We start from the raw sequence: 57,671 nt of genomic DNA on the forward strand, positions 1-57,671 counted from the left end.
GCTGTCTCTTATACACAAATCCCTGCTAAGAAATTAGCGGGGATTTTTTTGAACTAAATCTCAATGTCATGATCAGATCTTCAAATCTTGTTTGAGGGCACATTATGATTAACGAACATACTCATTGGGCAAAACAACAATTCGGTAAATCGGACTTAGGTGATCCAAGAAGAACAGCGCGTCTGGTAAAGTTAGCATCAACGCTTGCAAATGAACCAGGAAAACCACTTGTGAACATCACTCAATCCCCCGCCGATATGGAAGGTGCCTACCGCTTTATTCGCAACGAGAATATTGACGCAACGGCTATAGCAGAGTCAGGCTTTAAAGCCACGGTTGAACAAGCAAAAAGTCATAACTTATTACTCGCATTAGAAGACACGACCACACTAATTTATAAACATTCCTCCATTCGAGATGATTTGGGTCATGTCGGACGAGGAGCAAAACAACGAGGCTTGTTAGCTCATAGCGTATTACTGTTTGCGCCAGACACAAAGCAAGTTGTGGGATTAATTGAACAGTCTCGCTGGAGTCGTGATATCAACACGATTGGAAAAAGAGAAAAACACGCGACGACTTCTTACGAAGAAAAAGAAAGTTACAAGTGGGAGTCAGCGTCACGAGCGATGGCAGAGCGGCTGCAAGGACAAATGGCGAACGTGATATCGGTGTGTGACCGCGAAGCGGACATCTACGAATACTTGCAGTATAAACTGAGCGAGCAGCAACGATTCGTCGTACGCTCGATGCAAAGTCGTCATATTGAAGAAGGTGAGGATAAGCTCTATGCGTTTGCAAGCGAGCTGATGAGTGCAGGCACCAAACACATCCACATTGCACAAAAAGGAGGAAGAAAAGCCCGAAGCGCAACACTGGATATCACCTATGCGCCAGTGACACTCAAAGCGCCTTACAATAAGAAAGGACACTCCCTCCCAGTTTACTATGTCGGCTGTGCAGAGCGAGGAAACGCTGAGAACGGCTTAAGCTGGCACCTATTAACCAGTGAACCAGTCACCAGCAAAGAAGACGCTTTAGCTATCATCACCTACTATGAGCACCGTTGGCTTGTAGAGGAATACCATAAAGTCTGGAAAAGTGATGGTACGGATATCGAAAGTTTACGCCTTCAAAGCCAAGATAACATGGAAAGATTGGTGACGATTAATGGCTTTATTGCGACGCGAATATTGCAACTAAAGTTCACCAATGAGCAGCCTGATTCTCCAAGTTGTGAACAACTGTTATCTCCCAAAGCATGGAAGTTATTGTGGTTAAAGAGAATAAAAACACCATTGCCTGAAACTGCTCCAAATATGTCATGGGCGTATCAGGAACTGGCAAAGTTAGGAGGCTGGAAAGATACCAAGCGCACAGGGCGTGCATCTGTGAAAGTGTTATGGCAAGGATGGCTTAAGTTACAAGCCATCCTGGAAGGCTACGATTTAGCAAAATCTCTTGAGTCAGACTTGTGATCAAGAGACAGCTGAAAAGTGCCTTTTTTATTAGGTAGTAACGTATATATTTGTTAGCTTAATGAAAGATTAACAATAGAAGTAATAAATTTGAAAATAATTCCTGTTGGTCAGTTACTGCCTGGTATGTTTGTGCAAAGCGTTACTAGACAAACTGGCAGTATTAAAATTAAAAATCAAGGCTGGGTTAAAACTCAGGCTGGTATTAATAACCTAATAAAAGCAGGTATTTTAGAAGTAGAAATCGACCCTGATAAAACCCTCATTGACTCAGTCCCTGAAAAAGCTCCTATTGCTGTACCTGCAACAAAAATAAAGCGTGACCCTTGGCAAAAAACACACAGTGCCGAACAAGAAATGGGAAAGGCAAAAAAACTGTATGACGAAGCTAAAACACTGCAAATAAAAGCATTTAAAGATATTAAAGCAGGCCGCGATATAGATATTGCACCATTCAAAGAGCTGGCAAGTGGCTTTATGGACTCTGTTTTTAGAAACCAAGATGCCCTAGCCTGCCTTACCCAAATGCGCCAAAAAGATGCTTACCTACTTGAGCACTCTATTAATGTATCGATATTAATGGGGATTTTCGCTAAGCATTTAGGTATAGAAAAAAACATTATCGTTGAACTGACTACCGGCGCACTTTTACACGACATTGGTAAGATAAAAATCCCTGATGAAATACTCAATAAGCCGGGTCGCTTTACCGATGATGAATTTAAAATAATGAAAATGCACTCGCTTTTCAGTAAAGAAATATTAGAAGAAGCCGGCTTAACGGGTGTTGCGGTTGATATTGCAGGTATGCATCATGAAAGGCTTGATGGTAAAGGCTATCCGTTTGGTAAAAAGGGCGACGAAATAGGTCAGTACGTACGTATGGCATCAATTGTAGATGTGTACGATGCACTTACCGCAGAACGTGTTTACAAAGCAGGCATGGAGCCAATAAAAGCGTTTAAAATACTAAAAGACGGATGCCCAGATAGCTTCGATCCCGTGCTGCTTAATAAGTTTATTCAATGTATTGGTATTCATCCGGTAGGAACGCTCGTCAGATTATCGAGTCAAAAAGTGGGTTTAGTGACCGAGAGTAATCCCAGTACACCACTAAAGCCTATCGTTAAAACATTTTACAGCGCCAAACATAGTCGCTATACAGAGATAAAAGATATCGATTTATCTAATAAAAAAACCTTAGATACCCTTGAATCAGCGGTGAAACCTAAAGAATATAATATTGATTTAGAACGCTTTTATAAAAACTCAATATTACCCTAAGCAATATTGAGAGCTCAACATTCTACCGAGCTCTCAACATAATAGCTAAGCGTTTACTGCGGCCAGTCTTGCAAAGCTTTTAAGCTAAACTCATAACCATCAAAATCAAGTACACTTTGCTCAGGTGTAATCTCTCTTACAGTTAAAGCGCCTATGCTCTCTCCTTCATGTAGCTCTCGGCCATTTAGCTTGATCCAACGTTTGTCAGCACTCGATGAATAAATATGCGCTTGATATTTAATACTAGGCAACATTGATTGCAAACCATCTGGTAGTAATTCTACAGGCTCAACACGTGATGACGTTTTTGATGCATGGGTAACTTCATAATCCTGATTTTTTTCGACGTCTTGTATAGCTTGCGCAAACGCATTTTTAAGTGTTGTAGGCACCTCATCAAGCTCAGGATCGCTCATCTGTTGAGATTGGTTGTTACCATTAATTGGCTTACCTAGTACTTTATATTTACTCATATCTAGTTGAGCTGATGCTGTATTTTGACTTTGCCCAAATACCGAAGCGTTCTGTGTATTATTTGGATTGTAATTATTTTGTGGATTAAATACTGGCTGATTATAATTTTGAACTGGCATTACTTGTTGCACGTTCTGCTGATTATAACCCGTTGCGCTCGTGACCGGACTCGATGGCATAGGAATATATTGCCCATTAGGCGTTAATAACATTTGCTGTACACCATTAGGTGTTTGCACATGCACAAGTTGCCCTTCAATCGTTGCAGTATTATTTGGAGCTATTTTAGCGGGTTCTAACTCTGCTATTTGCTGCTTTTCAACTGCGGCATCTACCTCTTTAACTTGTTCTTTAGGTGACGATTTTTCGCTTTCAACCACCTTAATTACAGCGGGTTCCGATGTGTTTAATAAAGTAGTACCTTGTAACCACTTACCAGTAGTAAACCCACCAGCTACCGCAATAAAAGCAGCTAAGCTTGTACCAAATACTAACGCTAATCGTCTATAACGCTTTAGTGCTTGCTGTTGCTTTAACTGCTCTGATTGTAAGTCGTATTGCTCAGCACTCATATCTGATTGCTGCGACTGCTTTAGCGCATCTAATAAATAAGACATAACTTACCTAACTATAAAATAAATGAAAGCCCAATGCCTACGGCAAATAAAGCAACGAATGCAAGGCTATATGGTACAAATGACGTTGCTTTGTTGGCCTCATTAACTGGCGCTACAAAATCCATGGGTAATGACTCATGTGCTGATTTTTTTATTATATCGCTATCAACTATCAACTGCTGCTTTGCAAAAGTGCCTACCAAAGCTCGCTCACATACCAAGTTCATTAATCGTGGCACACCACCGGTTAATTGATGAACAGCTTGCATGGCATCCATCGAAAAGATTCCTTTATCACACCCTGCAATATGTAACCGATGCTTTATGTAAGCGACTGTTTGGCCTTGCGTAAGTGGTAATAAATGGTAACGAGCCGTTATCCTCTGGGCAAGTTGCCTTAATTCGTTGCGCTTCAAAAGGTCTTGCAGCTCAGGTTGACCAACCAATACTATTTGTAATAATTTTTTATGATCGGTTTCTATATTTGTCAGCAAACGTAATTGCTCAAGCACGTTAGGGGCAAGTAATTGTGCTTCATCAATAATAAGTATAGTGTGCCCGCCCGATTTATTATTAGTCTCTAAATGCTTTTTTATAATATCGGTAAGACTTTTAAGCGTCGCATTATGAACATCGTAACTAATGTTGAGCTCATCACAAATACTGGCTAATAACTCCAGCTCTGAAAGCGCTGGGTTATGGATCATCGCTACTTGAGTGTTTTCAGGAAGCTGCTCTAACATACTGCGGGTAATTGTAGTTTTACCTGTACCTACTTCACCTGTTAATAATACAAAACCACCGTCTTCACCTAATCCATAGGTAAGGTGTGCTAAGGCTTCTTTATGTCGTTCACTTAAAAATAAGTAATGAGGGTTGGGCGAAATCGAAAAAGGTTTTTCGTTCAGGCCAAAATAGCTTAAATACACCGTGATGTTCCTTCGTAATTAAATCACGGCCTATAATGGCAAAAAAATGCGCTGAGTGACAACGTTGTAAGCGCTTTATTATTGAAATAACGTAAATTTATGTAAAACAAAAAAGTGCAGCTGTTTTAAGGCTGCACTTTTGTCTGTCTAATCTTAGTATGCATTTTACTCTTCGTAGCGCACTAATCGTAAATACACATTACTGGTTTTAGCATGTAAGCTATTCAACCCACTATCAAATTGATAGACCCACGCTGAGCTCATCGTGCTTACACCCGATGTATTTGACCAATAGTTTTGAAGCTTAGTGCCCAAAAATACGTCTTCATTAATACTCGGCTCTGTGCAACTGTGCTCTAAAATACTCGCCAATTCTTTAATGTTAGGCATTTGCCAATCATCGTAATCTGCGGTTGTATCATTTTTAGCACCACGAAGTGCTTCTTGCCAAGTAAGAGAAGGTGTTGAGCCTTCACAAAGTTGTGTCTCTGTATTATAAGTTTGCCCATAACTACAGCGTTGCCACATAAGGCCTGTTTCGCTATCAGACACTGTGCCATCTGCATTTATGGTAAATCTATCTGTCGGTGTTGTGATATCTGCACCGTCGTAGCACGTTTGCGCCGCTGCAATATTAAAGCTCAAACTTATAGTTGCTAGTGCATAGAGTAATTTAAATTTCATTATTTTCTCCTAACGACTTCTAACTAAACGTACATAAGCAGTATTTTCTTTTGGATAAGCAAGGTCGTTACCATCACTCATATCAATGATATACGCTTGAGATAAACTGGTACCATCAGCTGCTGTTTGAGAGGTCCAGTAACGTAAATGGCTTAATGCACTTTCACTTGGCATATTAGGAAAAAATGCCTCATCAATTAATATACTTTGCCCTTGTTTACCGTAATCAATTAAGCCCAAAAGCTCTGTATAAGTAGGTAATCGCCAGTTTGTACCACCACAAAAATCTAAATCATTAACTTCGTTTATATAACTTTGTACTCCACAACTTGTATTGTCCGGACACGTTGAATTGGCGGTACTGGTATCGGTAAAAGTCGTATTCCCTACATCCCAAAAGTAATGATTTTGACCATCACGTAACGAAGTATTTGGTACCGTTCCAGATGCCACACTTTTCACCTCCCATACAAGCCCAGTAACATTATCGCGTATACAGGTAAAGTCAGGACTATCATCACCAACCTCATCAGCAAACTCATTAAGTCTAGTGTAATCAAACGCTAAATTACCTTTGCCAACTTTATCTAAGCGGTTTGCATAGCTATCGCGTCCAAGCTCTGCATCTTGCGCTGGAAAGTCATCACTTTCACAATTAATACGTTGAGTATTGTTATAACACTCACCAACACCACTATCGTTGATGAGTCCAAGTGCTTTGGGTGATACATCAACAAATAAAGAGTCTGTATCGGTGCGTCCTTTTGAGTCGGTTACCGTGACTTCAAAGCTCAATGTAGACTCAGTATCAACATCTGAGGCAAAAAATGTCGTTGTACATTGGTCGCTATTGCTTAATGTTTCGGTATTACCGGTAAGTTGTTGCCATTCACACTTATAGGTATCGGTAACTGTTTCGCTATTTGTAGCATCAAGCGTTACTTGCTCAAACTCTTCGACATTTTGATCAGCGCCTGCATTTACATCTACTAACTCATTTGTTTTGTTGAGTGTCATTGAATATTGAGTGCTCGCCTCGCCACCCTCATCATCAGTGACAGTTAGCTGCCAAGATAAATTCACGTTACTTTCAAGTAATGGATGAAAAAAACTAAGAGTCGATTCATTAAAACTCTCAATATCTAAATCAGGACCCGATAGCAATTGCCACAAATAACTATCAATTTGACCATTATCATCAGGATCGCTCGACTCTAGGGCACTCAAAGTCACTGTATCTTTGTATACAGAGGGAAGTGTTTCAGGAGATGTTTGTGTAACAACAGCAAGAGGTAGTTGGTTATTAGAGCTTACTGAAATAGAAATGTCGTCACTAACAGCGCTACTACCTGTACTTTGATAGCTCACTCTTAAAATTATTTCACTATCAGTTTTTACGTCAGGTGCTGTAAGTGTTTGCTCAGCGCCTTCAAGCGGAAAACCTTCTAAGCTTGGGCCGCTAACTTGTTGCCATGAAAAAGTACCATCAGCGGGGGAACCTTGTGCTGTGATGGTAAATTCAGATTTTTCGATAATTTGTAAATCGGCTCCAGCATTAACAGATGTTTCAACAACTGTATTATCGCTATCACCGCCACCGCCTCCACACGCACTCAGTAAACCACAAGAAATGAGGGGGATTAAAGCAAACGCTTTCATACGCAGCACCTTATTATGTCAAATAATTACTATAGTGTAATCACTAGCAATAAAGATGCCATTAAAGTACTACATATATGTATCTTGATGAATGCGTACAAACAACTTCGTACCGATTTTACTGTAATCTATTTTGTATTCACGCCCGTCTAGAGCTTGAATAAACAGCAACTGCTTTTCTTCGCCAAATACATCAGCGCTACTTACATAAACCATTTCTAAATAACGCTCTTTTGCATCACGGCGGTTTTTAGGTAATTCTTCTTTAAATGGCTCCAGGCCATGTTGCGTTACTTTAATTCGAGGGTGAATTTCAGAGTTTACAATCACTAAATCATGCTTTTTATCTTTATGTATTATGGTGTTTCGACCACTTTTTAAAAAGGCTCTCTCTTGACTCATTTTTCTTTCCTACAGTCGCAGCTTAATTATTAATTTGCGACGCTATAAACTGACTAGGCTCGCGCTTCCACTTATTTAAGTTAGCACTAAATGCCCAAATATCTCTATCTAACACGCTGGCAGGCAATAATAAATCGTAACCTGTTAGCTGCTGAAGGTGCTTAGTTCTATTAGCAAACATGGCTATAAGACCAGTATAGCTTATCCCTTTATGGGATGTGTAATGTGTATCTTCTATTAACCATTCTGATGGGCAATTGCCATTTTTGCAATGTTTCTGAACAACTTGCATAAATAAATTACGCTGCTCTATTAATAATTTCCCTGCAATTCGAGGCGCTATGCTTGTTAAAAAGTCATCTATGTCGTTTACCTTTATACCAACCGCATTTAATTCTAAGTAATCAAAGCCATCTTCTACTTTGGGTATACCACTGTGATTAAAGTTACTATGAGGCATACACCAAGCTCCGTACTTATGGTAATAAACGAGCTCAGACTCATTTAATATAAGGCTATGATATGGCTCTTGAGTTTTTAAATATCCAATAAAAATAGCGGCAATACACAAGCTCACTAAAAATATTTCAAGTATGCTAATCTCACCCGGCCTCAGTAAATTAAACAACATAATGAAAACTAAACCAATTGCACCTGCAACAAGCACTTCAATTGCGTTTCGCGCACCTTGTGCCCGAAACTTAATGACATTGTTAGATTTATCCATATTGGTAAAACACCATATAAAAAACAAGCATAATAACAGCCCAAATTATGACCTTTCTTGTTGTTATACATAAGTTACAGGTGGTTTTAAATTTCATACATTACCGCTTTTTCCTCAACAAAATAGGAACAATGAATAAATCTTATTTACTTTTACGCTTAACGCACAAATTTATGAGACACATAACCGTCTTTTCCCGGTCTTATTTCGTACAATACTTACAATTCATTTTCAGGTATGAAATCAATGTACTCAAGACAATCAGGTAAAGCACTTTTTCCATTTATTATTACGTTACTTCTAATATTTAGCGTTTATTTATATCTACCCGCTAGCCACGGCGAACAGGCCGATTTATCACAAATGTCTACTCAAGTAACAGCTCATACTGTTACTTCTCAGGAAAACGCAGTGATGATAGAAGCGATCGGTAGCGCGCGTGCAAACCAAGCAATCTATATAAAAAGTGCGCAAAACGATTATGTCACAGATATATATTTTAAAGACGGCGACTTAGTCAGTAAAGGACAAAAGTTAGTACAGTTACAGAGCCAACAAGAACAGCTTGCCGTTAAAGAGCTTGGCATTAACTTACGTGAAGAACAACGTCAGTTAGATCGCCTAACCGAACTTTCACGCTCGCAATCAACGGCAAAGTCGTTACTTGAAGAGCAGTTATCTCGTGTTGATGCAACAGAGGCCCAACTAGAAAGCGCTAAAACTAAATTAAACGAAATGACTATTAGTGCGCCCTTTTCAGGCCTGTTAGGTAAGCGTGAAATATCAATAGGTGCTTACGTAAGTAATACAACAATAATCACAACACTTGATGATATTAGTATTATTAAAGTTGACTTTAAAGTACCTGAAAAATATTTAGCACAATTAAATATGGGCATGAAAGTGCTTACGCAAAACGATGCCTACCCAGGACAAACATTTAACGGCAAGGTAACGCATATTAGCTCGCGTATTGATTCGGTTACTCGCAGTGTTGAAGTAACAGCAAGTTTTGCCAATAAATCAGGATTACTTCGCCCTGGTATGTTACTAAATACAGCACTTGAGCTAAGCAGCAACCAAGCTTTAATGGTGCCAGAAAAAGCGGTTATACCTTTGCAAGACAAACACTTTGTTTTTCAAATTCAAGATGGGATAGCTAATAAAATTGAAGTGCATGTTGCTAGCAGAAATAATGGCTGGGTTGCTATCGACGAAGGCCTAACTGATGGCGAGCAAATTGTTACTGAGGGGCTAATAAAAATTCGCTCTGGAAGTAAAGTAAGCGTAAAGGGGTAATACGTGAAAATTACAGATACTAGCGTCAAGCGCCCCGTTTTTGCCATTGTAATTAATTTACTGCTTCTTACTTTTGGACTGGTTGCGTTTACTATGCTGCCACTTCGTGAATACCCGGATATTGAAACGCCGATTGTAAATATCAGCACTGAATACACAGGTGCTTCTGCCGAAATTATAGAAACCAAAATAACGCAAATAATAGAAAATCGAATTTCAGGTATTGAAGGTATTAAAAGTATTAACTCATCGAGTCGTAATGGGCGTTCAAACATTACCATTGAGTTTGATATTAACCGCGACATAGATGCAGCATCTAACGATGTACGCGAACGTGTAGCACGTGCACTTGATAGTTTGCCCGATCAGGTACGCCCGCCAGAAGTATCTAAATCAAATAGTGATGAAAGCCCAATCGCCTGGTTTGTATTAAACAGCGAAACAATGGACTCGTTACAGCTATCTGATTACGCGCAGCGTTTTATTGTTGACCGCTTAGCCGTAGTAGATGGTGTATCTAATGTACGTATTGGTGGTGAGCGCCAATACGCCATGAAAATTTGGCTTAACCGCCAAGCAATGGCAGCACGGGGTATTACCTCAAGCGATATAGAAAACACACTTCGTACAGAAAACGTTGAGTTACCGGCTGGCGAAATAGAATCTATAGATCGTGACTTTACCGTTCGTACTGCCCGTAGTTATAAAGAGCAGCGCGATTTTAAAAACCTGGTAATTAAACGTGGTGATGAAGGTTACTTAGTACGTTTAGGTGAAGTTGCCGATGTACGTTTAGAAGCTGCCGATGACGAAAGCTTATTTCGTGGTAACGGGCGTAATATGATTGGCTTAGGTATTGTAAAACAAGCTAAAGCAAACACACTAACCGTAGTAGATAACGCACGCAGCGAACTTGAAAAAATCAAACGCAACCTACCTGAAGGCACTACAATTCAAGACAGCTACGATTCGTCTGTATTTATTAAAGAGTCTATTAATGAAGTTTACAGCACACTTGCCATCTCTATGGGTTTAGTCGTACTCGTTATATTTTTGTTTTTAGGCAATATACGAGCAACGCTTATCCCTGCGGTCACCGTACCGGTCGCACTTGTTGGTAGCTTTATGTTTTTGTTGGCAATGGGCTACTCAATTAACTTACTAACTTTACTTGCCTTAGTACTGGCCATTGGTTTAGTAGTAGATGATGCTATTGTAATGCTTGAAAACATTCACCGCCGTATTGAACTGGGTGAGCCGCCGTTACTAGCTGCATTTAGAGGCGCGCGTGAAGTAGGTTTCGCTATAGTAGCAACCACTCTTGTACTAATATCGGTGTTTGTGCCATTAGTATTTATGGATGGCCGTATAGGTGCATTATTTACTGAGTTTGCTATGGCGGTAAGTGCTGCCGTATTTTTCTCAAGTGTTACAGCACTGACTCTCGCACCAGCCTTGTGCTCTAAAGTACTTAAAGTATCAGACAAACCAAATAAATTTAGCCAATGGATGGACCGCCAGTTTACTAAAATTGAAGTAAGTTACCGTAATTCACTCTCCACCAACATAACCCGTAAATGGGGTTTAATGGTGAGCTTATTATTAGCTGGCTTTGTTAGTTACTCGTTGTTTTTACAAGTTCCTTCTGAGCTAACGCCAAAAGAAGATCGTGGCACGTTCTTTATTATGATGAGCGGCCCTGAGGGCGCAAGTTACGAAAATAACGCCGCTAATATGGCTAAAATTGAAGAGCGCTTAATGCCTTACTCGCAAGCCGGTGAGATAAGTCGCGTACTTGTTCGAGTGCCTGGCTGGGGTGGCAGCGGCGGTGTTGCGATTGTGGGTATGGCCGATTGGGATAAACGCAAACGCTCAACGTGGGAAGTAATGGATGAAATAAGCGGTAAAATGCAAGAAGTTACCGATGTTCGTGCATTTGCCATTATGCGCCGTGGTATTGGTGGTGGTGGTTCATCTCGCCCAATTGAGTTTGTACTACAAGGTAATGATTATGCACAACTAGCCGATTGGCGTGACCGTATAATTAAGCGTGCTGAACAAAACCCAGGTTTAGTAAGAATCGATCATGATTATAAAGAAACCTTCCCGCAGTTTTTAGTCAGCATAGATAAAAACAAAGCTGCCGATTTAGGCGTTTCGGTATCTGATGTAGGCCGTACACTAGAAACAATGCTTGGCCAGCGCCGTGTTACGACCTTTATTGACCGCGGTGAAGAATACGATGTGATTTTAAAAGGGACAAAAGAAGATTTTACCAATCCTACTGATATTTCAAATATATACCTTAAATCACGAAGCGGTGAACTAGTTCCACTTGATAGCCTTATCAGCTTAAAAGAAGAAGCAACAGCATCGCGCTTAAACCGTTACAACCGTATGCGCGCAATTACATTAAGCGCCAACTTAGCCGACGGTTATACACTTGAGCAAGCGCTTAACTTTTTAAACGAAGTCGCCGCGCAAGAAAACGATATAGATGGCGCAGTAGATTACAAAGGTGAATCGCAGCTTTATTACGAAGGCGCATCAGCGATGACCTACGTATTTATACTTGCACTCACCGTTACCTTCTTGGTACTTGCTGCACAGTTTGAAAGCTTTATGCACCCATTTGTCATTATGCTTACCGTACCGCTTGGTTTAATGGGCGCTATGTTTGGGCTTTGGGCTACAGGGCTTACCTTAAATATTTACAGCCAAATAGGTATTGTCATGCTCATAGGCTTAAGTGCTAAAAATGGTATTTTGATTGTAGAATTTACTAACCAATTACGCGACAAAGGCGTTGAGTTTAGTGAAGCAATACTACAAGCGGCTACCCAGCGCCTTCGCCCAATAATAATGACCTCACTTACAACCGTTATGAGCTCTGTTCCCTTGGTTTTTGCTTCAGGCCCCGGCGCTGAAAGCCGTATGGTTATTGGTGTAGTTGTGTTTACAGGGGTTATTGTATCTACCCTGCTGACTCTTTTTGTTGTACCTGCTGCGTATTATGCTCTATCGAAAAATACACAGTCACCTGAGTTTTTACAACAAAAGCTGAATAAACAAGCTGCTGAAAAGCCTTTCGAAGAGATCTAATCTCTTTATTGCGCCGTAACCTTGTTGTTGCGGCGCATACAATTTATGCTCGCCTTTAAACTCCATATACATTTTAGGAATACTTATGAGCTCAACAACGCAAGTAGCAACATTTGGTGGCGGCTGTTTTTGGTGTATAGATGCAGCATTTAGACGTGTAAATGGCGTATTAGATGTGAGTTCTGGCTATACCGGTGGCGAAACCGACACCCCAACCTATAATTCTGTATGCTCTGGCACAACCGGACACGCTGAGGTTGTTAAAATTGAATTTGATACCACTGTAGTTAGCTTTGAAACACTTTTAGCAATGTTTTTCACTTTGCATGATGCTACACAATTGAATCGCCAAGGTAACGATATAGGCACACAATATAGAAGCGTTGTTTACTATCACGACGAAGCTCAACTAAAGCAAACCAATGAAATGGTAGCTCAACTGCAAAGCCATGTGAGTGAGTCAATTGTGACAGAAGTCAGCCCTGCTACTACGTATTATCCAGCAGAGCATTATCATCAAGATTACTATAACGAAAACCCACAGCAGGGTTACTGTAGTATTTTAATAGCACCTAAATTACATAAGTTTGAAACCGTATTTAAAGAGTTCTTAGCTGACTAGTTAATTTGAGCAGTTAAATTAATTAGTTAAATTGATTAGTTAAATTGATTAGTTAAACTTAGCTACATATTAAAAAGCCCGACATAAGTCGGGCTTTTTAATATTAATAGATACCGTTAAAACTGGTAGCTTGCGCCTGCAAAAAAGCGACGCTCTGGAGTGTTGTAGTAATACACTTGACCCGTTGTAAAATCAGTATTTGAATCAACAGCGTTATACTCTTTATCAAATAAGTTTTCTACACGAAGCGAAACTTCAATATGTTCATTTACTTGATAATTACCTGCTAAGTTCCAAAGTGTATAAGAGCCTAAGCGAGTCACAGCACCTTGTCGGTCGCTACGGTATTGCATGTCTAAGCTTGCATCAAAAGCACCAAACTGTTTTGCAACTTCCCAGTTAAAAGTACGTTTAGCAACATTACGTAACTCTGCGCCCGTTTCTTCGTCTTCTGCACTCAAATAAGCAAAGTTAAGGTTGCTATCAAAACCAAAAAACTGCTGAGATAAGCTAAATTCAACCCCTTCATAACGTGCTTCATCAATATTAGCTAATGCAAAGTTTGCATCGTAATCAATTTTATCTTCTATATCGTTTCTAAAAATTGCAACATCAACTTGCGCAATATCAAAGTCCACACTCAAACCTAACTCACGGTTTACTGATTTTTCAGGCTGTAAATCAGGGTTACCATAAAGTGGGAAATATAAATCGTTAAATGTAGGGGCTTTAAAGCCAGTACTTTGGCTTATACGAAATGTTGCATCTTCAGATAAATGATAACCCGCAGCGGCGGTATACGTTGTTTCGTCGCCAAATTGCTCGTCGTCATCTTGGCGAACAGTTAAATTAGCTAATACTTTATCTGCATCGTAGTAAGCACCTACAAACACAGCAAGTACATCTCGGCTGTCTTCAACAAATAGTTGCGAACTATGAGATACATCATCGTTGTACCAATTGATACCACCACTAATGTTAAGCTCATCAGATAATAGGTATTGGCCGTTATAATCAATTTGTGTGCGTTTAGTTATAAAAGTACTTGTTGTTGGTCCAACTGAAAAATCAACATATGTATTGTCTGAATCATCCGTTGCTAGCGCTAAATCAATACTGTGCGTTTGGTTAGTGTAGTTTTTACTCCAACCTGCAGAAAGCTGATAGTTTTTAAAATCATCTCGTTCAATCGTACTGTCAGCTGGGCTAAAGCGGCTGTCGTAATCTGCGAAACCTTCACTGTATTGACCTAATAACTTAAAGTCGCCGTAGTGTGCATCAGTATAATTTACTTTAAAACCAAGATTTTTATTTTCATAGCCATCTTCATCTGGTGCTACGCCTTGCAGTACATCAAAGTTATCTGTTTTTTCAAAGCCTGCATTAAATGCTGTTGTTATATCACCTGATTTTACAGAGCCTGCCACTTGATAATTTTGGTAAGAATCAGAACCAAACGTAGCACTCACAGATAAGTTATCTGATTCACGCGTTATAATGTTAATCACGCCAGCAAGTGCATCAGAGCCGTAAACAGCTGCGCGAGAACCCTTAATAATTTCAATGCGTTCAATACTATTTAAAGGGACATTATTTAATGCTTTTTGACCAAGTGTTGCTGAGCCTGTACGTACACCGTCAATCAAAATTAGCGTATCGCCAGAGCCAGTACCACGAAGTGACACACCTGTATTTTGGCCAAAACCACCGTTTGGATTAACCTGAAAACCAACTCGCGTGCTTAATAAGGTTGGTAAATCGCGTACGTTGCTTGCTTCTATTTCTGCACGCTCAATAACATTTACACTTGCTAAAACGTCATTGATTGATTGCTCAAATTTATTAGCTGTAACGGTTATTTTTTCAATTGATTGCTCTGCGCCAGACACAGAAAATGAAAGCGCAGCAGAAATAGCAACGCCTAAAGTTGTTTTGTTTAACATGATGTCCCCTACCTTTGCCCACCGCAAAGATTTAAGTAAGTAAGATTGCATCAAGGCCGGTCTCCGGACTCAGTAAGCACATCAAAATATGCAATACTTTACCGTTGCGGGGGCAGTGTTGGGCTTGTAGTCATCATGAAAACGCACCAACTTCCCGATTATCCTGCTAAAAAAATCATTACATGAAGTGGCTAGCAAGCACCTTGAAAATATGTCGCTATTGTGAGTATTTTGTTTACAAATGTCAATGGACGTCTATACAGCTAAAACCCTTTAAAATGCAGTTAGGGGTTAGTATAGTTTGAAGAAACTCCATATTTATCAAGTAGCTTCTGAAGTTGTATTTGTGCAGTAGGTAAGCTGATTATTTCATCCATTTTATTACTAGTGATCTTATTTGATTTAGAGTTAACTAAAAAGTGCGTTTTATAAACGGCATCTGGTACGTTACTTTTATAGAGTAAATCCATATTAAAAGTATTTTGATTTTTAAAATATTGGTAAGCAATATTATTTAAAACGCCTACTTCCGCGCGCTTTAATAGCAGCATTTTAACCACATTGAATTCATCAATGGTTAAACTTACTTGATGTGCCTCACTTAAAAATTCGGCATCTGTATTAAATCCAGCAAATTGATACGAGTACCCCAATACCCCAACCTTTGTTAATGACGTAATGTCGTCAAAATAAGCTTGCTCATTTGTATTTTCTTTAAGCGTATAAAGCTCATTTTTGGTAATGGTATAAAATTCGGTTTTTTTAATGTTTTCTTGCGCTGATTGTGGGATCCATTGCAGTGCCATTAAAAATAAAACATCAAAATTATTTTTTCAACTGACAAAGCAAGCCTTTTTACAGGTAGAGACTTAAGTACGAAGTTAAACTCCTGCTGTGCTCCGTTTAAAATCTTAATAAACTCAGGAGCAAAACCCTGCTTTTTTTGCGCATTAATAATAATGGGAAAGTAGCCATCTTCAACCAGTACATCAATATCAACTGTTTTTGATAAGCTTGGTTTGGTAAATGTAAGCAAAACAAATAACAAAAATAATTGATGAAGTTTCATTTTAATACCTTCTAGTGTGAAGTACTTAATTGCATGTGATTAAATATAATAGCTTAAATATCAAAAAGGAGATTAATACATACGGGAGTATCTAGGCAGCAAAGAGGGATAATAGTGAGATATTTAAAAAGAGTAAGTAGCTTCAATCTGTCTGTAAGTATAAACAGATTAAAGCATGCTTAATTTAAAACTATTTATTGATTAATCGCGGAAATTTTTAAACTGAAAAGGCTGACCTAGCTCAGCACTGCGCACTACTTGCATAGCCTCTTGAAGATCGTCACGTTTTTTACCCGTTACACGTACTTCTTCGCCTTGAATAGCAGCTTGAACTTTAACTTTAGAGTCTTTAATAGCTTTAACTACTTTTTTAGCCATGTCCTTTTCGATACCTTGCTTTAAACCAACGTTACGAAATACATTTTTACCTGCACGGGTAATATCTTGAAGCTCTAAGCTTGATACATCCATACCACGCTTAGATATTTTGTTAGCTAAAATATCAAATAATTGCATAACCTGAGAGTCTGCTTCAGCTTTAAGCTTAATTGTTTTGTCATTTAGCTCAATAGATGCATCAACGCCTCTAAAGTCAAAGCGAGTCTCTAGCTCACGATTTGCATTATCAACTGCGTTTTTAGCTTCGTTCATTTCTACTTCAGATACAATATCAAATGAAGGCATTGGTTTGCTCCTAACTATTTAATCTTAATTTTATGTGGTAATTATAACGCTAAAATTATAAATCTTTACATTTTTCTGCATCTTGTTCAGGTGCGATATTAAATTAGTTTGATATACTTGCGTCTCTTTTTTAAGCGATTTTAGGATTTGTCGTGACAAGGCGTGTTTATCAAGCAATTTTTTTAATCAGCATAGTAGCTTTTACCTTTTTATTTGCCAAAGAAATAAAAGGTGGCGTTGTAAATTTATTTCCTCATGTTGATAAAGTCGCCCATTTTGGGATTTTTTTTATACTAGCCATAATAATGGATAAAGCGTTTAAGTTTCCTTTATATGTGCAAATACTTTTATTGGCAGGTTATGGCGCCTCTATAGAAATAATGCAAGACGCACTTCCATATAGGCAAGCATCACTCGGTGATTTTTTTGCTGATTTTGCAGGTGCCGCAAGCTACTTTTTACTTAGAGTAATTTTTACACCTCGAAAAAAGAACCCATATGGCTAATATTTTAATTGTCGGCGATGGTGCTATTGGCTTGTTACTTAGTCATTTTCTAAGTGCGTCGCATAATGTCAGTGTCTTAACTCGCAAAAGCCCAACAAATACCCGCTTTTACAGCAGAGGAAAGGGTGCATCTAAAAAAATTGACGCACAATTTATTTCATTAAATCAGCTAAATAAAGCGGCTGAATTTGATGTTGTTTTATTTACCGTTAAAGCCTTTCAAGTACTTGATGCATTTACGCAAATAAAGCCATTTTTACCAAATCATTGCTCTGTTGTACTTTCGCATAACGGAATGGGTAATGTTGATGAGGTAAATAGCCAGCTAAGCACTCACCAAGCACTCTACTTTTTAACGACAAGCATAGCGGGCTTTAAATCAAACCAATACATTGTGCAGCACACTGGTGAGGGACAAAGTGTTATTGGTGCTTGTAATGAATTAGCTTTTCAAAATAGCGCGCCAATAGCTGATATTTTTAAAGTAATACCCAGCCTCAAGTTTACTAATAACATTCAGCAGCTTCGTTTTGAAAAACTACTCGTAAATATTGCCATTAACCCATTAAGCGCTTTAAGTAATGTAAAAAATGGTGAGTTACGCGCACCTAAGTACAACGCTATAATTTTTAATGCACTCACTGAAGCATGCAATATAGCAAACGTACAAGGGCTTAATATCCCATTGATTAAAGCACTTAATACCGCTTATAAAATAATGGAATTAACGTCTGACAATTACTCTTCAATGCAGCAAGACGTAGCGCATTGCAGAGAAACTGAAATATCAGCTATATGTGGCTATATTAGCCAACAAGGTAAAATTTACGGTATTCCTACACCTTACAATGATGAGTTGTTTGTCAAAATTCAGGCAAAAAAAAGCGTGGTATAAACCACGCTTATATAAATTCTTAACTTTAAGACTACAAACCTTATGGGCGGTAAACTTTTACAGTTTCAAAGCCTTGTTCGTGCAGCATAAGTGCCTGTAGTTGGCTCATTACGCCTCTATCACAATATAAATAGTAGTCGGTGTCTTTTGGTAAATCACCAAACTTAGTCGCCAGACGGAAGAACGGTAAATGAACCACTTCAACACCGTCGATTGCAAGCGGTGCAGCTTCTTCTTCCTCTGGTGAGCGAATATCAACTACCACAGAGCCTATAGGTAAATCAGCAACCGATTCAGCTTCTTTAAGTTCTTGTTTGGCTTCAACGTCAATATCACGCACGTCCATTATACGTGCGTTATTTACAACGGTATCAAGTACATCAAAGTCGAACTTTTCTTCTTCACCAAGAATAACGTCTATTTTGGCTTTAACCGTTGGCTTTTTAGAAATAACACCACAGTATTCAGGCATTGTTTCTGCCATTTCAGCCGTACCAATTTGGCGAGCAATATTAATAATTTCTTGCTTATCGTGTTGAATAAGCGGGCGTATAATAAGCGTTTCAGTAACACGGTCAATCACGCTTAAATTCGCTAATGTTTGACTAGATACTTGGCCAATACTTTCGCCAGTGACAAGTGCTTGAATGTTTAACTTTTGCGCAACCACACTCCCTGCGCGCATCATCATACGTTTGAGTACAACACCCATTTGGCTGTTTTCAACGTTTTCTAAAATTTCAGCAACAACAGGTTCAAAATCAACTGTTACAAATTTAACTTTATGTGTAGAGCTGTATTTTTTCCATAAGTAGTAGCTTGCTTGCTTAACGCCAATTTCGTGCGCTGCGCCACCTAGATTAAAGAATAAAAAGTGCGTGCGTGCGCCTTTACGAATCATTTGGTAACTTGCTACGCCAGAGTCAAAGCCACCCGACATAAGCGAAAGCACATCTTCTTGAGTTGGCAGAGGAAAACCAGCCATACCAAAATGTGTATGAGAAACAATGTAAGCTTTATCGTCTTTTACCTCTAAGCGTATTGTTACTTCTGGGCGGCTAAGCTTTACGCTTGCGCCTTCAATATGTTGATTTAATCCACCACCAACATAACGCTCTAAATCAGTTGAGGTAAAATCGTGTTGCCCTATGCGCTTAGCACGAACACAAAAGGTTTTACCCACAATAGTATGACCAACTAAAGCGATGGTTTTTTGATAAATATCATCAAGAGTTTCGAATTGTGTTTCGGTTACTTCAATAAATTGAACAATGCCAGGGATGCGTTTAAGGCTATCGATAAAATCAAGGCGAACTTGCGCGTCTTCAAGTTTTGTAACAACTGAAATGTTATCCCAGTTATTTCTTACTTGTACTTTTTCGTCAACACGGCGCAATACAATTTTAATGTTATTTTCTAACACTTTAGTAAAGCGTTTACGGACTGAACGGCTTTTAATGGCTATTTCAGGATGTAGTTTGACGATAAATTTAAGCATAGTTCACTCTTAGACTGCGGGAATTCGCGCTCCCAGGCATTTGGCGCGGGATTATAGCAAAAAATTCAGCGCCTAGGAAACAGCCTATTACTATCGATTAAACTACTGTTGGGGCTTGTTGCGCTAATTCAGTATATTTTTCACGTAGCAGATTCATTTTATCAATGCTTTTATCGGTACTGTACGCTCTAAATAATGTAAGTACTTTTAAAATGCCATGATATATATCTTGCTCAGCAAGCGTACCACTTGGCCTACGGGCTTTAATATAAGGCGTCCAAAAACTAACCGTTAGCTTTAGTGTATGTGCTAAATCAATGACATCTTGCTCATCAATAGCAATCATTTCACTGTCGCGAAGTCCTAAAATAATTTTACGAACTTGCTCTAACAACTCTAACTGAAAATCAATATAAGCTTGTTTTAAATCAGCATCTCTAGAGAGAATATCCCCGAGATTATCGTAAAAAAAATGATAGCGCCACATCAGCTCAAATAACGAATCTAGGTAAGCCGTTAAATGATTAAATGCATCATCATCTTTATTAATAGGTTTAAAGTGAGTATTTAAATGATCGCGATACAGCGCAAAAATATGACGGATAATGTCTTCTTTATTTTTAAAATGATAATAAAGATTACCCGGGCTCATCCCTAAGTTTGATGCAATATGATTTGTCGTTATTGCACGCTCACCATTTTCGTTAAACAACAAAATACTGGTGTGTATTATTTTATCCTTGGTATTCATATGCTAATACTCAAATTATCTATAGGCTACATTACACTCAAAAGAGGTAAACAGTATAAACAAATATGAATCATTAAAACACTCCCACCATGGACTGACCTGTTTAAAGAAAGTAAGTGTTTATATGCTTTTTTAGCTAGGCTGCTTTGTGGCATAAACACTGTTAAACTAGCGCTAAAATAATAAATAGTGAACATTATGAAAGTTATTGCAATTTACCCTGGCACCTTTGATCCACTAACTAATGGGCACACAGACCTTATTCAACGTGCAGCTAAAATGTTTGATACTGTATTAGTTGCGGTTGCTAATAACCCAAGTAAAAAACCCTGCTTTAACCTTGAAGAACGTGTTGAGCTTGCAAACTCTATTTTAAGCCACATAGATAATGTTAAGGTGATTGGTTTTTCTGGTTTATTGGCTGATCTTGCACGCGATCACAATGCTAATGTGCTTATTCGCGGTATTAGAGCGGTATCTGATTTTGACTATGAATTTCAATTAGCTAACATGAACCGCCGCCTGAACCCCGACTTAGAAAGTGTATTTTTAACACCCGCAGAGCGAAATTCATTTATTTCATCAACACTCGTTAAAGAAGTAGCTCGCCACAATGGTGATGTAAGCGAGTTTGTAGACCCGGTAATTGTTAAAGCGCTAAAAACTAAATTGGGCTGTGGTACCAGTTAATAATAAATAAGGCCTGTTAGCACTGAAATCCATTACTAATAGGCCCTTTTATTAAACACTTTATTTAGCTTTCCTTCTAACCAAGTAAGTTTTAAAACATCTTTACCTATAAAGAAAACTAAAACCATGGTCAAATCTGTAAAGTTTATACCTACTATGTACACCCACCAGAACCACCAAAATTCATAATGGTGCATAACATCATTATCTATATACATTGCAAAAAATAGTGAGGTGTTTATACCTAAACCAAATAATAAATAAATGTATACGCTGCTAATCTTTATAAAAAAACCAGATAAAATAATAACAAATAGAGTAATAATATCGAATAAGAAAAAATCGAAGTAAGTAATCGCGTCCATATCAATAAACATACTAGAAGAGTAAGAAAGTACCATGATGAAAGATAGCCAAACAATGCTTTTATCTGCGCTATTTATCGAACTTGCTAAAGAATATAAAAAAGCCATCAAAAAGCCCCATTGTACAAAAATACCTATATAAAAAGAGATATTTGTATTTAAAAGTAGCTCAACCATTTTACTCCAACACTAAATAAAAAATTATTATACCGCTTTACATATTACGGCAACATCAAATAAAGGCACAAAATCACTCTTCTTTTAAGTTGAGCTTTACTGCCTCAGCGATCTAAACTTAACTTTCTAACACATCTTAAAAGCTTGTTTAAGCCTAAAAAATCCTTATTGATGATTAATACCAATGCCATGGTAAAATCGACAAAATACATCCCGAATGTGTAAATGGTCCAAAACCACCAATAGTAAAGAGTGCCAACGATTACAATATCGTAATGCATACCCAGGAACAGACACGCATTAATAAATAGACCAACAATTACATAGACAAAAGCAATGGGGACAGGATTTTTACATACAGCTCGCCAAAGTAATAAAGTACCTATGGTAGCAAAATCAAAATAAAAGTAATTTAAGTGAGGAGTCGAAGTTCGAGGATCCATAAAAAGACTTGAAGTATAAGAAACCAGCATAATGAATGATAACTGTAGCAGGCTTTTATCTGCCTTATTTATACTTGCTGATAGATTATATAAAAATGAAATTAAAAAGAACCAAGTAAATAATAGCCCTATATTATCGCCTAAATCGACAAGACTCCAGAGTAGGTCAGCCATCAACTGTCCTTTTCAAACTAGTAATCAAACCATTTCTAAATTTCATCAAGTATAAAAAATCTTTGTTTATAAAAAATATAGCTACCATTATAAAATCAGCAGCGTTGACCCCTATCGCGTAAGCATTCCAAAGCCACCAGTAGCTTGTATTATTTGATATATAGATGTCGTAATGCATGAGAAAATGCAGGGTTGAGTTTATAGCTAAACCAGTAATAATATATAAATAGGTAATACCATCATGCCAGAGCCGCCTAAGGGAAATGATAACTAGGAGAGTTAAAATATCGGAAAACAAAAAATCTAGATAAGTTACCGTATCCATATTTTTAAATATACTAAACGAATATGAAACACTCATAACCAAAGACAAATACACTCTTTCTTTATTAGGCTTATTAATCGAATGAGCAAGGGAGTACAAAAAAGCCATAAGAAATCCCCATTGTACAAATGCACCTATGCACAGAGAAACTGTTGGGCTAATTAAAAGCTCATTCAATATTTTTCAACTTTTTAAAGTTCAATGTAACCCCTCTTTTAAAAATGGTATTTTTATTGAATACTAGTGAAAGAAACATTAAAACATCGAACATATTAACGCCAATAGAATAAACACTCCAATACCACCAAGGCTCATAGTTATATAAAACGTATAGATCGTAATGCAATATTAAGGTGAGCACAGCATTTATTATTAACGCAAAGATGATGAAGTGAAAAGCTATAGAGCGGTGAAGTACTTTAAAGTACTCTAAAATTAACAAAGCTAAAATTGTAATAAAATCGTAGAGCGCCCAATTTAAATATAAACTTTCTAATAAGTTTATATAACCACTGGAAATATATGAGCAGAGCATAAGCGCAGATAAATAAACCGAGGATTTATTTTCTTTATTTATACTGGAAGCTAAACAGTATAAGAAGGCCATTAAAAAGCCCCATTGAGAGAAAGCTTCTACATAATCCATCAGGGCTTCAGTAACGTACATTTAAACTAGGTCGTTATTTTTATTTTTCTCGATTTAAACAATCGAATTAATTTTCTTTTTATCCTGTGTAGCCCTAAAAAGTCTCTATCTACAATTAATGCTACAACCATTGCTAAGTCATTAAAAGCAACGAAACCTACATATATTTCCCAGAAAAACCATGGTTCATTATTTTTATACACATATACATCTAAATACATTAACAGTACTAATAGCATATTTATTGATAAACCAACGATCAAATATAAGAAGGATGTAGTTGTTTTTTTCAATAATTTAAAGCTAAAGATGAGTACAATAATAGTAATTAAATCATGAATAGCCCAGTCCAAATATGTGGTGTTATAGTATGAAAGCCACGTATAAAAGTAATCTGTGGCTGTATAAGATATCATCATGATTAATGAACTGAGTAATAAGGTAGTCTTTCTTTTAACGTCTAAGCTATATACAAAAACATTGAAAAAGAAGGCCATTAAAAAAGCCCACATAACAAAAGCTGATAATGAGAAAAGACCAAAAAACTCAGTTAAAAACATTCAATACCTTATTGCTACTTAGGACGAGTGCCTGTACCACCAGAAAGAATAGCAAGGCCACGTTCAACAGAGTTAACACTCGCAGCAGCCATACCTTCTTGAGAGATACTCACTGTATCAGATTGCAGGGTTTTAGGGCTAGCAGTTTGTTCCATTGCAGGCTTTAATTGTTGTGTTTTGTTGTATGCTTGCATTTGTACTTGGCTATTAGCTGAAACTTGCATGTGATTGATCCTTGTAAAAGTTTTAATTATATTTGGTGCAACTTTTAACCACATTATTATGTAGATAAATGCATCACCTGTTTAAAGTAGTGATAGCTATTTTGCTATCTACCTTATACAAAGCAACCAATGTGCCAACTTTTTTTGACACCTTAAAACTCACTCAAAACATACTTATATAATCAAACCAAACAGCTCCGACCAGTTTACTACAAACATAAAAAAACGCACAGGGATAACCGTACGTTTTTTGTATCCAGGGAGTTTAAGCTACGTATTTACACGGGATCTCCGCACGTGTACTTAGCTTCAAAATATATTCCATTGCTACTTCGTCACAATTTTCTTTACGAAGGCAAAGTTCACAATCTTTCATTACTTTTTCAGGCAAAGAGTCTTTGCTACAAAAAGTAAAACGTTGTTGTTCAAAAAAATCTGGTACGCGTGTTAATACAATAACTCGGTTAAGTGCCAGTTTTTTGGCTTTAGTAAGTAGATGATCTACAAGCTGTCTACCCTGCCCCGACACTTTACTTTTTGGGTCTATACCCAATGAGCGTATTTCAGCAAGGCCGGTATCGTAAATGTATAACGACGCACAGCCCGACACTTTTCCATTTATTTCCGTTACTGCAAACTCGTTAATAGAGTGCACCATATCGCTTTTTGCACGAGGCAGGTTTTCACCTACCGTTGCCCAATGCTGTATAAGTGTGGCAATTGCTTCTACATCATCTAAATTTGCATCACGTACCGTTATTTGCTGTTTTTTTTTGGCTTCTTTAACAGCATTAGTTACTTGTTCAATAGACGTCCCACCAAGGGCTTTACGTGCTTTTATACATGCATCAATTTCAAGTACTGGGTAAACATCGTCTTCAAATACAGTGTTTACTGATTTGTACTGCTCAAGCGATAGCTCTTCAAGCGTTTTACCTTCGCTAATCGCAAGCTGTACAAGTACACCTACAATGTGATGCCCTTCTCTAAATGGCACACCTTTAGCAACTAAGTAATCAGCAAGTTCGGTGGCATTTGCATGCCCTCCTTTTGCTGCAGCAAGTGTCTTATCACCGTTTACTTTAACGCCTTTAATACATGCTTGCGCCATATGAATACATGCAAGCCATGTTGGCATAGCGTCGAACAGGCCTTCTTTGTCTTCTTGCATATCTTTATTATAGGCAAGTGGCAGCGCTTTTAACGTCATCATCATAGCGCTAAATGCACCAAATACACGTCCGGTTTTACCGCGAATAAGCTCGAGTGCATCAGGATTTTTTTTCTGAGGCATGAGCGATGAGCCTGATGTTACGTTATCAGCAAGCTCTATAAATCCGGCTTCACCCGAATTATAAAAAATCAGATCCTCTGACATACGAGATAAGTGAATCATCGAAATAGACGCACAACTTAAAAGATCTAAAACAAAATCACGATCAGATACGCCATCAAGGCTATTTTTTGTAGCCGCTGTAAAACCTAATCCGTGTGCTAATGCTTGGCGATCAATCGGATAAGCTGTACCTGCTAATGCACCACTGCCTAATGGGCAAAAATTCATGCGCGCTTTAGCATCTTGCAGGCGGCTTTCATCACGCTCTAGCATCTCTACATACGCCATACACCAGTGGCTAAATAATACTGGTTGTGCGCGCTGTAAGTGCGTGTAACCTGGTAATATTGTGCCAAGCTCTCGCTCTGCAAGCGCTACAAACTCGCCTTTAAGCTGTGCAATAGCATCTAGTAAATGGTCAGCCGTATCACGGCACCATAATCTAAAGTCGGTGGCAACTTGGTCATTACGGCTTCGGCCTGTATGTAATTTTTTAGCTAAATCACCTACTTTTTCAATTAGAGCTGCTTCAACATGTGAATGAATATCCTCTGCACCTGAAGTAGCTACCGCTTGTGGATCTGCTTTAACTTCTTCAAGCAGCTCATTTAATGCAGCCACTAATTTTGTGTGCTCGTCACTTGAAAGTACACTTACCTGCTCTAGTGCACCAGCCCATGCCACAGAGCCAATAATATCTTGCTCTGCTAACTGGTAGTCAAAGGGAAGAGAGTCGTTAAATTGCTTAAACGCCTCATCTGGACCCGTAGAAAAACGTCCGCCCCATAATGCCATGAAATCTCTCCAAACCCTGTAGTGCCCCTTTTATAAGGGGCGTAATAAATTACTTTTTAGCGAGTGCTGAAATTCTGCTTGAAAGCGAGAATAAACGAATAAAGCCTTCAGCGTGTGATTGGTCATACACATCGTCTTCGCCAAATGTAGCAAATGCTTCGCTGTATAAGCTATTTGGTGACTGCTTTTGTACTGCAGTCACTTGGCCTTTGTATAGCTTAAGTACCACCTCGCCTGTTGCCGCTTTAGAAAGTGCTTCTGCACCGGCTAAAATAGAATCTTTGAGCGGCGTAAACCAACGGCCGTCGTATACTAAATGCGAAAACTCACCGCCCAGTACCTCTTTCCATTTACGACTTGCTTTATCAAGCACTAGCTCGTCAATGGCTTGAAGCGCAGCCATAATGACTGTGCCGCCTGGCGTTTCATAACAACCGCGTGACTTCATGCCAACTAAACGGTTTTCTACAATATCAACACGTCCAACACCATGAGGCGATGCAATATCGTTTAATTTTACTAAACAGTCATACGGTTTAAGTTCTACGCCATTTACAGCAACCACTTCACCTTCAACAACTTTTAAAGTTACTAGTTCTGATTTATCTGGTGCTTGCTCTGGTGAGTTTGTCCATGTCCATACTTGTTCAGTTGGTTGGCACCATGGGTCTTCAAGCTCACCACCTTCGTGCGAGATATGCCATGCATTAGCATCACGGCTATAAATTTTTGTAGCAGATGCTGAGCAAGGAATATCACGCTCAGCTAAGTAATCAAGTAATGACTCACGGCTCGATAAGTCCCACTCACGCCATGGCGCAATTACTTTTAAATCGGGGGCTAGTGCTGCAAAACATGATTCAAAACGAACTTGGTCATTACCTTTACCAGTACAGCCATGAGAAAGTGCATCAGCACCTACTTTACGCGCAATTTCAACTTGTGCTTTAGCAATAATCGGGCGCGCCATAGAAGTACCTAATAAATAAGTACCTTCGTAAATTGAGCCCGTTTTAAGCGTTGGGTAAATGTAATCACTTACCATTTCATCTTTTAAGTCAACTACGTAACATTCAGATGCACCAGAGGCGATTGCTTTAGCTTCTACGCCTTCAAGCTCTTCAGCGCCTTGACCTACATCAGCAACAAACGCGATTACTTCACAGCCGTAGTTTTCTTTTAACCATGGCACGATAGCCGACGTATCAAGACCACCAGAATAGGCTAAAACGACTTTTTTAATTGAACTCATAGGTGTTCCTTAACAAAATTTGGATTTAGTAATGTAACTAGCAGAGCATTTTGCGCATGCATGCGATTCTCTGCTTGTTGAATAATTTTTGATGCTGGACCATCCATTACCTCAGAGGTAATTTCAAATTCACGGTGTGCCGGTTGGCAATGTAATACCGTAGTCGCACCTGTTTGATCTAGCAATGCCTGATTTAATTGATAAGGCATGTATTTTTCTTTTACTTGCTCAAGCGGCGTTGTATCACCCATTGATACCCATGTATCTGCGTATACAACGTTTGCACCAACTGCAGCTTCAACTCTATCGCTCACCATGACTGATGCGCCATTCATTGCTGCAATTTGCTCTGCTTTTTTTAGTATTTGTGAATCTGGCGAACACCCTTTTGGTGTTACAGCAACAAAGTCAGTACCTAGCGTTGCGGCAAGTAACATCAATGAATGAGTTACGTTATTGCCCTCACCTAAGTAAGCTACTTTAAGCTCACTTACATCGCCATGTACTTCTTGAAGCGTTAAAAAGTCAGCAAGTGCTTGGCAAGGGTGGTACAAGTCACACAAGCTATTTACCACAGGTACCGATGAATATTCACCTAACGTGGTTAATGTGCTGTGCTGATTTACACGCGCCACAATACCGTCGGCCCAAGTAGAGATATTAAGTGCAAAATCTTTAATTGATTCACGTGCACCCATAGCGCCATTTTGCTGATCTAAATAAACAGCATGACCACCAAGGCGATTAATACCTATATCAAACGATAAACGTGTACGTAAACTTTGCTTTTCAAACAATGTTACGATTGATTTACCCGATAATACTTGGCTGTATTTTTCTGGCTTTGCTTTTATATCTTGCGCTAACTTTAATAAATTAAGTGCGCCTTCTTGGTCTAATTCTAAACCCGTTAAAAAATTCTCAAACATAATAAACCTATGGTGTAATCTTTGTTCCGACATGCTCACCTTGCAGCAGAGCAGTTAAATTTTCTGGCTTTTGCCAGCTGGAAATATACACACCGCGTCGTAAATGTTGGGCAGCGTGAAGGCTGGTCTTAACTTTGACCTCCATCCCGCCCACAATTACTCCATCTGTAATTAAAGTATCAATGTGTTTTGTGTCAAGTTGATGTAACGGTTGTTTATTTGCGTCAAGTACCGCTTCTACATCCGTCATAAAAATTAGTTCTGCATTTAAATTACTGGCAATAGCCGCTGCAGCTTCATCTGCATTTACGTTGTACCACAAGCCTTGTTCATCAAAGCCGATAGAGCTAACAATAGGTAAACGAGAAATTCTAAGTAAATCATTGATGATAGAATCTTCGTTACTTGTGCATTTACCCACTAAGCAAAGCGCTTTTAATTTTTGGGTTGCAGTCACACCCGCCTCAAAAAGACTTAAGCCGACAGGCTTATGCCCTGCGCTTATAGCTTGAGTCATTAATTGTTTATTAGCGCAACCTGCAAGCGCACCCACTATATAAGGCATTTGCTCTGCTGGACTAATACGTAAACCTTGGTGTTTAGCACTGGCAAAACCCGCTTGTTTTAACCATGTATCAACTAAAGAGCCACCGCCATGTACAATCACAAACTCATCATTTGTTTGCTCATTTAATACATCAAACAACGCTTTTGCTGCATTTTCTGTATTAAGTACTGCACCACCTAGCTTAATTACCCACGTTTTTTTACTCATTTAAAACGCTCCTTTTAAACCAGTGGTATGATCTAAATTCATAGAAATATTAATACACTGCAAAGCTTGTCCAGCAGCGCCTTTTAATAAGTTATCAATGGCAGACATTACAATTAACTGCGTGCCTTGTTGCTGCCAACCAATATCAACAAATGGTTGCTTAGCAACACCTTTAATTGACGGTATTTTATCGCCTAACAAACGAATTAATGGTTCGTTAGCAAGCACTTGATAAGCAGATGCAACGTTTTCCTTGGTAACGCCTGGCTTAAGTTGTACATAAATAGTTTCTAAAATACCGCGCGCAAAGCTACCTAGATGCGGTGTAAATAACACTTTGTGGCCAAGGTGTTGTTCAATTTCAGGACCGTGGCGATGGTTAAACAAACCATAAGGTGCAAGCGATACCTCACAAAAATGTGTTCCTACACTCGCTTTACGCCCGGCACCCGTAACACCCGAAACGGCATTAATAATAATACTTTCGCTGCTCAATAAGCCTGCTTGTTTAAGCGGTTTAAGTGCATTGAGCGCCGCTGTTGGGTAACAGCCTGCAACAGCAATTAGCTTTGCGTTAGCGATAGCATCACTGTTCCACTCAGCTAAACCGTAAGCCGCTTCATTTAAAAGCTCTGGGTGTTGATGCTCAAAACCATAGTAAGTAACGTAATCATCATTACTTGCTAGACGATAGCCACCAGATAAATCAAATACTTTTTTACCCATAGCTAAAAATTGAGGCGCTAAATCAACACTTACTTTGTGATCGGTACATAAACACACATAGTCAGCATCACTTTGAATGTCATCAAAAGCTGATGCACTAAGAGGAAGTAAAGGACAATCTAGTAAGCCAAGGTGCTCTGGGTATAAATCACTTAGTAATTTATTTTTATCTAAGCTACCCTCAGATACATAACAGCCTGTTAAGGTAAGGTTTGGATGATTAGCAACTAAGCTTGCTAACTCTGCGCCGCTATAACCGCTTGCGCCAATAATAACTACATTCATTGATTACTCGTTATTTTAAAATTTACTGCTAAATATATATGTTGTTCGCTTAAACTAGCTAAGACGCTAAATTAAGACTTAATTTAATGAATTTGTAGATTATCGTCGCATTATTTTCATAGCTTTACTTTAATATATTTATGCTTAAAAAGTGAATTGATATTCATCATAAATACTTTTATATTGTTATGCAATTAAATTGAATAATAATTTTGGATTTTTTTATGCCTTTGCCTTCGTTTATTTCTATGTATCAACAATTGATTGCAGCCCCTTCTATTAGTGCAATTGAAGACAGCTTGTGTATGAGCAATAAAAACGTAATTGAACTCCTTGCGAGGTGGTGCGAAAAACTCGGTTTTACGTGTGAAATTATTGAATTAGAAGGAGGTAAAGGCCGCTTTAATTTATTAGCAAAGCGTGGAAAAGGCGATGGCGGGTTAATGCTTGCGGGCCACACTGATACAGTGCCTTTTGATGACAGCCGCTGGAACCACAATCCGTTTAAACTTACCGAACTAGACAATAAATTGTACGGGCTGGGAAGCATTGATATGAAAGGATTTTTTGCTTTTGTATTACAAGCAATTAGTGAACTTGATGAAAAGCAGCAAACTCAACCTATTTTAATACTCGCCACTGCCGATGAAGAAACAACTATGGCAGGTGCACAGCAAATATGTAAGCACCCTAATTTAAAACCTGCACGCTGTATAATTGGCGAACCTACTGATATGACGCCAGTATTTATGCACAAGGGCCATATGAGTACAGCAATAAGAGTGGTTGGTCGCTCTGGGCATAGCTCAGATCCCGAACGTGGCCTTAACGCCATTGAAGTAATGCATAAAGTGATTACAAAATTGATGATCTTAAAAGAGCAATTAAAGCATAAGTATTCAATAAATCACTTTGAAATTCCTTATCCAACATTAAACTTAGGTAATATTCATGGTGGCGATAATGCGAATAGAATTTGTGGTTGCTGTGAAATGCATATAGACATGCGCCCATTACCAGGTTTAAGTGTACAAGAACTACAAGCATTAGTGCTTGATGCAACAAAAGAGATAAATCAGCAATACCCAAATGCGGTGAGCGTTATTGATTTACATGAACCAATCCCGGCATTTAGTGGTAGCACCGACAGTGCTTTAGTTAAAATGGCTGAAAAAATAGCGGGGCAAAAAGCGGTCGCGGTAAATTATTGCACTGAAGCGCCGTTTATCCAGCAACTCGGTTGTGAAACGATTGTAATGGGCCCAGGCTCAATTAACCAAGCGCATCAGCCTGATGAGTTTTTAGCGATGGAAAAAATAAAACCATCACAACAAATAATCACCAATATCATAAAAGCAAACTGCTTTAGCAATCAGAGTTACTAACTGCTTATAACAACACAAAATAATAAAGGCGCCAATTGGCGCCTTTATTAATACAAAACTAAGGCTTAATCACCTTTAACTTCTAAGTTAATAAACTTAACTAGCTCTTCAGGTTGCCCTACTAGCATCATAACCTGTTGGTTAATTTCCATCATAGTTTTACCTTCAGGTAGCTTTGCAGACACACTGAATGAATTTAAACCTTTAGCAAAGCTTGTTAAAGCCTCTGCAATATTTTCAGTTACAGGAGCCTGTTGTAACTGCTGCTCTAACATCATTTCCATTTGCTCTAGCGTCATGCCTTGCTTTTCAAGCTCGCTTGATAGTAAGTCTTTTAACTTACCTTGGTTATTTAAGGCAAAGCTAACATTGCGCGGCTCTAACTTACTCATTGCTTGCATAACAAGTGTTTGCTGCTGTAACTCTTGCTCATAAGTAAGTGGCTGGTTACCCGCTTCTTGCTGCGCTTTACTAATCGCCAATGAAGCATCCATTAATGCTTTCGAATTAGCCAAGCCCATATCCATATTAAAACTAACAATGTCTTTTGCATCAAGCTTAACGACTACATCACTATTGCCAGACTCTTCATCGTAATCAAGTGATGAATGTAAGTCGTAACTTGCCGACGCGAGCATTTCGTTTGTATCAGCAGGTAATTTTGAAACAAAGTCTTTATCAAACTGAAAGCTTTTTACATCAAATGATGTATGCGGTGATATTTTATCTGGCTCGTAACCAGTTATTTCAATGCTTTGAATATTAGCAACATTGTCGCCCTCTGGGCTTATTACTTCCATGTTTGTTATTTCTACGCTTTTTGAAATAACACTTGCCGATAAACCAGCGTATTTAAATGTAGCGCCAGTTTGCTCGCTTACTAAAGCAAGTTGCTTATCTACTTCTGCACGCACTTCTTGTGTAGCTACATAATTTGCATAGCTCACGCCGCCAACGCCCGCAGCTACAATCGCTGCAACTATTACTAACTTTTTCATGTTATTTCCTTATTCTATTCTTTGTGTAAACCGAGTTTTATTAAGAGTAACATTACACATTAACACCCGTAAGTATTAATTAATTAAACTAAGCAACTCATGTACTGTTTTAACTGGGGTAATTTTAGCGCCCAGCCCTTCCATCGACTTATGGTAATTACGAAATGGAATATATATTTCTGTAAAACCATGTTGTGCCGCTTCTTTAACACGTGGTACTCCACTGTCAATTGGGCGTACATCGCCATTTAAGCTAAGCTCACCCATAATACACGTGGTACGAGGCACAACAAATTCGTTTAAGCTGCTAAGTAACGCGGTTACTAATGCTAAATCAATACAAGTTTCTGTTTCATCTATTCTTAGGCCACCCACAATATTAAAAAACGTATCGTGGAATATTTTGGTTTTAGTGTGTTTGCGTAATATGCCAGTCAGCATTTTTATGCGGTTCATGTTTAAACCAACGCAAACACGCTGCGGAAATTCCGCCTCGGTTTCGGTAGTTAAACATTGAATTTCAAGTAGTAAATTTCGATTACCTTTACGGATACAGGTAATTGTAGAGCCTGGCGAGTCAGTTGTAGACCCCGATAAAAATATTTCGCTCGGGTTATCAACGCTTAACATTCCACGTTCGCACATTTTAAAAATGCCAACGGTATCTATATCACCAAAGCGGTTTTTATTTGCCCTAAGGGTTCTAATTTGCCCATCGTTGGTGTCTATGTGTAAAAGCGCATCGACAATATGTACAAGTGTTTGAGGACCTGCTATTTCGTTATTTTTATTTACATGAGCAATAATGAACATGGTTACATCATTTTGCTTACAGTATTGAGTCAATGCTTGGGCGGCGCTTTTTACTTGCGAAGGGGAACCTGGGCTACCATTTGCAGTTTCGGTTACAACCGCTTGAATAGAGTCAATAACAGCAAACTTAATTTTATTTTTCTCGAGCTCTTCAATGATGGTTTCAACACTGGTTTCTGAAAGTAAATAAAGCTCGTCAGGGTTATAGTTTAACTTTAAACGATTTACCCTGTTTTTAAACTGCGATAATGACTCCTCGGCCGTACAGTAAAGTGACGGCATACGTTGTGACATTCTCGCTACTAGGTCAGATAGCAATGTTGTTTTACCAGCACCTGGATCACCCGAAATTATATTAACAGAGCCGGTAGTTACACCACCGCTTAGCACACGATCGAGCTCGCCGATTTCTGTCAGCTGTTTTTCTGCCTCTGACGTAGCAATATCATTAATTTTTTTAGAGCCGCCACCAGCACCGCCAGCATAGCCACCTACATTTGCTCGAACTGACGCTTTTTTACTCTGCCCTGCTGAAGGTTTAAATTCTGCTAATGTGTTCCACGCACCGCAGCGGCATTGACCCTGCCAACGTGGGTAGTTCATGCCACATTCTGTACACACAAACTCTATTTTTGCCGCTTTAGTCATTTATAACCTTATCTACGATTCTCTAATTTTAAAAACATTTACTGTTAATAACTTATTTTGCCACTTCAAACATTTACTTAGCAACAAACTCTTGCCTGCGTAAAAATCTAGCGTCACAATCATTAAATACACATGGTGTTTCTTTTTAGCTATAATTTAGGGCATACTTTTTGCTTTGAAATAGTTTAAAGTAACTTGCCAACAAAATGGCATATAACACATAATAACAAGAGCTAAACAGTAGTAACTAAAATAATTGTACCTATATTAATAACATAGCGCGATTTAACGTTTATTGAACTTCTAATAAATGGACTTAACAGTATACCTACTTTTTCAATTAGACGGTGATGGTTTTATAAATGGCTGATGACATAATGCTCAAACACGAAGACCTCGTGAATGAGTTAAAAACATATTTAGGCAATGCTAAATTTGACCTGATTTTCAAATCAAAAACCGCTGGGTTAACCAAACCTGAGCAATTTTTGATGAAAATGGAAATGTCACGCTTATCTCAGCCAGTGGCACGCTTTGTTGATCTTCGTGGATTAGTGACGGGCCAAGTAAAACCGTATGAGCATAACGGCAAACAGCACTTTATGGATGACACAGCCATTGAAGTGTTTGAAAAAGCACTTAAACAGCATGGTGAATATACCCTAGCCGTTTACGAAGCCGTAATGAATACAGAAAATAACCACCGCGTATTACAAAAACAAGCCGCCGAAAAATCAGAACTACAAGAATCAGAAAGTAACTTAAGCACTGAAGTAATTAAGTTTGCCTCTTACGAGAGCCGCCGTGAAGAACGGATGAATTACTCAATAAAAGTAACTATTGATTACAAAGATAAAAAGAACATTGCTGCTAGCACCTCAGATATATCTTTAAGCGGTTGTAAAGTTAAGCTTGCAACGCGCTACTCTATAAAAAAAGGTGAACTAATAGCAATGCGCTTGGTAGGCCTTGAACAAGACTTTGAACTTGGCCTAAAAAACGGTATTCAATACGAAGTTGTTGCCGTTGAAAATATCTCTCGTGAATACAACCACATTCGCTTAAAACGCACTTATATCGAAAATAACGATGCCTTTAATGACTTTTTAGAAAGCTTTATTCACGGTAATAAACGTCGTTATAAAGTAAATTTAGATAACACGCTCGATGCCGTAGTATCAAAGGGATATGAGCAATACTACATTCCTCGTGTAACGTCTTTATATGTATTTTTAAGCAAAAAAGATGAACAGTATTACCCAAGCCTTAGCCTTACTACTGAAAATAATATTTTTATCCAGCGCTATTTTACCGATGAAAGAAAAACACCGTGTTTGTACAATATACTCAATCATCAGCGCATTACACAATTACTAACCCAAATTACCGCGGTCAAAGAAGATTACCTCTATACATTTACACATATATCATCGGGTAAAATTTACTATTACTCTGCGACACGAACTGAGCTAAATAATAACCCTAAATTACGTGATCTATTTTTAGGTTTTGGTAGCCAAAAAGAAAGTTGGCAGTGCTTTAAAATACAAATAATGCCAAGTCATCCAGATGATTCTTTTATACCGCTTTCATTACCTAATAGTGCTGGCGCTAATATTGAAAAACTCAACAAGCCGCCTTCCCCTCGAGTTAAAGGCCTTATAAAAGACGTTAAATATATTGTTGTACTTACAAGTATTGGCAATAAAACAGAGCAAGCAGATTATAAACAACTTACTTTTGATAAAGCGTTAGTAAATCAGCTTAAACATTTTGGCCACGCAAAACATAAAACGCCACCTTATTTAGATATTGTGCCACTTGAATACGTAAATTTACGCTCGCATAAGCGCTACCTTTATAAAACACCGGTTAGCGTCACTATTAATGATGAAGTATTTAACGGTTATACACGTGACTTTTCTGTAATGGGTTTGCAATTAGAGTGCGAGCAACCAGTCACATTTAAAAAAGGTGATATAGTACTTTTAACATTTCCTGAGCTTCAAAAAATAACTAAAAAGCATAAGCTTAGCGAACTAAAGTACGAAATAATGGCCATTAGTAAGTCATTCACTACTATTAACCTAAAAGCGAATCGTATTGCTGATTTACCCCATGCTGGCGTGACTTTTTTCACTCAGCTAATAGAAGGTAATAAAGACAAACTTAAAGTATCTGAAGAAGCGCCAAAAGTAGAAGGCTTATCTACCGCGCTTAGAAATATGGTTACAAAAAGTGTATGCCAATTTCCGCTGTATTTACACAAAGAAGCTGCACACTTTAAAACAGGTGCAATTGGTTATGGCTTATACGCCAGTCCTATGCATGTTATTTTGCAAAATTTTGGCTTATTAGGTAACAAAACTGACTTTTCGAGTATCCTTACCGAAGAGCAAATTATTAATGTAATAACGCCTAATATTAAAGATCGCAGTCGCCAAGACGCACCGCTTGCTTTTACACTCGCTATTAATTTCGACCCTCGTAAGGGCAAAATTGAAGAGGCTATTGTTAGCCAATGCGCTTTAGGTGAAGACTACTCAAGCTTTTATAAACAAATTAGTAAAGGCATTACATCACAACTTATATTTGTGATGCGTTTGTATATTTCGCGCACAGGTCGCCCCGATACTGACTACCTATCTAATGAGCTTAAATACGTAAGCCAATATGCAATGCATAAAGCAAAAGATTTAGAAGAAGCATTATGGGCTGTTGCAGGCGTGGGGGACGTAGTAGATATAACTGAAGAAGCTCTAAGCCATTTAGAGCTTAAAAAAGAGCAAGTTGAACAAATGGGCCGCCGTAAACTAATCTGGTTAAACCGCTTACGCTAAGCGGTTTAACTTAAACAACTTTAAAGAGCGGGCTCTCTATCTAACGGAATGGCCAACATATACAGCAATTGCAATAATGACCCTTCACAAATAGCCGCTTGTGCTTGCTCAACTACTTTAGGTTTGCCATGCACTGCTACACCTAGGCCAGCTTTAGCCATCATGATTAAATCGTTTGCGCCATCGCCAATAGCAACTGTTTGCGACTTCTCAAGCCCTAATTTATGTTGTAACGACTCTAGAATAATTGCTTTTTGTTGTGCATCTACAATTGTACCCAGTACTTTACCTGTTAGTTTATCGTCTTTAAATTCGAGTACATTAGCGTGCACTTCATCTAAATTAATAAGCTCTTGAACGCGCTCTGCAAACGGTACAAAACCACCTGATGCAATTGCTAAATACCAGTCATGCTGTTTTAGAATTTGACACAGCACTTTAATACCCGGCATGAGTGGCAATGCACTTTTTAGCTCTTCAATTAAGCTTTTTTCAACACCAGCCAGTTTAGCTACGCGCTGATTTAAACTCTCGCTAAAATCAAGTTTACCCGCCATTGCAAGTGCGGTTACAGAGGCAACTTCGTCGTAAACATCCGCAAGGCGTGCTATTTCGTCTATGCACTCAATAGTTATTGCAGTTGAATCCATATCCATAACCAATAAACCAGGCTCATATAAATTAGGCGCAGTAGCAACTTGCACTAATTGACAATCTAGAGTGCTTGAAAACTCTTGTAGTACTAACGGGTTTATAGCTTCCTCTGCATTTTGCGCGTAAAAACACAGTGCTGGAGCTAACCCTAAATCTGGTTGATATTGACATATAGCACTGACTGTTTGGTTATGCGTAGCTAAAAAATCAATAATGCTAACAATGTGTTTTTCTTCAAAATCACCCGCAAATGCGATACTAAATAACCCTAATGCTTTGTTTGGTATATAATTGAGAGGTGTAAATACACCACCACTATAGCTAAACCATTTATTTAGAGTTAAGTGTTGTAATGGTTGCTCAGCAGCTTGCTGTGCCATGTTGATTTGCGACATGGGATCTCCGTGTTTATTTTTATTTTCCTGATAATTGGCATATCATAACTGGTATTCTCAACACTAAATTCGCCATCAGGTGGGGTTTAAGGTTATAGTTAGTGTAGTTGTAACATCAAATCAAAATGCTGTCAGTAGCATAAACGGTGACTATGAAAAATAACCATATTAAAAACCCTATTACTGCTTCTCAAAGAAAACGACTTGTTCGCTTAATACTAGCGGCTGGTTGTTTTGTATTACTAAGCTGGGTAGGTGTTAATAGTAGTTTTCAGAGTCATCAGTTACTTTATGATAGTGCCGATAGCACGGCAAAAAGCCTCACTCAGTTTATGGCTTTAAATGTTAAAACACCGCTTATTGAAAAAAACAAACCACAGCTCAACGCCATTTGTAACGATATAAGTAAAGATGAATTTGTACTTTCTGCGACTATTTATGATCAACAAGGCATTTTAATTGCTAGCAGTGACAATTGGCAGTCACATCATATTTATGGACAACTCCCTGACTCTACACCGGGTATTAGTAAACTAAAAACACCTTTTATGGAACCCGTGATAAGCGATGATGATCGCCCTATAGGCTTTGTGTCTGTTACTTATTTAACTCGCGCCGCAATATCCGACAGCCATAATCATTTTCATGACTTAGGTCGACAGGTACTATTAATGCTAGTGATTGCATGTATTTTTACGTGGCAGTTAGGGCGTGGATTAAAACGTTGGCAGGTAAATCGCTATATGCAAAAAACATCTGAACAAGAATCGTAAAGCTGCTTTGCAAGCGTCCCTCTTTCACTATGTGGCTTTAAATCACATAACGCGTTAAATACATCAGGTATATGCAGTGGCGTGTTAACTTCACCTTGATGACCGCTTAACGGCATTGAAGGTGAGTCGGTTTCAAGCACTAAGTGCTCTGGCTCAATAGCAGCAATAACAGCGCGTGTTTTAACTGCGCGATCATAGGTAATAACACCGCCTATGCCAAGCTTAAAACCCTGCTTAATATAGTACTGCGCTTGTTGAAGTGAGCCCGAAAAGGCATGAATCACTCCCCCGTTTTTTGGCTTACACCGCTTAAACGATTGCGCAATTAAATCATGGCTTTGCCTATGATGCACAATGAGCGGTAAGTTAAGCTCATTAGAAAGCCCTATTTGCTGCTCAAATAAATAAGTTTGTTTAGGAAGGTTTTCAATACTTCGATCAAGCCCGCACTCCCCAATAGCTACCAACTGATGCTTATTTGCAGTCGCGAATTCAAATAACGCTTCTATGTGCGATTCTTTATGTTGCTCTAAAAAGTAAGGATGTAGCCCTGCGGCTATTTTTATACTTGGGTAAGTTGCTTTGAGTTTTATGAGGGTATGCGATTGAGCAAGCGTAATACCCGGCACAACAAACTGACTAACTCCCTTTGCTACACACTCGTTTATGAGCGATTCACGATTCGAATCAAACTCGCTAAAGTCGAGGTGGCAATGAGAGTCAATAAATTGCACGGTTACTTACTCATCTATTTATTAAGGATTTAAGCGCGTAACTTGCCAGCTATTATCTGCTTGACGCTGGTACATAAAGCGGTCATGCAAACGATGCGCCCCACCTTGCCAAAACTCAATTTTAGTGGGTACTACACAATATCCGCCCCAAAAATCAGGCAATGGAATTTCACCTTTAGCAAACTTACTTTTCATGTTGGCGAAGGTTTCCATGAGTACTTTACGTGATGACACCGGACGACTTTGCGCTGACGCCCACGCAGCTAATTGGCTTTCTTTAGGACGAGATAAAAAGTACTTTGCCACGGCAGATGTAGGTAATGGTTTAGCCTCGCCATATACAATAACTTGGCGTTCCATGTGGTGCCACGGAAAGTGCAGCGATATTTTGTTATTACCTTTAAGCTCTTGCGCTTTACGCGAACCTGTATTGGTAAAAAATACAAAACCGTTATCATCCAGATGCTTTAAAAGCACAATGCGCTGTGAAGGCTGACCGGTTTCATCAACAGTTGCTACAACCATCGCAGTTGGATCGGGTAACTGGCTTGCCACTGCATGCTCAAGCCATGTTTCAAACTGCTTAAACGGATCATCTTGCAAGTTATCTTCGCTTAACGCGTCTTGCAGGTATTCACGGCGGATATCTTCGAGTTTCATAACAAGTCCTTTAAATAAAGCCTAGAAAAGAGCTTAGAGTAGCGAGCTTAAAACAATAGATGTTGAGTAATAACAAATATTAAGATTCAGGTGTATGCGATAGCAATAACACCGAGTCTCAGGTGTATTCGATAGCAGTAAACATAGAGTCTCAGGTGTATCGTTGGGTTTCGTTTCACTCAACCCAACCTACAACGTAAACTACACAACTCAGATATCTGCAAGTGTAGGAGTGCTAGCAAGGCGGTAAAACTATTTATGCCAAGGAGCATACGGTTTGTATGTGACTTTGGCTAAATAAACTTCTTAACGCAGCTAAAGCGAACTACACAACTCAGATATCTGCAAGTGTAGAAGTGCTGACAAGACGGAGTGCTTTTTTATGCCAAGGAGCATACATTTAGTATGTGACTTAGGCTAAAAAAGCACGACAACGCAGTCAAAGCGAACTACACGCAGCAGAAGGTGATTACATTTGCTCCATAACTTCAATGCCTAGCAAATCCAATCCGGTTTCTAATGTTTTAGAAACCAAATTACACAGCACTAAGCGGCTATCGCGCACGCTTGGCTCTACGCCCTCTTTAAGTACTGGGCAGGCTTCGTAAAATGTCATGTATAAGCTTGCTAGCTCATATAAGTAACCACATAGTACGTGCGGTGTTGCTTCGCTGATCATTAAATCAAGTACTTCTTCAAGCTGTAGTAGCTTAAGCGCTAGTGCTTTTTCTTGAGGCTCAATAATTGCAACATCTGAATTTAATGTAGCTGCATCAACGCCTGACTTACGGAAAATACTGCGTATACGTGTATAAGCATATTGTAAATAAGGAGCGGTTGCGCCTTCAAAGCTTAGCATGCTGTCCCAGTTAAAAATGTAATCGCTGGTACGGTGCTTAGAAAGGTCGGCGTATTTAACTGCGCCAATACCTACTTTACGTGCAATCTCGCTGCGATCGCTATCACTTAAATCAGACTCACGTTCAGCTAGTTTTGCGGCTGCACGGTTAATTGACTCTTCTAATAAATCAGCAAGTTTTACTGTGCCGCCAGTACGTGTTTTAAATGGTTTGTTATCGGCGCCCATCATGGTGCCAAACGGGCAAAACTCGTAACTTGTTTCGTCTCGTAATAAACCTGCTTTACGCGCTGTTAGCTCTACTTGATTAAAGTGTAGGTTTTGACGTGCATCTACAAAAATTAAGATACGATCAGCACCTAATTTATTTGAACGATAATCACATGCCGCTAAATCTGTTGTTGCATATAAAAAACCACCGCCAGATTTTTGTACGATAAACGCTGAAGGCTCGCCATCTTTATTAGCTAGCTCATCTAAAAATACAACTTGTGCGCCTTGCGACTCTACTGCAATATTTTTATCTTTAAGTAGGCTAATAATATCGTTAAGTTCTGCGTTGTATGCGCTTTCAGCCATAATATCAGCTTGAGTAAGTGTTACATTTAAACGCTTGTATACTTCTTCAGAATGCTTAACTGAGGTAGCTATAAACAGTTTCCAAAGTTTTTCACAGTGCGCATCGCCGCCTTGTAATTTAACAACGTAATTACGTGCTTTATCAGCAAAGCCTTCTTCGTCGTCAAAGCGTTTTTTAGCATCGCGGTAAAAGGTTTCTAAATCAGCAAGCGCTACAGAATCTAAATCAACACCTTGGCTAATTTGATCTTCCAAATGCGCGATTAACATACCAAATTGCGTGCCCCAATCACCCATGTGATTTTGACGTACAACCGTATCGCCTCTAAATTCAAGCGCACGCACAATTGAGTCACCAATAATGGTTGAACGTAAATGGCCTACGTGCATTTCTTTAGCAAGGTTTGGTGATGAATAGTCAACAACCACTTTTTGCGGGTTAGCATGCTCGTTTACAGCAAGCTTTGCATCACTGTTAGCTGCTTTAACGCTTTGAGCTAAAAACTCAGGTTTTAAATGAATATTAATAAAACCTGGGCCAGCAATTTCAGTCTTTTGAGCAATATCGCTTACATCAAGATTATCTATAATTTTTTGCGCAAGCTCACGTGGGTTGCTTTTCATTTTTTTAGCCGCGCCCATTGCTGCATTAATTTGGTAATCACCAAATTGTGGACGTGTGCTTTGTGTTACTGCTGGGTTTGTATCTTCAGGTAAGCCTGCGCCCGCCATAGCGGCAATGGCTTTTTCGATTAAAATAGTACGAATATTCATATTTTTTACCTTTGTAAGCCCGCCAAAGCAGGCTTTCAGTTAACTGTAGTCAGTCGATTCTAGTTTTCGCGAGTGTGGTTAAATGTCACTTCTGGGTAACGCTCTACTGATAAATTAAGATTTACACGGCTCGGCGCAATGTAAGTTAAGTTATCGCCACCATCGAGTGCTAAATTACTTTCGCACTTGCGCTTAAAGTCTTCAAACTTTTTAACATCGTCGCTGCTTACCCAACGCGCTGTATTTACGTTTACACCTTCGTAAATAGCATCTACGTTATATTCGGCTTTTAAGCGCGCTACAACTACATCAAACTGAAGTACACCTACCGCGCCCACAATTAAATCGTTGTTTATAAGCGGTCTAAATACTTGCACAGCACCTTCTTCAGAGAGCTGTACTAAGCCTTTTAATAATTGCTTTTGCTTAAGTGGATCGCGAAGACGAATACGGCGGAATAATTCAGGCGCAAAGTTAGGGATACCGCTAAATTTAAGTTTTTCGCCTTGTGTGAACGTATCACCAATTTGAATGGTACCGTGGTTATGCAAACCAATAATATCGCCCGCGTAAGCGTCAGCTGCGCGCTCACGATCGCCCGCCATAAAGGTTACCGCATCAGAAATGCTCACTTGCTTGCCAATTCGCACGTGATTCATTTTCATGCCTTGGCTGTACTTACCCGATACAATACGCATAAATGCAATACGGTCACGGTGTTTAGGGTCCATGTTGGCCTGAATTTTAAATACAAAACCAGTAAAGTTTTCTTCAGTTGCAACAATAAGTCTGTCTTCGGTTTCACGAGGCAGTGGCGTTGGTGCCCATTTAGTTAAACCATCTAAAACGTGGTCAACGCCAAAGTTACCAAGTGCGGTACCGTAATAAACTGGCGAAAGCTCACCTGCTAAAAACAGATCTAAATCAAATTCGTTTGATGCGCCAATAACAAGCTCAAGCTCGTCGCGTAATTGCGCAGCTAAATCTTCACCAATGGCAATATCAAGTTCTGGGTTATCAAGACCTTTAATGGTACGAACTTCTTGAATTTTATGACCTTGACCTGTTTTGTATAAAACAGCTTCGTCATTATGAATGTGATAAACACCTTTGAACTCTTTACCACAACCAATTGGCCAAGTAATGGGTGCACAGGCAATATTTAGCTCTGTTTCAACTTCGTCAAGCACTTCCATTGGGTCGCGAATTTCACGGTCACATTTATTCATAAACGTAACAATTGGCGTTGTACGCAGGCGTGTAACTTCCATTAGCTTACGGGTACGATCTTCTACACCCTTTGCCGCATCAATAACCATTAAACACGAATCTACCGCAGTTAATGTGCGGTAAGTATCTTCCGAGAAATCTTCATGTCCTGGAGTATCAAGTAAATTAACAAGTGCGTTGTTATATGGAAACTGCATTACAGAGGTAGTAACAGATATACCACGTTCTTTTTCCATTTCCATCCAGTCAGACTTTGCATGCTGGTTAGAGCCACGGCCTTTTACAGTGCCGGCTCGTTGAATAGCTTGTCCGAATAACAATACTTTTTCGGTAATGGTTGTTTTACCAGCATCTGGGTGAGAGATGATAGCAAAGGTTCGTCGTTTATTAATTTCGCTAAGGAGATTTTGATCTGCCATTAAAAAAGTTCTTTTAGTTTGTATACGGATATTATCCACTTTAAGTATGCTGAGCTTTCAAGGCTTAAATAATACCAATTGCATTAAATTAGCGTTCTATTATAGCGATAATAAAATAGCGCAATAACAAGGCGAAATTATCACATAGAGTTATTCTCTATGAATAATTTTTAACGTAGTTAGTGAGTTATTTAATACGCTAGAACGATCTTGTTTTAATAAAATTGGTATAGAGCAACCTCGAAAGCTCAACACACCATCAGAAAAGCCCTAAATTGGCCCTTCACATGCGATCCGTTATGTTAATCGTAATTGAAGACTATTTTCGCTGATCTTGGCCTTATAAACAATCAATGGTTGGTTATTAGCTGATCTTTTTTATTAATATGGATTTTGGGAAGCCTAACTGCAAATGAGGTACAAAAAAATCAGTAATAAGCCAAATAAATAGGATCAGCACACAATACACCAAGCCTCTGCACACCATTAGAATTTTTAAGCCTTGCTTGAGAATATAACCTAGTGGCCCGGCTAACAGCCCTGCGTTAACCCACTGGTATTTATAACTGAGAGTAAATTAGAATATTCAATTTTAAGTGATAGCATTTATCTTTAAAAAAATGACTTTAAAAGATGTAAATTTATGTAAACTTTTTTGAACAATAAAATAACGGTTATAAGCATGTAACTTATTAAATTAAAATAACTTAATAAAATAAAAAAACACCAATACAGAGCTAAATACCATGCAACTACTGATTGTAATTTAGCCACCAAGACCGCCACAAGCTTGTGTAATAAAGTCGTAACGCATATTATTGATAGATTGCATGGAGGATAAGTCGTTTGGTCATGAAAACCAGTAAGTTAAGTATTAGATTATTATGGTATATAACACCCCTTGTTATTCTACCGCTGCTATTTTTAGGTGGCTTTACGCTCACCAATGTAACTAATTCAACACAAAAACAAGCTGATTTAATAATGAGCCGTTTTGTTGAGCAACAACAGCAAAAAATATTTAATTATATCGACTCTTTTCACTCTACAGCAAAACTACTTTCAACCTCGCCAGTACTTAGTGATTTTTTAGCAAACGACATTCGTGCCAACGGTAATTACACCCGAAAACTTGGCGCGCTTATGGATGTATTTGCCAGTTACAGTGAGGCTTATCCCGATATAATTAGCATTAATTTAGTTTCAGCCAGTGGGAAAAGCGATGCCTACTACTCTAACAACCTAACAACAGCGCCTAAAAGCTACCCGTTTTTTAATCAAGTATTGCAAAGTAATTTAAGTAAACAGCAATTTATGATTCAAAAGGATGATGGCACCACTAGTTTGTATTTTATTCAACGAATTTATAGTGTTGATTACTATTTAAAACGACCACAGCAGCTTGGTTTTATTGTAATACATATAGAACCTTCAATACTAAACTCTAGTATTTTAGAAGCGCCATATAACAACACGCTTAATTTAATGTTGACTAAAGACGGGAAAATTTTATTTAGCTCCGATTACAATATGCGTGGCCAATACATAAGCGAGTACGAACTTAATCAAGTGCACGACCTCGCTGATATCGGCATGCTTTCAACTATTGAACTCTCAAGCATAGACAAAATAGAGCGAATGATTTTTGCAGTGCAAATGCCCGGCGGATATTATTACGTATCGACCATTCCCAAAGGGGTGCTTTATCAATCAGGTAAAGCCATAAGTTTAATAACAGGCTTAATTGTTATTATTTCGGTGATCACCCTGCCAATATTAATTTTTGTAGTGGTCCGCAATTTATTACTTAACCCAATTGAGTTACTCGGGGCTGCAAGTCATCGTGTTGGTGATGGCGATTTGTCGGTGCACTTACCAGCTCATACAAATGATGAAGTAGGTGTTTTATTTAACGACTTTAACCACATGGTTAATCAAATAAGGCACTACCAACAACAGCTTGAAGAATACAAACACCACCTTGAAGATAAAGTGGAAAGTCGTACCCAAGCACTTGAAGCTATGAACAGCCAACTTGAGTTAGCTATTGGCCAAGCTGAGCAAGCTAATCAACTTAAGAGTCGTTTTTTAGCTAACATGAGTCACGAAATACGCACGCCGCTCACGGCCATTATGGGCTTTACAGAGCAGTTACTACACAACGATAAAGTAGCGAATGACAAACAACACCTAAGCACTATTTTACGTAATTCAAAACACTTACTAGAGTTAATAAATAACATACTCGATTTATCTAAAATTGAAGCTGAAAAGCTGGCTGTTGATTTGTCAGCGTTAAACGTAGTGCAGCTTGTGCATGACATTGAATCAATTATTCAACCACTGGCACAAGAAAAACAATTAACCCTCAATATTGATTACCAACTGCCGCTACCTCGCACCATTTATAGTGATGTGACCCGCTTAAAACAAATACTTATAAATATTGCAAATAACGCTGTTAAATTTACCGAAAATGGCAGTGTGTCTATTTGCGTGCATTATTTACAAGCAAGTCAAAAGCTAGAATTTGTAATTAAAGATACCGGCATTGGTATGTCTGAGCATCAAATAGAACGTGTATTTAAGCCGTTTGAACAAGCCGATGCCACAACTACACGCCGTTTTGGTGGTACAGGTCTTGGGTTGTGTATTTCTAAAAACTTAGCACTGTTACTTGGTGGCGATGTAAACCTTGAAAGTGAAGTGGGTGTAGGTAGCCGAGTTACAATTAGGGTGGCATGTCAGCTATCTGATGATCAACCAATTCTTGAGTTTTTAACGCAAGAAAGCCAGTTAATACCAGAGAAAGATCCTCTCTTATCGTTTGCAACCAATAGCTTCGACGCCAATATATTAGTGGCTGAGGATAACCCAGATAACCAACTATTAATTAAATTATTACTGCAAACCTGGGGCCTTGAACCCGATATTGCCAGTAATGGCGCACAAGCTGTAGAAATGGCGCTCGTAAACGACTACCAACTTATTATTATGGATATGCAAATGCCTGTAATGGGCGGATTAGAAGCGACTAAAATGCTTCGTCATGCAGCGTATGATGGCCCTATTATTGCCCTTACTGCCAATGTAATGAACCATGATATAGGCACTTATCTAGAAGCTGGATGCGACAAAGCACTGGCTAAACCCATTGATAAAGATGCTCTGGAAAACGTACTCGTAAGCTACCTGCATCTTGAAAAAGATAATCAAAATAAATGGGATAGCCTATTAAAGAGCGAAAAGTTTCAGCAAATTGCCGATAATTACTTAGCTAACTTACCTACATATTTAGAAGAAGTTAAAGCTTTGCAGCATTGTGATGATTGGGAAGCATTAAGAGGTATAGCGCACAGTGTTAAAGGTAGTTCTGGATGCTTTAACTTTGATGAAATTTACCATAGCGCTGCGGCACTTGAAGAGAACTTAAAAAGTAACAATAAAGTACCAAGAGACGAGCTGGTAAATGATTTAATAGCAGCCATTGAGCAAGCAATTAGCGACAAAGTAACCTAAAAAGCAAAGTTACAAAACGGTACAAATGCAGTACTTTAGCGGCTCTATATTTTAAATGCTAATTACCGACTTTAATTATGAAAAGTTTAAACCTAGCGCCATACCCATTAAAATAGCGTCTTCAAAGCCATTTTTAGCAGGGTTATCACTTGGGTAGTAGTTTTTACGCACTGACATCTCAGCAAAGCCTGCGCGCTCGTACAGCGCAATAGCACGCGTATTTGATTCGCGAACTTCTAAAAAGAGGTTTTCAGCATTTTGCTGCTCACCATATTCAATAAACTGCGCTAACAACTGCCTTGCAATACCCTTACCCTGGTGACTTGGTGTTACACAAATATCCATAAGTGTAAAATCAGGCCCTGCTTTTTCACCAATATAAAAACCAATCATGCTTGCCTCATCAAATGCGGCAACATTAAAATAGCGCCCGCCTATACATGAACCCATTGTATTTAAAGTCCACGGATGGCTATGACACGCTGTTTCGATGGCCATTAATTGAGGTATTGCAGTTTCATCTACTGATTTAAAGTTTATCAAGGTGTTCACTCATTAAAGCCCATAAAGCACGCTTCTCAGAGGCGTTGAGCTGTGGGGTTGGCAATGTAAGCTTATTGTCGTTTAATTGCATCTCACTGCCCTGTACAACGCTATTTATAATAATAGGCTCTGCACTGAGTTTAATGTCTGCAAGTAGTTGCTCATTTAGCGTTAAAGGACTAGCTATCGTGCTTTGCGATAAAGCATTAGCTTGATCATTTGCTTGAGGACAATAATGTAGATTGAGTTCAAGATTTTCTATATCAAAAATAGCTGCGTAACGTGGATGCATAACAACTCAGTAGATTAGACATTTGAACAATATAAGAAGTAATAAAAACGATGTAAAGAAGAAATGGCAGGGGCGGAGAGATTCGAACTCCCAACCATCGGTTTTGGAGACCGCTGTTCTACCAATTGGAACTACGCCCCTGCAATGACGACGAATTATAGAGAAGTTTCGCCAAAGGTAAAGAGAAAAATCACTCTTTTAGTTTAACTGCTTTTTAAATAAACAAAACGGCGAATTAGCATGCTAATTCGCCGTTTTTTAATCACTTAAAATTAGTTAATTAAAACTAAAATTAATTATTCCCATTCGATAGTTGCAGGTGGTTTACCTGAAATATCGTAAACAACACGAGAAATACCATCTATTTCGTTAATGATACGGTTTGATACCACACCTAAAAACTCATAAGGTAAATGTGACCAGCGCGCTGTCATAAAGTCGATTGTTTCCACACAACGAAGTGATACAACCCAATCGTACTTACGTGCATCGCCCATAACCCCTACCGATTTAACAGGTAAGAATACAGTAAACGCTTGGCTTACTTTATGGTAAAGCTCAGCTTTGTGAAGCTCTTCGATGAAAATCGCATCAGCGCGACGTAATAAATCACAGTATTCTTTTTTGATTTCGCCAAGTACACGCACACCTAAACCTGGTCCAGGGAAAGGGTGACGGTAAAGCATGTCGTACGGTAAACCAAGCTCTAGGCCAATTTTACGTACTTCATCTTTGAATAATTCACGTAATGGCTCAACTAGGCCCATTTTCATGTCATCTGGTAATCCGCCCACATTGTGGTGAGATTTAATAACATGTGCTTTACCAGTTGCAGATGCCGCTGATTCAATTACATCAGGATAAATTGTACCTTGCGCTAACCATTTTGCATTTTTAAGCTTTTTGGCTTGCTCATCAAATACATTAATAAACGTATGACCAATGGCTTTACGTTTATCTTCTGGGTCTGACTTACCCGCTAGATCATTTAAAAACTGCTCTTCAGCTTCAACTTTAACAATGTTTAAGCCAAATTTATTACCAAACATGTCCATTACTTGTTGGCCTTCGTTTAAACGAAGTAAACCATTATCGACAAATACACATGTTAGTCTTTCGCCAATTGCACGGTGAATAAGCATAGCCACAACCGATGAATCAACACCACCAGAAAGGCCTAAAATAACTTCGTCATCACCAACTGTTTCTTTAATACGCTCGATAGCATCATCGATAATTTTTGCAGCAGTCCACAACTTTTCACAGCCACAAATATCAATAGCAAAACGCTCTAATAAGCGCTGACCTTGATGCGTGTGTGTTACTTCTGGGTGAAACTGTACACCGTAAAAACGTTTTTCTTCGTTAGACATTGCAGCATGTGGACAAGTAGATGTTTTAGCTGTTGTTGCAAAACCAGCTGGAATATCCATTACTTTGTCGCCATGGCTCATCCATACGTCGAGTATGCCGTTGCCGCCATCGGTAATGCTGTCTTCAATTGCATCAAATAATGCACAGTTGCCTACTTTTTCTACTTGTGCGTAACCAAACTCTTTTTTATCAGAGCTGTGTACACTTCCGCCAAGTTGAGCTGCCATTGTTTGCATACCGTAGCAAATACCTAGCACAGGCACGCCTGCATTAAATACATACTCAGGAGCGCGCGGGCTGTTGTCAAGTGTTGTTGATTCTGGACCACCAGAAAGAATAATACCTTGTGGGTTGAACTCGCGGATTTGCTCTTCAGTCACATCCCATGCCCAAAGTTCACAGTAAACACCAATTTCACGCACACGACGGGCGATTAATTGAGTGTATTGTGAACCAAAGTCTAAAATGAGAATTCGTGAATCGTGAATATCTTTGCTCATGGAGTATCTCGTAAAGTCTGATGCTAAATGCCGTTTGTTAATGTAAACGACTAAAAAGAGGGCTTGCAAAGCAAGCCCAGTATATTAAATTAATTACGCTGCTTAACCTAAGCGGTAATTTGGTGCTTCTTTAGTGATTTGCACATCATGAACGTGCGACTCACCCATACCAGCTGAAGTAACACGTACAAATTGTGGTTTTGTATTTAGCTCTTCAATTGTTGCACAACCCGTTAAGCCCATAGCACTTCGCAGGCCACCCACTTGCTGATGAATAATCGTTGCAATAGGACCTTTGTAAGCTACGCGACCTTCAATACCTTCAGGTACTAACTTGTCTGCTTCGTTTGATTTTTGGAAGTAACGATCTGATGAACCTTCTTTTTGATCCATCGCGCCCAATGAGCCCATACCACGGTAAGATTTGTAATAACGGCCTTGGTATAATTCAACTTCACCTGGTGCTTCTTCAGTACCAGCAAGAAGTGAGCCCACCATTACACACGATGCACCAGCAACAAGTGCTTTAACAATATCACCAGAAAAACGAATACCACCATCAGCAATAACAGGAATGTCGCGACCTTTTAAGCCTTCAACAGCATCTGAAATAGCGGTAATTTGTGGAACGCCACAACCGGTAACAATACGTGTAGTACAAATAGAACCTGGGCCGATACCTACTTTAACTGCATCCGCTCCCGCATCAGCAAGTGCAATCGCACCTTCAGCTGTTGCTATGTTGCCTGCAATAATTTGTAAGTCTGGGTACTCTTTACGCGTTTTAGTAACACGGTCAATAACACCTTGAGAGTGACCATGCGATGTATCGATAAGTAAAACATCAATACCCGCTTCTACTAATGCAGCAATACGCTCATCAGTACCTGCACCAACACTTACAGCAGCACCTACACGTAAACGACCTTGGTCGTCTTTACATGCGTCAGGTTTGTCTTGGGCTTTTTGGTAATCTTTTACTGTGATCATGCCTTTAAGTTTAAATTCATCATCAACAACAAGGATTTTTTCAATGCGGTGTTCGTGCATTAAGCCTAAAATTTCTTCGCGTGCTGCGCCTTCTTTAACGGTAACAAGCTTTTCTTTTTTAGTCATAACGGTAGAAACAGGCTGTTCAAGCTTAGTTTCAAAACGCATATCACGACTAGTAACAATGCCTACAAGCACATTATTGCTATCGGTAACCGGAAAACCTGAAAAACCTTTTTCGTGCGAAAGCTCAATTGCATCTGCAATTGTTAAATCGGCAGTCACCGTTACAGGGTATGAAACAATACCTGCTTCGTAGGTTTTAACTTTACGTACGTTTTTCGCTTGTTCTTCAATAGTCATGTTTTTATGAATAAAACCAAGACCACCTTCTTGCGCAAGGGCAATAGCTAAACGAGCTTCTGTAACAGTATCCATAGATGCTGAAATAAGCGGCAAGTTAAGTTTGATACCACGCGTTAAGCGAGTTGAAATATTTGCCGTGTGTGGCAAAACAGTAGAATGACCAGGTACTAAAAGTACGTCATCAAAGGTAAGAGCTTCTTTAGCGATTCTAAGCATTTTGGCAACTTCTCACATGTGGATCTAAGATAAGGAATTGCGGCCAAATTTTAACAGCGTTGTTGGCATGAGTAAATAATATTTCGCAAATATTTATGATAAAGTAGTGCAATAAATAGTTTTAGGTTGTTTTTTATGTTTTCGAAGCCTTCGCAGGCGGTTTACACCGTTTCACGCCTTAATAGAGAAATTCGCACAATCCTTGAGCAAGGTTTTGCATCTTTAGTGCTCACGGGCGAAATTTCTAACTTTATTACCCCTGCATCTGGACATTGGTACTTTTCGTTAAAAGACGATAAAGCACAAATTAAAGCCGCAATGTGGCGAGGCAATAATCGCAACCAAAGCTACCGCCCTGTAAATGGCGCACAAGTTACAGTAAAAGCGCGTGTATCGCTTTATGAACCTCGCGGTGACTACCAGCTTATTGTTGAGCATATGGAACCCGCAGGCGAAGGTCAGCTAAAACAAGAATTTGATGCGCTTAAAATGCGTTTAGCCGCCGAAGGATTATTTAGCTCTGCTCACAAACAGCCATTACCCCAAAATATTAATCGCATTGGTGTTATTACCTCAGCAACCGGCGCTGCTATAAAAGATATTTTAACGGTACTCAAACGCCGTGCACCGCAGCTAGAAGTCATCATTTACCCTGCTATGGTACAAGGCAAAGAAGCGCACGTGCATTTAATTAACCAAATTGAATTAGCCAACACACGTGATGAAGTAGACGTACTTATTTTAGGGCGAGGCGGCGGATCACTTGAAGATTTATGGTGTTTTAATCACGAACAGCTCGCCCGCGCTATTTTCAAAAGTGAATTACCGATAGTAAGTGCGGTAGGCCACGAAATAGATACCACTATTAGCGATTACGTTGCTGATGTTCGTGCAGCGACTCCATCAGCCGCAGCTGAGCTTGTAAGCCCAAATACGCAAGAGTTACACAACAAAGTAACGCAATTAGTTAATCGTTTATCTAACGCGTTTAAGCACGGTCTTGCCGATAAACGCGCACTAGCAACGCAGTTACAACACCGCCTTAATTTATGTCATCCGCGTAATCAGCTTAATCAAAAATCACAACGTTTGGATGAGCTAAGCATTGCGCTGCAGCAGGCGATGCGTAATCGTTTATACCAGCAAGAACGCACACTCAATAACTTAACGCCGCGTTTAATGCGCCAATCACCCGATAAAAAACTCGCTACAGCAAGCCATCAACTTTCGCAATTACAAGCTAGGCTAAACCAAGCTATACAGCATCAGTTACAGCAAGCGAATAATAGCTTAGCACTGCAGGCTAGCAGGTTAGATTCAGTAAGTCCGCTTAATGTTTTAGCGCGCGGTTATAGCATCACTAAAACACAACAAGGCAAAGTGGTTAAATCTGTGGGGCAAATTAAAACAGGCGATGTTTTGATTACAGAGCTCGTTGATGGCTCTATAGAATCACAGGTTATACCTATTACATAAAGTTGGTATTACTTAAAACTCTGTACTTAGCAACAATTTAAGCTCGCTATCGCTTGATGTGGAGGTAGTGCTTTTAAATTGTTGCCAAAACTCTTGCTTCATCAACTTGTCGTTTAGCTCTCGCCATTGAGAATTATCAAATGTGTCGTTATCAGCGGGTGCCGCAAGTTCAAATTCACATATCGTCGTTTTACATTTTGCGCTAACAACATCAGGTATAATCGCTAAATCAGCTGTTAATAAAAAATCTTGTAATGCCATTTCAGTACGATAAGCCCATTCTTCGTCACGCGTTTGCTTTTCAAATTTATCACGTAAGATCTTCTCAAAATCTGAAGGACCTCTCATTTGCTTTAAAATGCTTTTAACTGTCGCTTTCTGCTCAGCGAGTTGCTGCTTAAGCTGAGTTACTTGCTCTTCTAAAGGTAGTTCATCAAGCATTTGGGTTTCTGAATAGGTTGGAGGCGTATCTTCAGCGGGCTCTATACTAGCGACTTGCTCAGGTACTGCAGAGTCTGCATTACTTAATACCTCATTACTTTGTTGTTCAGTATGAAGCTTTTGCTGTTTTTCATAACTTGGCTGCGACTTAACAGATTCTGGATGACTTGAAGCTGCATTAAAGTAGCCCCAAGTTAAACCTACACCCGCAATAAACCCAATCCCTAGAGCCAATAAACTATTCTTGTTCATGTTAATTCCTTTTAAGTTTTATGATTTTTAATTACTTATAGCATTGCACTCGTGTGCGATTCGTTTTCAGGCTCAGGATTTGCTAAAAAGTTTTGGTTCATACTTTGCGCCGGACACTCACAATCCGGTCGACCAATAATTTTAGCGGGTACGCCAACAGCGGTTGTGTGTGGTGGAACATTGCTAAGTACAACTGAGCCCGCACCAATTCGTGCGCCCTCACCTACTTCAATATTACCAAGTACTTTAGCGCCGGCGCCAATTAACACGCCTGCTCTAATTTTAGGATGACGATCGCCCTGCTCATTGCCTGTACCGCCAAGCGTTACAGATTGCAAAATTGATACGTTATCTTCAATTACTGCTGTTTCACCAATAACAATACCGGTTGCGTGGTCAAACATAATGCCTTTACCCACTTTACATGCTGGGTGAATATCGACCCCAAACACTTCAGAGTTACGGCTTTGAATAAAGCGCGCTAGCTCTTTGCGGTTTTGTTGCCACAAGCAATTAGCCAAACGGTGCGCCTGAATAGCATGAAAACCTTTTAGATTTAATATAACCGTAAGATAGGTTTCTGATGCAGGGTCGCGGTCTTTTACCGCTTTAATATCCTCAGCAACAAAAGATAGCATACGGTCACATTTTACAAATGCTTGGTCAAACAGCTCTCGGATAGTGAATGCCGATACCACCGCATCAGCCAACTTATTAGCAACAATAAAGCTCAATGCCGAACCTAAACAATCATGATTCAAAATGCATGAATAAACATGACTTGCTAATAATGGTTCACGTGTTACTACATCGTTAGCTTCGTCGCGAAGCTGTTGCCAAATTGCATGACGCATAATACTGCACTGCCTTAAGTTGATATAAAATAGCCTTTTCCCAAGTCTAACGGATTTAAAGCCTAAGGTGTTAATCCCTTAGTTATTTGTTCTGGTTATTAGATATAACTAGGGACGATTAACTCTTTGTTGCCTACACGGATGTAGATAAGAGGCGTGAGCAGGACGCGGAAGCTTTGTTCGGTTTTTACTTATTCTTACAGGGATGTAAGTCAGTAGAATAACGCAGGAGCAGTTATCGAGCCCACTAGGTTACAAACCTCGCGCCGCGATTAAATCGACCCTAGATTGAACAAATTTCAATCCACAGAGTTCAACACGCCCTAGCACCCAGAAATGACATTTCAAATACGTACCCATTTTTTAGATTAAGTTATACGACAGTAGCTAAAATTACCAATACATACTTAAAATATAGTAAATTAATAAAAATCAAAAGCTAGCAACATACGAAAGCTCACCTGTCATATGAAAAAATACGGACTGACGTACAGCTGACGGCGTAAAAAAAACGCTAAATTAATTAGGATTTAAGCTAAGTTTGTTCATTATACCGAGCTAAGCTATATTTAGTTTTATTGATTTTTTACATAAACAAATAGAAATGAGGAATTCAAAATGAGTGATGACTCTGAATTAAAAAATAAAGAAAGGCGTGGAATAAATATATTACTTCTCATTAGTTTAATAATTATGATTATTGGTATTGCCATCAAAATATATGATGCGCGTTTCATTAATTAAAGGACCCTACTACAGAGTCCTTAAAGATATAAAGTGCCCCATAAGTTAGGGCACTTTCCAACCATTAAAAACCACTTAAATTATTGAAATACTTTTTCAACTTTTACCACTTCAATATTTTTTGCAGGAATTGCTAATTTATAATCGGCAATCACTTTATCCTCAGCAACCAACTCAGCAGGTTTATTAGTGTTATAAACCATTGGTGATGTTCGCTCAGACGCTAAACGTTTCTGCATATCAGCGCCGTCTGCGGTTATAAACACATATTGAACATTGTCTGTTTGTAAGTTTTCTTTAATAACGCGGTTTACATCGGCAACGCTTAGCGTTTTAAGTTTATTAGTTACGTAACTTACAAAGCTATCTGTGTTGTAAAATTCGCTATCAAGTGCGTAACCTAATTGGCGGTTTTGACTTGCAACCATTTGCGGCACAAAGTTAATTAAAAAGTTACGCGTAGCTTCGAAGTCATCTTCGCTCATACCATTTTTAATTAGCTTATCTAGCTCAAACAAGGCGGTACGTGTTGCAAAGTGCGCATCGTTATTAGAGCGAAGTGGGCGTAACCACACTTGAAATATTTGCTCAGAGCGCCCTAGGTTTGCATCAGGCTTGGTTTGAAACATACCACGTGGAAAGTATTCAATGTATGCGTAATCGCCGTAGTTCATGCCGCGAGTTTCACGAATGCGCTCATATAAAAAGCTGTTAGAACTACGGTGCTCACCAAAGTACGAACGCACAAGCCAAAGGGCTGTCCAGTCTTCGCTACTTCTTATTGTATCAATAGGAAAACCAAACGATACCGCAGTCGATTGCGCCGATTTTTCTACAATTGTTGCATGATGACCTTTAAGCGCTGGTGCATCAGGAATACTTAAACGGCTTTGCTCACCTTTTGGTAGCGTTGCAAAATCGCTCATCATTTTAGCTTTAAGCTTTGCAGGTACAGCCCCAATTAAACCAACCGTGAGTTTAGATTGCGTAAGCTCGCTGTGATAAAACGCTTTAACATCATCTAGCGTCAACGCTTCTAAATCCGAAATATCACCGTAGTTGTAGCTTTCGTAAGGGTGATTTTTGTAAAGCGCACTGTATAGCACCTCTTTGCCTAGCTCTTCATCGTTAGATGCTTTTAAGCCTGACTTAATACCATCGATCATTTCTTTTTTAAGGCGTTTAAAGTCATCGTCTCTAAAACCTGGATTTAGTAATTGATCGCTCACAAGTGAATACCACTGCGCCGCATTATCTTTATGAATACGTCCTTGGAACGACAGCATTTCTTTATCTATTTGATAACCAAAGCTACCCGCAAGCGGATAAAGTGCTTTTTGAATATCTTTATAGCTTGTCGCCTCTGAGCCACCTTGTGCAAGCATAGCCGCAGTTAACGCAGCAACACCTTTTTTGCCTTGTGGGTCGGCAGCCGCACCGGTATTGAATAAAAAGTTAACATCAATTAATGGCGAGCTATTCGTTTTATCAAGTACTTTAAATACAGGTGCCGCAGGTGCTTGTTCAAGCTTTGCAGTAAGCGCATTTAAATCAACTTCTTGCTCAAAACCTGGGGCTTTATCAAGTGCCGACATCGTTAATGTGGTACGTGCGTTATCGGTAAAGTATTTATTAGCAACGGCTTTAATATCTGCGCTGGTAATGTTATCTGCCGATTTATACAGCTGGTTTATAACCTCAGGATCGCGCTCAAAATGCATGTAGCTGGCAAGAGTTGATGCAATCGCTTGCGATGAATCCAAGCCATTAATAAAGCTGTATTTAAGGTTCGATTTTAAATCACTCAACTTTTGCTCATCAACAAGCTCAGTGCGTGCTTTTGCATAAGTGCGGTTAATGGCATCGCGCGCAGTGGCTAAATCGTCTGCGTTTTCTACTTTAACAAATACGTGTAATAAACCCGGATCTTTAGTCTCTGGGTTATAGGTAAACATTTGGCTGGCAATTTGTTTGTCGACCACTAGCTCTTGATATAAATCTGAATTATTTGAAAAATA

General features: G+C 39.0%; 51 protein-coding genes, 1 tRNA gene and 1 riboswitch (1 of these 53 running past the window's edge). Of the genes, 14 read left to right on the forward strand and 38 right to left on the reverse strand.

The features are described 5' to 3' along the window. The first annotated feature begins 104 nt into the window (after nt 1-104). Both GQR45_RS07290 and GQR45_RS07295 read left to right on the forward strand, forming a co-directional pair. Nucleotides 105-1,478 carry an IS4 family transposase gene (locus GQR45_RS07290; protein WP_096058041.1) on the forward strand — a complete coding sequence of 458 codons (1,374 nt, stop codon included), beginning with the start codon at nt 105-107 and terminating at the stop codon, nt 1,476-1,478. Nucleotides 1,479-1,568: 90 nt separating this feature from the next. After that, nucleotides 1,569-2,762 (forward strand): HD-GYP domain-containing protein, encoded by a 1,194-nt coding sequence (locus GQR45_RS07295; RefSeq protein ID WP_165725557.1) that lies wholly within the window; start codon nt 1,569-1,571, stop codon nt 2,760-2,762. Between the two features lie 53 nt (nt 2,763-2,815). Here the strand turns inward: GQR45_RS07295 and GQR45_RS07300 are convergent, their stop codons facing one another. From GQR45_RS07300 to GQR45_RS07325, 6 genes are all read right to left on the reverse strand, one after another. Continuing rightward, nucleotides 2,816-3,853 carry a general secretion pathway protein GspB gene (locus tag GQR45_RS07300; RefSeq protein WP_165725558.1) on the reverse strand — a complete coding sequence of 346 codons (1,038 nt, stop codon included), beginning with the start codon at nt 3,851-3,853 and terminating at the stop codon, nt 2,816-2,818. A gap of 11 nt (nt 3,854-3,864) precedes the next feature. Continuing rightward, entirely contained in the window at nt 3,865-4,782 is a 918-nt protein-coding gene (locus tag GQR45_RS07305; RefSeq protein ID WP_165725559.1) for an AAA family ATPase, read from the reverse strand. Nucleotides 4,783-4,947: 165 nt separating this feature from the next. Continuing rightward, the gene (locus GQR45_RS07310) at nt 4,948-5,466 is read right to left on the reverse strand and encodes a DUF1566 domain-containing protein (RefSeq protein WP_165725560.1); all 519 of its coding nucleotides are present in this window, start codon (nt 5,464-5,466) and stop codon (nt 4,948-4,950) included. Nucleotides 5,467-5,475: 9 nt separating this feature from the next. Continuing rightward, entirely contained in the window at nt 5,476-7,125 is a 1,650-nt protein-coding gene (locus GQR45_RS07315; protein WP_165725561.1) for a DUF1566 domain-containing protein, read from the reverse strand. A 69-nt stretch (nt 7,126-7,194) separates the two neighbouring features. Next, on the reverse strand, nt 7,195-7,527 hold the full coding sequence (locus GQR45_RS07320) for a hypothetical protein (RefSeq protein ID WP_024596875.1): 333 nt from the start codon (nt 7,525-7,527) through the stop codon (nt 7,195-7,197). A 22-nt stretch (nt 7,528-7,549) separates the two neighbouring features. Beyond that, the gene (locus tag GQR45_RS07325) at nt 7,550-8,254 is read right to left on the reverse strand and encodes a DUF2982 domain-containing protein (protein WP_165725562.1); all 705 of its coding nucleotides are present in this window, start codon (nt 8,252-8,254) and stop codon (nt 7,550-7,552) included. A gap of 246 nt (nt 8,255-8,500) precedes the next feature. On the opposite strand from GQR45_RS07325, the gene GQR45_RS07330 reads away from it, so the two are divergent. From GQR45_RS07330 to msrA, 3 genes are all read left to right on the forward strand, one after another. After that, on the forward strand, nt 8,501-9,553 hold the full coding sequence (locus GQR45_RS07330) for an efflux RND transporter periplasmic adaptor subunit (protein WP_024590017.1): 1,053 nt from the start codon (nt 8,501-8,503) through the stop codon (nt 9,551-9,553). 3 nt (nt 9,554-9,556) lie between these two features. Further along, nucleotides 9,557-12,655 (forward strand): efflux RND transporter permease subunit, encoded by a 3,099-nt coding sequence (locus GQR45_RS07335; protein ID WP_165725563.1) that lies wholly within the window; start codon nt 9,557-9,559, stop codon nt 12,653-12,655. A gap of 85 nt (nt 12,656-12,740) precedes the next feature. After that, nucleotides 12,741-13,277: a peptide-methionine (S)-S-oxide reductase MsrA gene (msrA, locus tag GQR45_RS07340; protein WP_101164298.1), complete on the forward strand. Its 537-nt coding sequence runs from the start codon at nt 12,741-12,743 to the stop codon at nt 13,275-13,277. Nucleotides 13,278-13,393: 116 nt separating this feature from the next. Here msrA and GQR45_RS07345 read toward each other — a convergent pair whose 3' ends face one another. The 4 genes from GQR45_RS07345 to GQR45_RS07355 form a co-directional block, all read right to left on the reverse strand. Next, nucleotides 13,394-15,220, reverse strand: coding sequence for a TonB-dependent receptor (locus GQR45_RS07345; protein ID WP_101217560.1), 1,827 nt, complete (start codon nt 15,218-15,220; stop codon nt 13,394-13,396). Nucleotides 15,221-15,256: 36 nt separating this feature from the next. Beyond that, nucleotides 15,257-15,441, reverse strand: a riboswitch (cobalamin riboswitch). Between the two features lie 63 nt (nt 15,442-15,504). After that, complete coding sequence (locus tag GQR45_RS07350) at nt 15,505-16,026, reverse strand: hypothetical protein (RefSeq protein ID WP_240920178.1); 522 nt, start codon at nt 16,024-16,026, stop codon at nt 15,505-15,507. Next, nucleotides 16,026-16,289: a hypothetical protein gene (locus GQR45_RS21340; protein ID WP_010553190.1), complete on the reverse strand. Its 264-nt coding sequence runs from the start codon at nt 16,287-16,289 to the stop codon at nt 16,026-16,028. The genes GQR45_RS07350 and GQR45_RS21340 overlap by 1 nt, the downstream gene beginning before the upstream one ends. Nucleotides 16,290-16,490: 201 nt before the next feature. Next, entirely contained in the window at nt 16,491-16,973 is a 483-nt protein-coding gene (locus GQR45_RS07355; protein WP_007377833.1) for a YajQ family cyclic di-GMP-binding protein, read from the reverse strand. A 152-nt stretch (nt 16,974-17,125) separates the two neighbouring features. Between GQR45_RS07355 and GQR45_RS07360 the strand changes: the two genes are divergently transcribed. Together GQR45_RS07360 and GQR45_RS07365 are read left to right on the forward strand one after the other, a co-directional pair. Next, nucleotides 17,126-17,479, forward strand: a complete 354-nt coding sequence (locus tag GQR45_RS07360) for a VanZ family protein (RefSeq protein ID WP_165725564.1) — start codon at nt 17,126-17,128, stop codon at nt 17,477-17,479. Next, entirely contained in the window at nt 17,472-18,374 is a 903-nt protein-coding gene (locus GQR45_RS07365) for a 2-dehydropantoate 2-reductase (RefSeq protein WP_010553188.1), read from the forward strand. Before GQR45_RS07360 ends, GQR45_RS07365 begins: the two co-directional genes overlap by 8 nt. Before the next feature lie 40 nt (nt 18,375-18,414). Here the strand turns inward: GQR45_RS07365 and thiI are convergent, their stop codons facing one another. Next, a complete protein-coding gene (gene thiI, locus GQR45_RS07370) occupies nt 18,415-19,872 on the reverse strand; it encodes a tRNA uracil 4-sulfurtransferase ThiI (RefSeq protein WP_010553187.1) in 1,458 nt (485 codons plus the stop codon). Between the two features lie 97 nt (nt 19,873-19,969). Next, the gene (locus tag GQR45_RS07375; protein WP_007581663.1) at nt 19,970-20,623 is read right to left on the reverse strand and encodes a TetR/AcrR family transcriptional regulator; all 654 of its coding nucleotides are present in this window, start codon (nt 20,621-20,623) and stop codon (nt 19,970-19,972) included. A gap of 198 nt (nt 20,624-20,821) precedes the next feature. Here GQR45_RS07375 and coaD point away from each other — a divergent pair, with 198 nt between their 5' ends. Continuing rightward, nucleotides 20,822-21,313, forward strand: a complete 492-nt coding sequence (gene coaD / locus GQR45_RS07380; RefSeq protein ID WP_165725565.1) for a pantetheine-phosphate adenylyltransferase — start codon at nt 20,822-20,824, stop codon at nt 21,311-21,313. Between the two features lie 35 nt (nt 21,314-21,348). Here the strand turns inward: coaD and GQR45_RS07385 are convergent, their stop codons facing one another. The 11 genes from GQR45_RS07385 to argC form a co-directional block, all read right to left on the reverse strand. Beyond that, nucleotides 21,349-21,855, reverse strand: a complete 507-nt coding sequence (locus GQR45_RS07385) for a hypothetical protein (protein WP_165725566.1) — start codon at nt 21,853-21,855, stop codon at nt 21,349-21,351. A 104-nt stretch (nt 21,856-21,959) separates the two neighbouring features. Further along, nucleotides 21,960-22,472, reverse strand: coding sequence for a hypothetical protein (locus tag GQR45_RS07390; protein WP_165725567.1), 513 nt, complete (start codon nt 22,470-22,472; stop codon nt 21,960-21,962). Further along, entirely contained in the window at nt 22,465-22,974 is a 510-nt protein-coding gene (locus GQR45_RS07395; RefSeq protein ID WP_165725568.1) for a hypothetical protein, read from the reverse strand. The genes GQR45_RS07390 and GQR45_RS07395 overlap by 8 nt, the downstream gene beginning before the upstream one ends. Beyond that, on the reverse strand, nt 22,967-23,464 hold the full coding sequence (locus tag GQR45_RS07400; protein WP_101217551.1) for a hypothetical protein: 498 nt from the start codon (nt 23,462-23,464) through the stop codon (nt 22,967-22,969). Before GQR45_RS07400 ends, GQR45_RS07395 begins: the two co-directional genes overlap by 8 nt. 5 nt (nt 23,465-23,469) lie before the next feature. Next, the gene (locus tag GQR45_RS07405; protein WP_024590032.1) at nt 23,470-24,003 is read right to left on the reverse strand and encodes a hypothetical protein; all 534 of its coding nucleotides are present in this window, start codon (nt 24,001-24,003) and stop codon (nt 23,470-23,472) included. A gap of 14 nt (nt 24,004-24,017) precedes the next feature. Continuing rightward, complete coding sequence (locus GQR45_RS07410) at nt 24,018-24,227, reverse strand: hypothetical protein (RefSeq protein WP_024590033.1); 210 nt, start codon at nt 24,225-24,227, stop codon at nt 24,018-24,020. A gap of 265 nt (nt 24,228-24,492) precedes the next feature. Continuing rightward, nucleotides 24,493-26,358: an argininosuccinate lyase gene (gene argH, locus GQR45_RS07415; RefSeq protein ID WP_024592296.1), complete on the reverse strand. Its 1,866-nt coding sequence runs from the start codon at nt 26,356-26,358 to the stop codon at nt 24,493-24,495. 49 nt (nt 26,359-26,407) lie between these two features. Next, on the reverse strand, nt 26,408-27,610 hold the full coding sequence (locus GQR45_RS07420; protein WP_165725569.1) for an argininosuccinate synthase: 1,203 nt from the start codon (nt 27,608-27,610) through the stop codon (nt 26,408-26,410). Continuing rightward, nucleotides 27,607-28,539 (reverse strand): ornithine carbamoyltransferase, encoded by a 933-nt coding sequence (locus GQR45_RS07425; protein WP_024590034.1) that lies wholly within the window; start codon nt 28,537-28,539, stop codon nt 27,607-27,609. The genes GQR45_RS07420 and GQR45_RS07425 overlap by 4 nt, the downstream gene beginning before the upstream one ends. Nucleotides 28,540-28,546: 7 nt before the next feature. After that, nucleotides 28,547-29,314, reverse strand: coding sequence for an acetylglutamate kinase (gene argB / locus GQR45_RS07430; protein ID WP_165725570.1), 768 nt, complete (start codon nt 29,312-29,314; stop codon nt 28,547-28,549). Continuing rightward, entirely contained in the window at nt 29,315-30,325 is a 1,011-nt protein-coding gene (argC, locus tag GQR45_RS07435) for an N-acetyl-gamma-glutamyl-phosphate reductase (RefSeq protein ID WP_165725571.1), read from the reverse strand. 224 nt (nt 30,326-30,549) lie between these two features. Here argC and argE point away from each other — a divergent pair, with 224 nt between their 5' ends. Continuing rightward, nucleotides 30,550-31,710: an acetylornithine deacetylase gene (argE, locus tag GQR45_RS07440; protein WP_165725572.1), complete on the forward strand. Its 1,161-nt coding sequence runs from the start codon at nt 30,550-30,552 to the stop codon at nt 31,708-31,710. A 65-nt stretch (nt 31,711-31,775) separates the two neighbouring features. On the opposite strand, the gene GQR45_RS07445 is transcribed toward argE, so the two are convergent. Together GQR45_RS07445 and radA are read right to left on the reverse strand one after the other, a co-directional pair. Further along, on the reverse strand, nt 31,776-32,708 hold the full coding sequence (locus tag GQR45_RS07445) for a hypothetical protein (protein ID WP_024608998.1): 933 nt from the start codon (nt 32,706-32,708) through the stop codon (nt 31,776-31,778). A gap of 75 nt (nt 32,709-32,783) precedes the next feature. Next, nucleotides 32,784-34,169 (reverse strand): DNA repair protein RadA, encoded by a 1,386-nt coding sequence (radA, locus tag GQR45_RS07450; RefSeq protein ID WP_024590039.1) that lies wholly within the window; start codon nt 34,167-34,169, stop codon nt 32,784-32,786. Nucleotides 34,170-34,531: 362 nt separating this feature from the next. Here radA and GQR45_RS07455 point away from each other — a divergent pair, with 362 nt between their 5' ends. Continuing rightward, on the forward strand, nt 34,532-37,009 hold the full coding sequence (locus tag GQR45_RS07455; protein ID WP_165725573.1) for a PilZ domain-containing protein: 2,478 nt from the start codon (nt 34,532-34,534) through the stop codon (nt 37,007-37,009). A gap of 20 nt (nt 37,010-37,029) precedes the next feature. On the opposite strand, the gene serB is transcribed toward GQR45_RS07455, so the two are convergent. Continuing rightward, the gene (gene serB, locus GQR45_RS07460) at nt 37,030-38,058 is read right to left on the reverse strand and encodes a phosphoserine phosphatase SerB (RefSeq protein WP_165725574.1); all 1,029 of its coding nucleotides are present in this window, start codon (nt 38,056-38,058) and stop codon (nt 37,030-37,032) included. Nucleotides 38,059-38,210: 152 nt separating this feature from the next. On the opposite strand from serB, the gene GQR45_RS07465 reads away from it, so the two are divergent. Next, entirely contained in the window at nt 38,211-38,831 is a 621-nt protein-coding gene (locus tag GQR45_RS07465) for an AhpA/YtjB family protein (RefSeq protein WP_007581635.1), read from the forward strand. Here the strand turns inward: GQR45_RS07465 and GQR45_RS07470 are convergent. The 4 genes from GQR45_RS07470 to prfC form a co-directional block, all read right to left on the reverse strand. Beyond that, entirely contained in the window at nt 38,798-39,565 is a 768-nt protein-coding gene (locus GQR45_RS07470) for a TatD family hydrolase (protein ID WP_165725575.1), read from the reverse strand. The two genes, GQR45_RS07465 and GQR45_RS07470, sit on opposite strands and share 34 nt — an antisense overlap. A gap of 21 nt (nt 39,566-39,586) precedes the next feature. Then, nucleotides 39,587-40,225, reverse strand: a complete 639-nt coding sequence (gene pdxH / locus GQR45_RS07475) for a pyridoxamine 5'-phosphate oxidase (protein ID WP_007581631.1) — start codon at nt 40,223-40,225, stop codon at nt 39,587-39,589. A gap of 469 nt (nt 40,226-40,694) precedes the next feature. Further along, nucleotides 40,695-42,437: an arginine--tRNA ligase gene (gene argS, locus GQR45_RS07480; protein ID WP_165721061.1), complete on the reverse strand. Its 1,743-nt coding sequence runs from the start codon at nt 42,435-42,437 to the stop codon at nt 40,695-40,697. A gap of 59 nt (nt 42,438-42,496) precedes the next feature. Continuing rightward, nucleotides 42,497-44,086, reverse strand: coding sequence for a peptide chain release factor 3 (prfC, locus tag GQR45_RS07485; RefSeq protein WP_007581628.1), 1,590 nt, complete (start codon nt 44,084-44,086; stop codon nt 42,497-42,499). 852 nt (nt 44,087-44,938) lie between these two features. Here prfC and GQR45_RS07490 point away from each other — a divergent pair. Then, the gene (locus GQR45_RS07490; RefSeq protein ID WP_165725576.1) at nt 44,939-47,605 is read left to right on the forward strand and encodes an ATP-binding protein; all 2,667 of its coding nucleotides are present in this window, start codon (nt 44,939-44,941) and stop codon (nt 47,603-47,605) included. 75 nt (nt 47,606-47,680) lie between these two features. On the opposite strand, the gene rimI is transcribed toward GQR45_RS07490, so the two are convergent. The 5 genes from rimI to guaB form a co-directional block, all read right to left on the reverse strand. Beyond that, on the reverse strand, nt 47,681-48,148 hold the full coding sequence (gene rimI / locus GQR45_RS07495) for a ribosomal protein S18-alanine N-acetyltransferase (RefSeq protein ID WP_007581622.1): 468 nt from the start codon (nt 48,146-48,148) through the stop codon (nt 47,681-47,683). Next, complete coding sequence (locus GQR45_RS07500) at nt 48,135-48,440, reverse strand: hypothetical protein (RefSeq protein WP_165725577.1); 306 nt, start codon at nt 48,438-48,440, stop codon at nt 48,135-48,137. The genes rimI and GQR45_RS07500 overlap by 14 nt, the downstream gene beginning before the upstream one ends. A 64-nt stretch (nt 48,441-48,504) precedes the next feature. Then, nucleotides 48,505-48,581: transfer RNA gene (locus GQR45_RS07505), tRNA-Trp, on the reverse strand. 155 nt (nt 48,582-48,736) lie between these two features. Next, the gene (gene guaA, locus GQR45_RS07510; RefSeq protein WP_165725578.1) at nt 48,737-50,314 is read right to left on the reverse strand and encodes a glutamine-hydrolyzing GMP synthase; all 1,578 of its coding nucleotides are present in this window, start codon (nt 50,312-50,314) and stop codon (nt 48,737-48,739) included. Between the two features lie 102 nt (nt 50,315-50,416). Continuing rightward, nucleotides 50,417-51,886 (reverse strand): IMP dehydrogenase, encoded by a 1,470-nt coding sequence (gene guaB / locus GQR45_RS07515; protein ID WP_002958783.1) that lies wholly within the window; start codon nt 51,884-51,886, stop codon nt 50,417-50,419. Between the two features lie 135 nt (nt 51,887-52,021). On the opposite strand from guaB, the gene xseA reads away from it, so the two are divergent. Beyond that, a complete protein-coding gene (gene xseA / locus GQR45_RS07520; RefSeq protein WP_165725579.1) occupies nt 52,022-53,362 on the forward strand; it encodes an exodeoxyribonuclease VII large subunit in 1,341 nt (446 codons plus the stop codon). Between the two features lie 12 nt (nt 53,363-53,374). On the opposite strand, the gene GQR45_RS07525 is transcribed toward xseA, so the two are convergent. Both GQR45_RS07525 and cysE read right to left on the reverse strand, forming a co-directional pair. Continuing rightward, nucleotides 53,375-54,055 (reverse strand): hypothetical protein, encoded by a 681-nt coding sequence (locus tag GQR45_RS07525; RefSeq protein WP_007581614.1) that lies wholly within the window; start codon nt 54,053-54,055, stop codon nt 53,375-53,377. A 35-nt stretch (nt 54,056-54,090) separates the two neighbouring features. Then, nucleotides 54,091-54,909 carry a serine O-acetyltransferase gene (gene cysE / locus GQR45_RS07530; protein WP_007581613.1) on the reverse strand — a complete coding sequence of 273 codons (819 nt, stop codon included), beginning with the start codon at nt 54,907-54,909 and terminating at the stop codon, nt 54,091-54,093. 618 nt (nt 54,910-55,527) lie between these two features. Here cysE and GQR45_RS21500 point away from each other — a divergent pair. Further along, the gene (locus tag GQR45_RS21500; protein WP_277344601.1) at nt 55,528-55,653 is read left to right on the forward strand and encodes a hypothetical protein; all 126 of its coding nucleotides are present in this window, start codon (nt 55,528-55,530) and stop codon (nt 55,651-55,653) included. Nucleotides 55,654-55,733: 80 nt separating this feature from the next. On the opposite strand, the gene GQR45_RS07535 is transcribed toward GQR45_RS21500, so the two are convergent. Beyond that, on the reverse strand, nt 55,734-57,671 hold the 3' portion of the coding sequence (locus tag GQR45_RS07535; protein ID WP_165725580.1) for a pitrilysin family protein. The gene runs 945 nt beyond the window's last position; only the last 1,938 of its 2,883 coding nucleotides appear in the window; its start codon lies off the right edge, out of view — the gene reads right to left on this strand; its stop codon occupies nt 55,734-55,736.

The sequence above is a fragment of the Pseudoalteromonas sp. SA25 genome (assembly GCF_011378705.1).
In the GTDB taxonomy this organism is placed as follows: domain Bacteria; phylum Pseudomonadota; class Gammaproteobacteria; order Enterobacterales; family Alteromonadaceae; genus Pseudoalteromonas; species Pseudoalteromonas arctica.

What these genes read in the sequence shown, in the direction of transcription:
- GQR45_RS07425 (WP_024590034.1), bottom strand. Translation starts at nt 28,539, where the DNA reads ATGTTTGAGAATTTTTTAACGGGTTTAGAATTAGACCAAGAAGGCGCA.
- GQR45_RS07525 (WP_007581614.1), bottom strand. Translation starts at nt 54,055, where the DNA reads ATGAACAAGAATAGTTTATTGGCTCTAGGGATTGGGTTTATTGCGGGT.
- GQR45_RS07325 (WP_165725562.1), bottom strand. Translation starts at nt 8,254, where the DNA reads ATGGATAAATCTAACAATGTCATTAAGTTTCGGGCACAAGGTGCGCGA.
- GQR45_RS07345 (WP_101217560.1), bottom strand. Translation starts at nt 15,220, where the DNA reads ATGTTAAACAAAACAACTTTAGGCGTTGCTATTTCTGCTGCGCTTTCA.
- GQR45_RS07405 (WP_024590032.1), bottom strand. Translation starts at nt 24,003, where the DNA reads ATGTTTTTAACTGAGTTTTTTGGTCTTTTCTCATTATCAGCTTTTGTT.
- radA (WP_024590039.1), bottom strand. Translation starts at nt 34,169, where the DNA reads ATGACTAAAGCGGCAAAAATAGAGTTTGTGTGTACAGAATGTGGCATG.
- GQR45_RS07290 (WP_096058041.1), top strand. Translation starts at nt 105, where the DNA reads ATGATTAACGAACATACTCATTGGGCAAAACAACAATTCGGTAAATCG.
- argC (WP_165725571.1), bottom strand. Translation starts at nt 30,325, where the DNA reads ATGAATGTAGTTATTATTGGCGCAAGCGGTTATAGCGGCGCAGAGTTA.
- msrA (WP_101164298.1), top strand. Translation starts at nt 12,741, where the DNA reads ATGAGCTCAACAACGCAAGTAGCAACATTTGGTGGCGGCTGTTTTTGG.
- GQR45_RS07410 (WP_024590033.1), bottom strand. Translation starts at nt 24,227, where the DNA reads ATGCAAGTTTCAGCTAATAGCCAAGTACAAATGCAAGCATACAACAAA.
- GQR45_RS07385 (WP_165725566.1), bottom strand. Translation starts at nt 21,855, where the DNA reads ATGGTTGAGCTACTTTTAAATACAAATATCTCTTTTTATATAGGTATT.
- GQR45_RS07445 (WP_024608998.1), bottom strand. Translation starts at nt 32,708, where the DNA reads ATGAAAAAGTTAGTAATAGTTGCAGCGATTGTAGCTGCGGGCGTTGGC.
- serB (WP_165725574.1), bottom strand. Translation starts at nt 38,058, where the DNA reads ATGTCGCAAATCAACATGGCACAGCAAGCTGCTGAGCAACCATTACAA.
- GQR45_RS07390 (WP_165725567.1), bottom strand. Translation starts at nt 22,472, where the DNA reads ATGGCTGACCTACTCTGGAGTCTTGTCGATTTAGGCGATAATATAGGG.
- GQR45_RS07465 (WP_007581635.1), top strand. Translation starts at nt 38,211, where the DNA reads ATGAAAAATAACCATATTAAAAACCCTATTACTGCTTCTCAAAGAAAA.
- GQR45_RS07375 (WP_007581663.1), bottom strand. Translation starts at nt 20,623, where the DNA reads ATGAATACCAAGGATAAAATAATACACACCAGTATTTTGTTGTTTAAC.
- cysE (WP_007581613.1), bottom strand. Translation starts at nt 54,909, where the DNA reads ATGCGTCATGCAATTTGGCAACAGCTTCGCGACGAAGCTAACGATGTA.
- argS (WP_165721061.1), bottom strand. Translation starts at nt 42,437, where the DNA reads ATGAATATTCGTACTATTTTAATCGAAAAAGCCATTGCCGCTATGGCG.
- GQR45_RS07400 (WP_101217551.1), bottom strand. Translation starts at nt 23,464, where the DNA reads ATGTACGTTACTGAAGCCCTGATGGATTATGTAGAAGCTTTCTCTCAA.
- GQR45_RS07420 (WP_165725569.1), bottom strand. Translation starts at nt 27,610, where the DNA reads ATGAGTTCAATTAAAAAAGTCGTTTTAGCCTATTCTGGTGGTCTTGAT.
- GQR45_RS07355 (WP_007377833.1), bottom strand. Translation starts at nt 16,973, where the DNA reads ATGCCTTCATTTGATATTGTATCTGAAGTAGAAATGAACGAAGCTAAA.
- GQR45_RS21500 (WP_277344601.1), top strand. Translation starts at nt 55,528, where the DNA reads ATGAGTGATGACTCTGAATTAAAAAATAAAGAAAGGCGTGGAATAAAT.
- GQR45_RS07455 (WP_165725573.1), top strand. Translation starts at nt 34,532, where the DNA reads ATGGCTGATGACATAATGCTCAAACACGAAGACCTCGTGAATGAGTTA.
- GQR45_RS07300 (WP_165725558.1), bottom strand. Translation starts at nt 3,853, where the DNA reads ATGTCTTATTTATTAGATGCGCTAAAGCAGTCGCAGCAATCAGATATG.
- GQR45_RS07365 (WP_010553188.1), top strand. Translation starts at nt 17,472, where the DNA reads ATGGCTAATATTTTAATTGTCGGCGATGGTGCTATTGGCTTGTTACTT.
- GQR45_RS07500 (WP_165725577.1), bottom strand. Translation starts at nt 48,440, where the DNA reads ATGCATCCACGTTACGCAGCTATTTTTGATATAGAAAATCTTGAACTC.
- GQR45_RS07310 (WP_165725560.1), bottom strand. Translation starts at nt 5,466, where the DNA reads ATGAAATTTAAATTACTCTATGCACTAGCAACTATAAGTTTGAGCTTT.
- argH (WP_024592296.1), bottom strand. Translation starts at nt 26,358, where the DNA reads ATGGCATTATGGGGCGGACGTTTTTCTACGGGTCCAGATGAGGCGTTT.
- argB (WP_165725570.1), bottom strand. Translation starts at nt 29,314, where the DNA reads ATGAGTAAAAAAACGTGGGTAATTAAGCTAGGTGGTGCAGTACTTAAT.
- GQR45_RS07490 (WP_165725576.1), top strand. Translation starts at nt 44,939, where the DNA reads ATGAAAACCAGTAAGTTAAGTATTAGATTATTATGGTATATAACACCC.
- xseA (WP_165725579.1), top strand. Translation starts at nt 52,022, where the DNA reads ATGTTTTCGAAGCCTTCGCAGGCGGTTTACACCGTTTCACGCCTTAAT.
- GQR45_RS07315 (WP_165725561.1), bottom strand. Translation starts at nt 7,125, where the DNA reads ATGAAAGCGTTTGCTTTAATCCCCCTCATTTCTTGTGGTTTACTGAGT.
- GQR45_RS07330 (WP_024590017.1), top strand. Translation starts at nt 8,501, where the DNA reads ATGTACTCAAGACAATCAGGTAAAGCACTTTTTCCATTTATTATTACG.
- pdxH (WP_007581631.1), bottom strand. Translation starts at nt 40,225, where the DNA reads ATGAAACTCGAAGATATCCGCCGTGAATACCTGCAAGACGCGTTAAGC.
- argE (WP_165725572.1), top strand. Translation starts at nt 30,550, where the DNA reads ATGCCTTTGCCTTCGTTTATTTCTATGTATCAACAATTGATTGCAGCC.
- GQR45_RS07320 (WP_024596875.1), bottom strand. Translation starts at nt 7,527, where the DNA reads ATGAGTCAAGAGAGAGCCTTTTTAAAAAGTGGTCGAAACACCATAATA.
- guaB (WP_002958783.1), bottom strand. Translation starts at nt 51,886, where the DNA reads ATGCTTAGAATCGCTAAAGAAGCTCTTACCTTTGATGACGTACTTTTA.
- thiI (WP_010553187.1), bottom strand. Translation starts at nt 19,872, where the DNA reads ATGCTTAAATTTATCGTCAAACTACATCCTGAAATAGCCATTAAAAGC.
- GQR45_RS21340 (WP_010553190.1), bottom strand. Translation starts at nt 16,289, where the DNA reads ATGAAACTTCATCAATTATTTTTGTTATTTGTTTTGCTTACATTTACC.
- coaD (WP_165725565.1), top strand. Translation starts at nt 20,822, where the DNA reads ATGAAAGTTATTGCAATTTACCCTGGCACCTTTGATCCACTAACTAAT.
- prfC (WP_007581628.1), bottom strand. Translation starts at nt 44,086, where the DNA reads ATGGCAGATCAAAATCTCCTTAGCGAAATTAATAAACGACGAACCTTT.
- guaA (WP_165725578.1), bottom strand. Translation starts at nt 50,314, where the DNA reads ATGAGCAAAGATATTCACGATTCACGAATTCTCATTTTAGACTTTGGT.
- GQR45_RS07350 (WP_240920178.1), bottom strand. Translation starts at nt 16,026, where the DNA reads ATGGCACTGCAATGGATCCCACAATCAGCGCAAGAAAACATTAAAAAA.